The organism is Streptomyces sp. NPDC005648, from assembly GCF_040605395.1.
Lineage (GTDB): Bacteria > Actinomycetota > Actinomycetes > Streptomycetales > Streptomycetaceae > Streptomyces.
The window spans coordinates 1-56,805 of sequence record NZ_JBEXCS010000044.1 but is presented as its reverse complement, the minus strand read 5'-3'; the positions used below and the strand labels follow the sequence as shown (position 1 = coordinate 56,805).

Below are 56,805 nucleotides of genomic sequence, written 5' to 3'. Positions count from 1 at the left end.
GGGTGCCGGGACCCAGGCGCAGCAACAGATCGCCGGTCAGCTGGGCGGCGGACGTCAGCAGCCCCGCGTCAGGTTGGTCGGGTTCCAGACACCCGTGGTGCAGCGCGGCTCGCACGAGAGCGCGCTCGGCAGAGTCGCGGCACACCGCGTCGGCGGTCGCGGGCAGGCCGTCGAGCAGTCTGCTGGGCAGAGTGAACAGGGCGCCCTCCCGGGGCTCGTACAACACGGTCCGCTCCCCCTCGCGGAGCCTCACCACCCAGCCCCCCGCCGGGCGCAGCGGCGTGCGCTCCCAGTGCGGCCCCGGGCAGGGCACTCCCGGCGGCCTGCCGTCCTGGTCTCCGCGCTCGCCCCGGCGGCGGGCGGCCGCCCGCAGGAAGACGACCTCCTCGGCGGGCCGTTCCCCCTCGCCGAAGGCGCTGCCGAGGATGCGATCGGCCCGGGCGGCGATGTCGCGGTCCTCGGCGCTCAGCGGCTGGGGCAGCGAGCCGGTGTAGTCGTAGCGCAGTGCCATCTGCAGGTCCTCCCCGGGGTCCTGGTGGAGCACCCGTACCTGGAACTGTTCGGGCGCGGCGGCGACCGGGGACAGGGCGTCCAGGACGAAGGGGCCGATCCCGAACGTGCTGTCCGGCACCGCGTACCGTTCGCGCGAGCGGGCCAGGGTCGCTGTCGCGAACTCCACCGTGCGTGCGGTCTGCCAGCGCGCCTCCCCCGGGAACCCGGCGATCCCGAACAGGTGCACGCTGATGCCGGAGGCCAGCAGGGCGTCCAGGTTGGGGGCGATCCAGGACGCCTTGATGTCCTTGCGCATCCGGTCGAGGACGTCCTGGTTGTACGACTCCAGGCCCAGGTCGAGCCGGCGGCAGCCGGCCTTGTGGAGCGCGTCCGTCAGCCGGCGGTCGATGGTCGGGGAGAACCGTGTCTCCCCGTACCAGCGGTAGTCGCGGTCGGCGAGCCCGCGGGCCAGCGCCCGCATGCTGCGGACGGTCAGGATCTCGTCCACGAACTGGAAGTCCCTGGTGCCGTGGCGCCGGTGCAGCTCGTCCAGCTCGGCGACGACGGCCTCCGGTGCGCGGATGCGGAACTTGTCGGAGGCGAACGGGATGGCGCAGAAGGCGCACTTCCAGGCGCAGCTGCGGGAGGCGATCACCGGGAGCACCGGGCCCGGGGCCAGATAGCCGTCGGCCAGCGGGTGGTCGGTGAAGTCGGGCACGGGCAGCTCGTCCAGCGAGGCGGTCGCGGACGGGCACCGGTGCAGCTCGTCGCCGTCCGGTACGACGATGCCGGGGACGCCGTGCGGAGGGCGGCCGGACAGCAGCCGGTCCACCAGATCGACGAGCGACTCCTCGCCCTCGTAGCAGACCAGGGAGTCGATCAGTGTGAAGAACGGGTGGCCGGGCCACAGCCGGTCGGCGATGCGCGTGACGAAGTTCCCGCCGACGGTGATGTGCACGTCGGGCCGCTCGCGCCGGATGAGGCGCGCGGCGGTCAGCGCCGCGATCAGCTGGGAATCGGCGGACACGGACAGCCCGACGACCTCCAGGTGCGGCAGGGCGCGCAGCCGCGGCACCAGGACCTGCTCGAAGATCTGTACGTACGGGTTGTGTACGGCGTCGGTCACGGCGCGCATGACCTGGCGGCTGGAGACCGGCCGATGCCGCAGGTCGAACCGGTCGAAGCTCAGGTCCGCGCCCGGGGTCAGGACGGCGACGCCGTCGAGGACGGCCTGGCAGACGGCCGTCGCGGCACGGTGGCCGTCCGGGTCGGTGATGCTCTCCCGCGAGCGCAGGAAGGCCGCGGCGCGGTCCACCGACGAGCGGGCCGCCTCGAACTGGTCGCGGGCCCGGGCGCCGAGCACCTCCTCGCGCTCGGCGGCGTAGGCGCCGGCCCCGTCCCGGCTGAGCAGATGGCGCATCGTCTCGGCCGACAGGTCCAGCGCGGACGCCGCGACGCCGTGCCGACGCAGCACGGCCAGGAGCAGGGGCACGGCGAGGTGTGGGGCGTACGGGTTCCACAGCGGTGGGTTGATCAAGAGCACCCGGGACGGGCCGGGCTGGTGGCGCGGGGCAGTGGGCATGTGCGCGTGCATGAGCTCACCTCGCCCCCTTGCGGGGGAATCGGCCGGCGCGGGTGTGACACGGACTCAGGAGCGGTCGGTGTAGGTTCCTTCGCCGTTCCAACGGCCGATACGGCCGGGAAGGAAGGTTTCCCGCACCGCGTTCTCGTCAGGTCTCCAGGGACGGTCCAGAAGCCGGCGGGTCAGTGCTTCGAGAGGCGACTTCTCCACCGGGTCGTCCGTGAGGTTCATCGGCTCGGTCAGGGCGACGACCGGATTCGAGATGAATCGCGGTCGGCCTTGCGGATTGGGTGCCGACTGGTGCGCCGTCAACGGATGCAGGATCCAGGCGTCGCCCGCTTTCCCGGTGAGGGAAAGGTACTTGTCGGATCCGCGGGCACAGTCCCGGGCGGGAATGCGCGCGCTGGTCAGTCCGGCCGGATGGCGGGCCAGGCGGCGGAGGATGTCCGCCGTGGCCGAAGGTGCCGTCAGGGTGGCCCCCTCGCCCTCGCCGACGTCGGTCCAGAGGATGAACAGCAGCAGCGCCTGTTCGGGGCTGTCGGGATGGTGCACGAAGAAGTCACCGTCGACGTGCCAGCTCTCGGAGAGCCGCGTGGTCCGGTAATTGCATATCAGCGCGTTGCTGAGCCGGACGGGCCGCCTGATCCGGTCGGCGCCGCCGAGCAGCGCGCACACGGCGGACCAGAGCACGGGGGCCATCTCCGCGAGGTCCCCGACGCGGCTCGGCGGCAACGATGTGAGGCCCGCCGGCACCGGACCGTCCACGGACAGCCCTTCGCGCCGAAGCGTGGTCTCGAAGAACGTCCGGAGGCGGGAACCCGGCGTCAGGTCCACCGCATTTCTCGCGCGGACATGTCCGTCCCGGAGAAAGGATGAGGCGATTTCCTCGGATGCAATCGAGGACGCGTGAATTCCATGGGGAGATGCGGAAACTCTCGTCAAGTCAGCCCCCGTTGCTCGTCGCCCTCCCCGAAGCGCGGAAATACAGACGGGATGGGCCCTGCGGCCGTGGCTTGCGAAGCCATCGTGGCCGCGACGGAGGGAGGCGTCCATCGTTTCGATCCTCTTCGAAACGTTGGACCGTGCGCTTGCCCGCTTGGAGAGTGGTGCTCGCCTCAGACGCGGCGCGACATCAGCGCATACGCCCCTCCGGGCCGACGGTAGAACGGACAGGTGAGTGGAGAGCATCTTCTCGGGTGAAGGGCGTTCCATCGGCGGGTTCCTTCACGAACGCTGGAGCGACATGTGCGCCGGGCTCGGTCTGTCCCGGTCCATGAGCGGGCCTGTGACCCTCCAGGTCCGGGATCTTCTGCGGCCCTGGGCCGATCTGCCCGTCGGCGAGGTGCCGCCGTTCCCCTCATACGTGGCCGGCGACGGCTTTCCCGCCGAGATGTCGGTGAAGTGGTCCCGGCGCAGACCCGAACTCCGCGTCCTGTTCGAGACGCTGGGCGCCGCCAGGCCCATCACCGCGGCGTCCAACCGGATCGCCGCGGCGGCGCTCACGGACCGGCTGGCCGGGGAGCCGCTGGTCAGTCTGGACCGGTACGGGAAGATCGCCGATGTGTTCGCGCCGGGCACCGGCCAGGACACGGTGCCCGTGCCCCTGTGGCACGCCCTGGCCTGGCGGCCGGGACACCCTCCCGCCTTCAAGATCCACTTCGGGCTGTACACCGTGGCCCCGCAGGAACGTTACGCCCTGGTGAGCGAGGCGATGGAACGCCTCGCGATGGGCGCCGCGTGGGCCGACACCTCCGCACGAGTGGCCCGGGCGGCTCAGGAAGACGGAGCCGAGCGCGAGCTGGAGTTCTTCGCGCTCGACCTCGACAGCGGCGCGCGGGCCCGTGCCAAGGTCTACTACCGCAACCACACCAGCAGCGTCGCGGTCCTGGAACAGATGGCCTCGCTCGCCAGGGCCCATGAGCCCGGCAGGACCCCGCTCGGCGTTCCGGACCCTGCTGGGCCCGGCCCCGGAAGGCGCCGGACACGCACCGCTGACCTGCTTGGCCTTCCGGCCCGACGCCCCCCGCGCCGACGAGTCGACCACCTATTTCCGGGTGTCCAGTCTCACCGCGTCCGACGAGGAAGCCGCGGCCAGGATCGGCGCCCTGATGGCGCACGAGGGCTTCGACCCACGACGTCATCACGCCCTCCTGCGCGCCGTGGCGCCACGGCCCCTGGACCGGAGCCGGGGCCTCCAGGAGCTGGTCAGCTACCGCTCGCTGGGCCAGGTCGCGGATGTCTCCGTCTACTTCAGGTTTCCGCTGTACTCCCCACCGCGCTCCCCTCGTTCCGCCCAGGCCGGCCGGTCTCCGCAGCCATTGCCAAGCGCCCCGCAGAAGGACGAATCCCCATGACCACCATGCCCGCCGCACCCCTCCGGGAAGTCGCGGACAGGAACGACCAGCACGTCCGCGCATACCGGGCCAGCAGCCTCATCGTCCTGCTGGAGGACCCCACGACACCGGCAGCCACCAAGGACGCCGTCATGGCTCAATTGGCGCCGTGGTCGAACGCGTTCCAGCGGATGATCAGCGTCCGGACCATGTTCGAGACCGACCCCCAGCTCAGGGAACTCGCTCTCCGGCACCAGCAGGAGGAGACCGGTCACCACGAGATCCTGGCCGACAGCCACGAGGCCGCCCGGACCCCGCGCTGGGACCCCGTCGTCGAAGCCGGAGCGGCCTGGTTCGTCGACCAGTTCCGTGTCCTTCCCGGACTGCACCGTGTCGTCCTGGCCCACCTGGTGCTGGAGGCCGGCAGCCTCGCCTTCAGCAACGCAGGCGCACTGGCGTTCCCCGGCAACGCCTACTTCGCGCTGCACGACGAAGAGGACGAGGAGCACATCGCGATGGGCTACCGTCTGCTCGCCGAACGCCAGGAGTGGCGGCTCGGCGATGTCACCGAACTCCTCGACCGCGCCTGGCAGATCATCACCATGGTCTCCGACCGGATCGCCGAACTGGCACTCCGCGACACCGCCGCCCCGGCATGAGCACGACCCCCCAGGAGACCCTCGACCCGGGCTCCGCCACAAGGGTCGCCGAGCACTGCGCGAGGCTGTTCCAGGAGACCCTCGCCGACCGCCTCATCGCGGCCTACCTCCTCGGAAGCCTCGCGCACGGAGGATTCGCCCCCGCTGTCAGCGACATCGACCTCGCACTGGTCCTGGCGGACCGCCGTGACGACGACGACCGGATCATCCACCGCGTCACCCGCGAACTCCATGGGACGGACCCCTCCCACCGACGCCTGTCGGCGTTCTGGAGCTCCCTGCCGGCGCTGCGCGCGAACCGGGAGGACGGCAGGTTCCCCGCCGTCGACCGGCTGGACCTCAAGAGGAGCGGCGTGCTGCTCCTCGGTGAGGACGTACGCCAGGACGTGGCGGCGCCGGACGCCGGCGCGCTGTTCGACGACAGTGTCCGCTTCGCGCTGGAGGTACTCGCGACGGACTCCGTCCAGGACGAGTTCCACAACCCGGTCCGGCTGGCCGGTGACATCAGACGGTGCACCAAGGCCGTTCTGCTCCCCCTCAGATTCCTCTACACCGCCGCCACCGGGGATCCCGGATCCACGGACGACGCCATCCGCCACCACCTCGCACACCCCGCACCGGTGGCCGCGGAACTCGTCCGGGCCGCGACGCGCGCACGTCATCGGGATCCGGTCCCGGCAGAGCACCTCACCACGCTCCTTGACACCGACCTCGTTCCGCTCTACCTCCACTACATCGACAGCTGCCTGGTCGGACTGACTCCCTCGGACGGCGACCTGGCGCAGGGCCTCAGCCGCTGGCGGGCGCAACTCGTGGACCGGCACCACGGACGAACGACCGGAAGCTAGGTTCAGCGTGCCGTACAGCACGGGCCGCGCGGTGTCGGCCGAGCACATTGAGCCAATCCTTCGCCGCCCGGGCGCCGGACGGCGCTGAGGGCGCCCGTGGCGGACCAAAAGCTTCGTCCCCCCTACCAGGCCCGTGTCCCCATGCGAAGCGTGCGGCAGCTCCCCGTGCCCGGCGTCCCGCGACCGCCGACCGCGATGTGCACACGACCACGGCGATATTCAGCCGCCTCCTCCGGCATCAGGGCCGACACGACCGAACCGGCTGCGCTTGCCGCTCGTCACCACTGATGACGTCACCGCCCCTCACACCGGCCAACCCCCCACCGTCCGCGAATGAGGCCGCATGCTCCGTATCCACTTCACCGATCACGATTTACAGAACATCCGCATCTCACGTCGGCCCGATCCGCTCTGGGAACTCATCTGTGCCGCTTGCCGGCTGGTCACGCATCAGGGACCACTCGAGTTCGGTGCGTGGCGTCGCTCCGTCCGTGACCGGCTCGCGACGGACCCGGCGGCCAACCGCGCCCTGCACACACTGCGGACGCTCGTCCCGCCCGTCGGCTACATCCCCGACTTCCTCACCCCGTCCGTGGTGGAAGGAGGTCTGCCCGCAGCCCTGGAACAGATTGCGGCCACTCCTCACAGCCGACTGCGCAACGAGTTGGGCAGGCTTGCGGCGGCGCGTCCCCTCCCGGGATGGACCACGGCACTCGGCCGGCCGGGGGACCGGGGCATGCGCTCTCTCGTGACAGACCTGGAAGTCTCCACCAGGACCTTGCTCGAACCGCGCTGGGCCCACATCCGCCGGGCGATCCGTGACGAGGTCGACGTTCGTTCCCGCGTCCTCCTCGACGGCGGCGTCCTGGCCCTGTTCGACAGTCTGCGTCCGCTCGCCCGGTGGCGGGCGCCCGTCCTGGAAGTGGAGTACCCCACCCACCGCGACCTCCATCTGGAGGGGCGCGGGCTCCTTCTCGTCCCGTCCTACTTCTGCTGGCGCAGGCCCACCGCCCTCGCCGATCCCGCCCTCGGCCCGGTCCTCACCTACCCGGTCACGGCACGGCCGCTCGACTCGCTCCCCCTCAACGGCGACGGGATCCAACGCCTGCTGGGCCGCACCAGGGCCGCGGTCCTCGCCGAGGTGGCCCGCAGCGGCCCCCGGACCACCTCCGAAGTGGCGACGGCTGTCGGCATCGCCCTGCCCAGCGCCAGTTACCAGCTCTCCGTCCTCCGGGACGGGGGGCTGATGGCAAGTCATCGCGACGGGCAGTGCGTACGGCACTCGGTGACGCTCATGGGCTACCGGCTCCTGGACGGAGACGCGGGGGAATTACAGCCGCGGAGACGTACCGGTGGGGGTCACGTCCGCGGGAGTGGTGTGTCGACCGCCACTCGGTGATCTCGTTTCGGGGCCATACCGGGATGAGAGAACGACGTTCGATCAAACAAGAACGCACGACTTCACACATATGACATGTCCATGAACTACGCTCCGGCCTGATCGTTTCCCTTGTGCCCGCGAAGGTCTGGGAGGACCTGGATGATCAAGGCTGGGCTGTTCCGTATCCGACTGACAACGTTATCCGCCCTGTTGAGCCTGCTGATGACACTGGTCTGGGCACTCCCCCAGACCGCCACCGCCGACACGGCCGCCACCAAGGCCACCGCCGGCGTCCCGACAACGACCCCGACCGTGCCGACACACCCCCTCTGCGCGAAACCCGACAAGCCCGGCGAGATGGCCTGCTTCGCGGTCGCCCGCGACGATGTCCGGCAGACCGGCAAGGGCCTCCAACCCCTGCTGGCCCCCGCCGGGTTGAGCCCCGCCGACCTCCAGAGCGCCTACGACCTGCCGTCCGACGCGGCCGGGGCCGGGGCCACGGTCGCCATCGTCGACGCCTTCGACAACCCGAACGCCGAGGCCGACCTGGCCGTCTACCGCTCCCAGTTCGGCCTGCCCCCCTGCACCACCGAGAACGGCTGCTTCCGCAAGACCGACCAGCGCGGCGGCACCGACTACCCCCAGCCCGACGCGGGCTGGGCCGGCGAGATAGCCCTCGACCTCGACATGGTCAGCGCCGCCTGCCCGCTCTGCCACATCCTGCTGGTCGAGGCCGACGACCCGACCATCGACGGTCTCGGCGAGGCGGAGAACACCGCGGTCGCGCTCGGCGCCGTCTACATCTCCAACAGCTACGGCGCGAGCGAGAGCGCGATCGGCGACCTGCCCGACGCCTACTACAAGCACCCGGGCGTGGCGATCACCGTCAGCACCGGCGACAACGGCTACGGCACCAACTACCCGGCCACGCTGCCGTACGTCACGGCGGTCGGCGGGACCTCGCTCAGCCGGGACAGCGGGACGACCCGGGGCTGGAGCGAGTCCGCGTGGACCGGCGCGGGCAGCGGCTGCTCGGCCTACTCGCCCAAACCGCCCTTCCAGACCGGCCCGGACTGCGCCAACCGCGCCGTCGCGGACGTGTCGGCCGTCGCCGACCCGGCGACCGGGGTCAGCGTCTACAACACGTACGAGGACCGCGGCTGGGGCGTCTACGGCGGCACCAGCGCGTCCGCCCCGATCATCGCCGCCACCTACGCGCTCGCCGGAAGACCGGGCCCGAAGACCTACCCCAACGCCTACCCGTACGCTCACACCGGCGCCCGCGACGCGGCGCTGAACGGCGCTCTGAACGACGTGACCTCCGGCACCAACGGCACCTGTGCCGCTGCCTCCCTCTGCACGTCCGGCCCCGGCTGGGACGGCCCCACGGGCCTCGGCACCCCGAACGGCACCGCCGCCTTCACCACCGGCCCGTACGGCACGCTGACCGGCGAGGTCACCGATCCCGGCACCGGCGACCCGGTCGCGGGTGTGCGGATCACGGCCGGCGCGAACGCCACGACGACCGGCACCGACGGCACGTACGCGATGACGCTCCCGGCAGGCACGTACGACGTGACGGCCGCGAAGTTCGGCTACGGCAGCGCCGACTCGGGCGGCGTCGAGATCGGCGACGGCGCCACCGCGACCCGGGACTTCACCCTCACCGCCCAGCCCCTCGTCACCGTCAGCGGGCGGATCCGGGACGGCTCCGGGCACGGCTGGCCGCTCTCCGCGGGCCTCCAGGTCACCGGGGAGCCGTCCACCCGGACGTACACCGACCCGGCGACCGGCCGGTACACCCTCAAGCTGCCCGCCAACAGCACCTACACGCTCCAGGTCGACCCGGTGTACCCGGGCTACCAGGTCACGACGTCCGACCTGACGGTGGGGGCCAAGGCCGGCCGCAAGGACTTCGACGTCCCGGTCGACACCGCCGCCTGCGTGGCGCCCGGCTACCGGCAGACGTTCAGCGACGGCACCCAGACCTTCGACGGCACCGGGGCGCCCGACGGATGGAGCGTCACCGGCAGCGGCCACACCTGGCGCTTCGACGACCCGGCCGGGCGCGGCAACCTCACCGGCGGTTCGGGCGGATTCGCCATCGCCGACAGCGGCTACTTCGCCGACGGGCAGCGCACCTCCCTCGTCTCCCCCGTCCTCGACCTGACCGCCTACGACACGCCCGCGGTCCGGTTCGACACCTTCTACAGAAAGTTCTCCGACGCCTCCAAGGCCGACGTCGACCTCAGCGTCGACGGCGGCACGACCTGGTCCACGGTCTGGCACCGCGACACGGTCTCGGCCGGCCCGGGGACACAGAGCGTCGCCCTCCCGGCCGCGGCCGGGAAGTCCGCTGTCCGGGTGCGATTCCGCTACACCGGCGACGACGCCTACTACTGGCAGGTCGACGACGTCGCCTTCGGCGGCATGACATGCGCGCCGGTGCCCGGTGGGCTGCTGTACGGGACGGTGAAGGACCGCAACAACGGCCGCCCGGTGAGCGGTGCGACGGTGAGCGGCGGAGGCGGCGCCACGGCGACCACGGCTGCCGACGGTACGTACGTCAGCTTCGTCCCGAAGCCGGGCCGCCGGCCGGTCAAGGTGAGTGCCGAGCGCTACACCACCACCACGAAGAAAGCGGCGTTGAAGGCCGACCACGCCACCCGTCTCGACGCGGTGCTGCGCGCCGGACAGCTGTCGATCAGCCCGGCCGCGGTCGACAGGACCGTACACAGGGGGAAGGCCACCACCGCCCAGGTCACCCTGCGCAACACCGGCTCCGCCCCGCTCACCGTCAGCCTCACCGAGCGGTCCGGGGACATTCCGACGGCGACGACGGCTGACTCGGCGGCGCCACGCTACGTCCCCGGTGACTTCAGCCCCGACCGGCTGACACGGGCGAAAACCCCGGCCACGGACGTGACGCCCGCGACCTCGGCCTGGACCTCCGTCACCGACTACCCCACCCCCGTCATGGACAACGCCGTCGCGACCGGCCCGGACGGCCGCGTGTACTCGGTCGGTGGCACGGACGGCACCTCCGTCCTGTCCGGCGGCTACGTCTACGATCCCGTCACCGCCGCCTGGACGCCGATCCCCGGCGGTCCCGCCACCCCCCGCGAGGCACCCCAGTCCGCCTTCCTCAACGGCAGGCTGTACCTCACCGGCGGCTGGACGGCGGACGGCGACACCGCGCCCACCACCGAGGTCTACGACCCCCAGCACCACACCTGGTCCACCGCCGCCCCGGCGCCCGCCGGGTACGCGGCGGCGGGCTCCGCCACGCTCGACGGCAAGTGGTACCTGGTCGGCGGCTGCGGATCGGGCTACTGCGCCGGCAGCACCGCGGTGCGGGTCTACGACCCGGCCACCGACACCTGGTCCACCGCCACCCCCTACCCCGAGGCCGTCTCCTGGCTCGGCTGCGGCGCCGTCTCGGGCACGCTGTACTGCGCGGGCGGCACCACCGCGATCGAGGGCACGCGGCACGGCTACGCGTACGACCCGGCCACCGCGACCTGGACACGGATCACCGACCTGCCCACCGACCTGTGGGCCTCCTCGACCACCACAGCCGACGGCCGCTTCCTCCTCTCCGGCGGGGTCAGCGACCTCCTGGGGGCCGTCACCAGCGCCGGGTACGCCTACGACCCGGCCGCCCGCACCTGGACGGCTCTGCCCGCCGCCGCCACGCCCCTCTACCGGGCGGGCGGCGCCTGCGGGTTCTACCGGGTCGGCGGCGCGCCGAGCGTCTGGGACGCCCATGCGAACGTCGAACGGTTGCCGGGCCTCGACTCCTGTGTCCCGGCAGCCGACGTCCGCTGGCTGTCCGCCACACCCTCCACCCGTACGCTCGCTCCGGGCGGGCGCCTGACCGTCACCGTCCGGCTGGACGCGGGCGCGAAGGCGGTGGACGTGGCCGGGACCTACACGGCCGCCCTCGCGGTCGCCACGGACACGCCGTACACCTACCCGGTGGTGCCGGTGCGGATGGCGGTGCGCTGACACCCCACCGCCCCGCGAACGCCCCGGCGTACCCCCGCCCCCGCCCCCGACCGCCAGTCAGGGGGCGGGGGCGTAATGGGGCGTAGCCGACCACCACAGTGAAGGACCTGTGATTCGCCAGGGTCCGCCACCCCTTCCGCCAGGTGGATTTATCTACCAGCATGCATATGCCGGGCCTGGCCGTCCCGGATGTGTGGGAGAAGTTCGCCCGCCCGCGTGGGCGAAGACGACTCGGAGGAGACACCATGCAGACCGCCATGCGGCAGGCCACGGAGTGGCTCGCGGCCGCTGCGACCGACCCCCGGGAGTGCAAGCGGCAGTGGCACGGCGAGTTGGGGATCGCCGTGCTGGCATGCGGACGGTTCTGGGACGTGCTGAGCGTGCCGGAGGACCTGGCGATGCCCGCCCTGGACGCTCTGCTGGGCATCCCGCAGCCACCCGGCCCCGCCCTCGCCGACGTGTGCGCCCGTCGGGTCGCCTTCTTCCTGCCGCCGGATCCCGGAGGCCGCTGGATCGGCTCGGGCATCCGCTATTCGGGCAAGGGCGCGTGGATCGCGGTCCCCGCGCCGGACCGTGCCGTAGGGCGTCTGCGCTGGCTGATCCCGCCCAACGGGAGCGGCGCGTTGTTCGTGCCCGCCGCCGTGGAACTGGCGCTCCAGCTGGCCCTCGGCCGGCTCTCCGCACAGGCCCGGACGAGGCGGAAGTGCCCGACGTGCGGCTCGTCGATCCCCGAGGACCGGTTCGCGGCGGGCGCCGCCCGACCCGCCGCACGCCGGCAGACCATCACCCGGGACCCGGCGGGACCGTGACACGGTGCGCCGTGATCGAGGGGCCGATGGCCGTCAGCAGCACCCACTGGGGATCACGGGTCCCCGGCACGGTGCGTCCGCGGGCCCGCCACTCCCTGATCAAGGCGGCGTAGATGGGGGGATCCTCCTGCGGTGCCGCACGGCCGGTGCCGCACGACTGCTGTTTCTCGTCCTCCGGCAGGAGGGAGCCGGTGGTGGCGGTACGGTCCATGCTGGAGGCAACGCGCCCGCCGGCGAAGCCGGTACGTCCTGGCCGTCGTATGGCCCCATCGAATGAGACTGCGTCCTTCCTTAGGGGCCATGTACTTGTCCGACGAGATGGTTGTCCGGGCTCTTGTGAGCCCCCCGTCCGCTCAGGCCTCGAGGGTGTCGGCCCGTGCCGCCTCACCGAGTTGGGCGAGCGTCAGTACGTCGCCGGCGATGCCCCAGCCACCGTCGGCGACCTCTTCGACCAGAACCATGGTGTTGTTGCGGGCCCGTTCGCCGTAGATCTCGACGTACAGCTCGGTGGTGCGGGTGACGATCTCCTCCTTCTGCTTCGGGGTGAGGGTCTTCTCGGGGACCTTGAAGTTCGCGAAAGGCATGGCTGACCGGTTCCTTCTCTCTGGGATCGGGGGCTGCGTTCCCCCTGGCCTCCACGATCGGCCTCTGCTCCGCCCTCAGCCAGGGCTGCGCCTACCCAGGGGTTGGCACCCCCTGGCTGCCGTGCGGCGCGCGAGCGACCATGAAGGGGTGAATCTTCCAGAGCTCGGTGCCTTCCTCAGGACACGCCGCGACCGCATCCGCCCTGCCGAGGTCGGTCTGCCCCACGGCCCGCGCCGACGCGTCCCGGGGCTGCGCCGCGAGGAAGTCGCCCAGCTGGCAGGGCTGTCGGCCGATTACTACACCGAGTTGGAACGCGGCGGCGCGAAGCACGGTGTACAGCCCTCGGCCCAGACCCTGGCCGCCCTGGCCCGTGCCCTGCGTCTCAACGGCGACGAACGGGACCATCTGTTCCGTCTGGCCGAACGGCCGCTCCCCCCGTCGGCCCACGGCCCGTCGGCACACGTGCAGCCCGCGCTTCTCGGGCTGTTGGACCGGCTGTCCACCACTCCCGCGCGCGTCATCACCGATCTCCACGAGACCCTGGTGGAGAACGACCTGGCCCGGGCCCTGCTCGGCGCGTCCCCGGCAGACCGCGGCCCGGAGGCGAGCTTCGTGTACCGCTGGTTCACCGATCCGCACGCGCGCGCGATGTATCCGCCCGAGGACCACCCGCGCCACTCCCGGGTCTTCGCGGCCGACCTCCGGGCCGCCGCCGCCCGGCGCGGGCGGGACGCGGAGGTCACGAGGATGGTCGCCGTGCTCCGCCGCCGCAGCCAGGAGTTCGCGGCTCTCTGGGACACCCACGACGTCGCGGTGCGTCGTATGGACCACAAGAGCATCGTCCACCCCGCCCTGGGCGTCATCGAACTGGACTGCTACAACCTGTTCAGTGAGGACGGGCGGCAACGTCTGCTGTGGTTCACCGCGCCTCCGGGAACCCGCGGGGCCGAGCAGCTCGAACTGCTGTCGGTCATCGGAACGCAGGACCTGAACCTCACGGAGGGCACCGCCACGGACGTGGTGCCCGCGCCGGACACCACATCGCGACGCTGACCGCGGGGCGGTCGGCCGGCCCGGAGGATCCCGAAACGGCGGTCAGGACACCGGGTCGCGGGGAAGAATGATCGCCATGACGTACGAAGGCTCCTCCATCGATCCGGCCAAGCCCAGCATCGCCCGCGTGTACGACTATCTGCTGGGCGGCAGGGACAACTACGCCGTGGACCGTGAGATCGGGGATGTGTTCAAGCGTGATCTGCCCGGTTCGGTGGCGATCGCCTTCGCCAACCGTGCGGCCCTGACCCGGGCGGTCGCACTGATCGCGAGGACGACGGGCATCCGGCAGTTCATCGACCTGGGCAGCGGCCTTCCCACCGCCGACAACGTCCACCAGGTCGCCGGGCGGCACGCCCCCGGGTCCCGGGTCGTCTACGTCGACATCGATCCGCAGGTGCTGGTCCACGGCCGCGCTCTGCTGGAGAACGACGACAGAACCCGGGTCGTCGCCGTCGATGTGCGTGATCCCGAAGCCATCCGCACCCACCCCGACACCGTCGAGCTGATCGACTTCGACCGTCCCGTCGCCGTCATCTTCAGCGCGATCCTCCATCACGTCAACGACGACGAGGACCCGGCCGGCATCGTCCGCTACTGGCGTGACCAGGTGCCCTCCGGCAGCCACTTCTTCCTCAGCCACTTCCGCTCCGGCAACAACCCGCAGACGGTGGAGGCCGAGAAGGTCCTCCAGCAGACCTTCGGCCGCGGCCGCTGGCGCACCGACGAGGAACTCGCCGCCCTGCTCGACGGCCTGGAGATCCTCGACCCGGGCATCGTCGCCGCGCCTCTGTGGCAGCCCGACGAGACGGACAGTGTGTGGGGCACGGGCCGAGAACACGAACTCACCGTCTGGGAGCACCTCATCGCCGCCGCGCTCGCCCGCAAACCCTAGTCCGCGGGCTTTGCATGCCGACATGACGTTCTTTGGCAGAATCCGGCACGCACGTCCGGTTCCGTACACGTTCTCCCTCTCGAATGTCGGTGCGTGACCCGCGAGGTCACCAGCTCCGCACAGCCCGAGGAGAGTCACCGTGTTGCGACACCCGCTCCGTCCCGTCGCGGCGACCGCCGCCGCGCTCGCCGCCGTCGGCGGTCTTACGGCCATGGCCGCCGACCCCGTACCGGCCTCCCCCGCGCCTCGATCACGGCATGTCCTGCTGCTGTCGGTCGACGGTCTGCACCAGTCCGACCTGGCCTGGTACGTGGCCCGGCACCCGCACTCCGCGCTCGCCCGGCTGGCCGGCGGCGGAGTGGAGTACACCCACGCGAGAACCACCGTCCCCTCCGACTCCTTCCCCGGCATGGTGGGCCAGTTGACCGGCGGGGACCCGGGCGTCACGGGCGTGTACTACGACGACACCTACAGCAACGGCCTTCTCCCTGCCGGCACCACTCACTGTGCCGGGGTCGAGCCGGGCGTCGAGGTCGACCTCACCGAGGACCTCGACCGGGACCAGAACTCCCTCGACGCGGGCCAGGGCCTGTCCGGCCTGCCGGGCAGCATCCTGAACATGACCGGGGACGCCGCCCGTCTCATCAACCCGGCGAAGCTGCCCGTCGACCCGAAGACCTGCAAGCCGGTCTACCCGCACTCCTACCTCAAGGTGAACACGGTCTTCAACGTCGCCCGCAAGGCCGGGCTGCGCACCGCGTGGTCGGACAAGCATGTCGCCTACGAGATCCTCGACGGGCCGTCGGGCGACGGCATCCAGGACCTGTTCGCCCCTGAGATCAACAGCCAGGCCATCGGCTACCCGGCAGGCCAGGACTGGACGAAGGACAACGCGGCGACCGAGCAGTACGACACGTACAAGGTGAAGGCCGTTCTCCACGAGATCGACGGCTACGACCACAGCGGCGCCCACCGCACGGGCGTCCCGGCGGTCTTCGGAATGAACTTCCAGTCCGTGTCCACCGCCCAGAAGCTGCCTGTCTCCGACGGCCTGACGGGCGGTTACACCACGGCCGGAGTACCCGGACCGCTGCTGGTGAAGAACCTCGGCTTCGTCGACCAGGAGGTCGGGGCGTTCCTCTCCGAGATCCACAAGCGGGGCCTCGACGCCGACACGACCGTCATCCTGTCCTCCAAGCACGGCCAGTCCCCCACCGAGCCCAAGGCGCTGACCCGTATCGACGACGGGCCGCTGCTCGACGGCCTCAACGCCGCCTGGAAGGCGGCCCATCCGGGCGCCGCCGACCTGGTCGCCCACGCCGTGGACGACGACGCCATGCTGCTGTGGCTCAACGACCGTTCCCAGGCCGCGGCCGATTTCGCCAGGAGCTACCTGCTCGCCCGGTCCGGCACCGGCACCGGCATCGACGGCGCCGCCAAGCCGTTCACGGCGAGCGGCCTCAAGACCGTGTACGCCGGCGCGGCGGCCGCCCGCTACTTCCACGTCCGGCCCGGCGACTCGCGCGTCCCCGACCTGTTCGGCATCAGCCAGTACGGCGTGGTCTACACCGGCGGCAAGGGCAAGATCGCCGAGCACGGCGGAGCACACGCCGACGACCTCGACGTGCCGCTGGTCGTCTACGGCGCCGCCACCCCGCACGACGTGCGGGTCGACGCCCCGGTGCACACCACCCAGATCGCGCCGACGATCCTGCGGCTGCTGGGCCTCAACCCGCGGCAGCTGGACGCCGTACGCATCGAACACACCCGGTCGCTGCCGACCGGCTGACCTTCGGCGCGGTCCGGTCGCCGTCACACGTGACGTCCATGCCTTGCCGCATGGACGTCACGTACGGTCATCAGGCCGCGAACCCCACATTGGTGACGTATTCGTACTGGCCCCACTCGGAACCGAGGTCCACCGCCACGTCGTTGACCCAGGCGTCGTCCAGGGCGTCGTCGTCGTCACGGGCCCATGCCTCGACGATCCGGTCCCAGTGACGCACGTTGAGCGTGCGGAACGACAGGGCGCGCTGGTGCGGGCGGGGCACCTGGGACTGGTTGAGCGGGTGGAACTCGACGCGTGTACCGCGTCCTTCACGGTTGAGGCGCGCCGTCAGGTACCGGGCCACGTTGTGGCGGCGCACCGCGCGGTACGCGGTCTCGATGGCCCGCAGGTTCTTCTTCGACGGGTTGCGTTCGCCGTTCAGCCAGGCGTTGAGTGTGCGGGCGGTGACGCTGAGGCCCGCCTCGCGGGCCGCTTCGCGGGCGTGTTCGGTACGGGTGAGGTAGTGCAGCCGCGCGAGGAGCCCGCGCCGCTGGGTGACCGGGGTGGAGACGAAGTTGGCGAGCGCGTCGAGCTGGCGGGCGGCGGCCTCATGTCCCTTGAGACCGCGTGCCCCGAATCTGCCGAAATCGATGTTCCTCTCCGGCACCCTCGACCCCTCGCTCTTCGCTCTTCGATCAATGAGAACCGACAGTGTAGACGTCCTTGAGCTTCACTTCCGCGACACCGCGGCCCTCCGGGAAGACCGCGCGCCAGTCGCCGATGACGTGCAGTTCGTCGGTGCCCATCGCGCGCACCACCATCAGGCCCTCGTCGTAGGCACGGTGGGCCTTCCACCACAGGTTCGCGAACGCCTGCGAGCGGATGAGGTGCATCCAGTCGGTGCGGTAGAGCTCCCGGTTGTAGTTCGACTCCCCCAGCGTCGAGACGAACTTCGAGTACATCGCCTTGACGTACTCCAGGGTCACCTCGTCGTCTTCGGCGATCGCCCGGTCCCGGGCGTCCTTCAGGGCGACGCGGAACTTCTCCAGCAGCCCCTCGGTGGCACCTGAGGTCCATGACTCGTGGATCACCGGCGGGTCGCACAACCCGTACTTGGGCCCCGAGATCCTGAGCAGCAGGCGCAGGGTCGGCTCGGTCACCCACAGCGGGCCCGGCTCGTCCCGGGAGCCGATCGGGTTGGGCAGTACGGCGTCGTGGTCCCAGTCGGGCGGGGTGACCAGGTGGACGCCGGCGCGGCGCGGGTTGTGATGGTCGCCGGTGGAGTGCTCCAGCTGGCCCAGCGGTAGATGGGTCTTCAAGGCGCTCAGATAGGCGCCGTTGACATCGAGCGCGGCGATCTCGTGCTCCCCGGACGGCAGTTCGGCGCGCGTCCACTTCGGACGGGCTTCCCAGATCTGGTCCGCGCCGCGTGCGGACTGCTTGCGCAGCACCTCGGGCAGCCACGGGTGGGCGACGATGTCGTAGCGACCGCCCTTGCGGCTGTGGTCCAGCAGCGCCATCGCATCCGGGATCGCCCGCTTCACCAGCGCCTTCGTCGCCGCTTCCAGGTCGCCGGAGTGCTCGTCGAGCGCGGCCGTCACGGCGGAGCCGATCAGGTCCGGGGTGTCGGCGGTCCGCACACGACGGCCTACGGGCACGACACGCACACCCGGTTCCGCCCGCCCAGGCCCAGCGGAGGATCGCGCGCTCCCAGGGCGCGGGCGCGGAGCCGACTTCTCCTGGACCCCGGACTCGCGCGCCGGGGCCACGGGGTGACTCGTCGGGGCCACGGATTCGCTCGGGTGCGCGGACTCGGCGGCCTGGCACTCGGCGGGGTCCAGATGCTGGGGGAACCCCGCGACCTGGTGACCGGCGGGCTGCCCGCACAGGACGCACGGCTCGGGCGTGGCGAGCACATCGACGTCGTCGTCCGGGTCGGCTGCCGCCTCGGCGTCCGCGGCCGCCTCGTCCTGCGGCTCCTCGTCCTGCGGCTCCTCGTGCGGAACGCCCTCGGCCGTCTCCGCTGCTTCGGCGGCCAGTTTCGCCTTCGCCTTGTCGAGGAAATAGGCGTATTTCTCCCGCACTTCCCCACCGGGGTCGCGTCCGGACTCCCAGCCCCCGACGGTGGAGGGGCTCACCCCCAGGGCCCGGGCCAGTTGACCGCGCGAAAGGTTCAGCTCCTCGCGCAGGGTGCGCCGCTCCTCGGTGGGGGGCAGCGGCACCTCCTTCTTGGCGCCGGCCAGCAGGGCGTCGATCGCACCGAAGTCCGTCATCACACGCTTCCCTCGACGACTGCGGGACGTGGGGTACCGGCCTGCCGCCCGGGGACACGACGGCGTGCGGCCGGAAGTGCTTCCGTCGCGCGGGTGGGTCCTGCCAGCAGTTCCAGGACGTCGATGCCATAGTGCGCGGCGACGGCCTCGCAGTCGGCCAGACTCCAGGCCGCGGTACCGGACTGACGACGGCTCACCTGGGCCTGGCTCACCCCGAGCGCGGCGGCGAGGACGGTCTGCGACTCACCCGCCGCATGCAGCAGCGCCGCCACCGCTGACCGCACCCGCTCGTCCAGACCCATACTCATACAGCTAACTGTATCACTTGAAACGCATGGAATATGCGTCTTACGCACTATTCATTCTGATTGTGTTGTAGACAGCGCGGTCGCTGCCGTCTTCGGCGGCCGCGGTGCGAGGATGGAGCGGTCAGCTTTTCGGGAGTGGATGCGGGGTACAGAAGGTGCTCGACGATCAGCCGGCGCAGGCCGCAGCACAGGAGATACCGGTCCTCGCGACACCGGCCTCGCCCGCGGAACCCGGGGCGCGGGAATCCGCGACCACCGCGCGCCGGTGGATCGGCGGGTTCGTCGTCCTCGCGGTGCTGCTGCTGTTGTTCCTCCTGCCCTGGTGGGTACTACTGGCGTCCGGCGCTCACTGGCCGTTCCCGGTCGTGCTGGGCGGCGGTGTCCTGTTCGGGGCCGCGCTGCTCGCGTTCCCGGCGCTGATGGCGCTGGGGCACGGCCGTCGGCGGCTGGACTGGGCGGCTCGTACGGGCGACACCATCCTCGGTGTCATCTGGGTGCTCTTCGCCTGGTCGGCCCTGGGAGGCGTGCTGCGACTCGTCATGGTCGCCGCGGGGGCGGGAGGCCGGACACCGGCCAGGGCGGTGTCCGTCGCGGTGACGGCAGTCGCCGTGGTGCTCCTGGCGTGGGGCTGGACGGAGGCGATGCGGCTGCCCCGGATCCGGGAGGTCGAGATCGCACTCCCCCGGCTGGGCCCCGGGCTCGACGGCACCCGCGTGGTCGTCCTGACCGACACCCACTACGGGCCGATCGACCGGACCCGGTGGTCGGCGCGGGTCGCGGACGCCGTCAACGCCCTGGCGCCCGACGTGGTCTGCCACGCGGGTGACATCGCCGACGGCACGATCGCCCAGCGCCGCGAGCAGGTCGCGCCCCTGGCCACCATCCGGTCCGGCCTGGCGAAGATCTACGTCACCGGCAACCACGAGTACTTCGGGGAGGCCCAGGGCTGGCTCGACCACATGGCCGGGCTCGGCTGGGAGTCGCTGCACAACCGTCACCTCGTCGTCGAACGCGGCGGCGACCGGCTCGTGCTGGCGGGAGTGGACGACCGTACCGCCGCCTCTTCCGGACTGGCCGGACACCACGCCGATCTGCCCGCCGCCCTCACCGGCGCCGATCCCGCCCTGCCGGTCCTGCTGGTCGCCCACCAGCCCCAGCAGGTGTCCCAGGCCGTGGCCGCCGGGGTCGACCTCCAGATCTCGGGCCACACACACGGCGGGCAGATCTGGCCCTTCCACTACCTCGTACGCCTCGACCAGCCCGTGGTGCAGGGTCTCAGCCGCCATGGCGAGCGGACGCAGCTCTACACCAGCCGCGGTGCCGGCTACTGGGGGCCACCGTTCCGGATCTTCGCCCCGAGCGAGATCAGCCTTCTCGTCCTGCGCTCGTCCACCTGAGTCATGCCGGGTGATGCGCGGTGTAGACGGTCGCGGTCATCGGTGCCGTCACCGGGCCGGTGCCGAGGCGGTCCGTCATCTTCTGCGTGACGGCGGCTCGGACGGCCCGCGCATCCTCCCGGTCGTGCACGGCGGCGCTCACCGGTGTGCCGGTGAGGAAGCCGGTGGCGACGGAGGCGGCCGACTCCGCGACACCGTCGAGCGTGAGCTCCTGGACGGTGGCCAGGGTCAGACCGGCGGCCTCGACATCCGCGGCGACCTGGGCGGGATCGGTGTAGCCGTGGGGCACGTCCTTCAGGAAGGCCGGCGCCCCGCCGGGCATGGACTCCTCCAGGGCGGCCTGGAAGGCTGCGTCGAAGCCGTGCGAGGCAAGCGGGCCCCAGCTGTTGAACAGGAACCGCCCCTGGGGGGCCAGTACCCGGGACACCTCGGCGTAGGCGGCGGGCCTGTCGGGGAAGAACATCACGCCGAACTGGCACAGAACGAGGTCGAAACCGCCGTCCTCGAAGGGCAGTCGCTGGGCGTCCGCCTGCCGCCAGTCCGCGCGTGGCTCCCGCGCCGATCCGGCGGCGACCATCGTCTCGTTCAGGTCGGTGGCCACCACCGAGGCCGTCGGCACCGCGGTGAGCAGGGCGGAGGTCAACACGCCCGTGCCGGCGGCGAGTTCCAGTACGGTGCGGGGCCGCAGCGCCGCCGCCCTGGCGGCCAGGTCCTCGGCGAACGGCTGGAAGAGGACCGGCACCAGGTGGCGTTCGTAGGCCTCCGGCATGGACTGTGTCCAGCGCCGGTTCACATCGTCTGCGTTCACCGCACCGACACTAGGCGCTGTTTCTCGGATCTCCCTCCCTGGGTGGGGTGTTGAGGGCAGGCTGACTCCATGGGACGCGGAGATCTGACGAATGCGGAGTGGGATCGACTGGAGTCGTTCTTACCTCGCGGTGGTGCACGTGGGGGCCGGTGGAGCGATCACCGACGGGTGATCAACGGTGTGCTCTACCGGGTCCGCACGGGGGTGCAGTGGCGGGATCTGCCGGAGCGATTCGGGCCGTGGGAGACCGTCTACAAACGCCATCGCCGCTGGTCAGCGGACGGTACCTGGCAGATGCTGCTGTCGAAAGTGCAGACCGCCGAGGACGCCGCGGGCCACATCGACTGGGAGGTGTCCGTGGACTCCACGGCGGTGCGGGCTCACCAGCACGCCGCCGGCGCGAGGAAAGCACCGCCCGCCGCGGGCCCTCAAAGGGGGGCCCTTCCGCGGACGAACCAGGTCGATCCGGTTCTTCGGAAACTGGCCGTCCGGCTGGAGGAGGTGGTCCAATCGGCGAGTGCCTGGGACGCTCCCGCGGCGGCTTCACCACCAAGATCCACCTCGCAGCCGACGGACGATGCCGGCCCCTCGCCCTCCTCCTGACACCCGGACACTACGGTGACGGCCCCCAACTGCAGCCTGTCCTGCAGCAGGTGTCGGTGCCCCGCAGCGGCGTCGGCCGACCTCGCAGCCGACCCGACCATGTCCTGGCCGACAAGGCCTACACGTCCCGCGAAAACCGCCGCTACCTGCGAAGGCGCGGCATATCGCACACCATCCCCGAACGGCTCGACCAACGCAGACACCGACGCAACCGCGGTTCCCAGGGCGGCCGTCCCACCAGCTTCGACCGCGAACGCTACAAGAAGCGCAACACAGTTGAGCGTGCCATCAATCGCCTCAAAGGCTTCCGCGCCGTCGCCACGCGCTACGACAAACGGGCCTACACCTACCTCGGCACAGTCACCCTCGCAGCACTCATCATTTGGCTCCGCACGTGATCCGAGAAACAGCGCCTAGCGGGGTCGGCGACCGGCCGGCGCCGCCTTGTCCCGTGCGGGCATGTCCATCCTATTGACGTGACCATGGCGTGTCTGTTTCCTGGTGGGTGCGTGGAGTTGTGGGAGCGCTCCCACTTGTTCCGGGCCCGCGCCTCCCGAGAGGAAGCAGCGACATGTTCCGCAGCCTGCGAAGAGTGCTGTGTGCTGTTGCCGCGGCGGTTCTGCTGCCGTTGGGCGGTGTCGGTGTCGGTGTCGGTGTCGGTGTCGGTGTGCGTACGGCGGAGGCAGCCGAGGCGCCCGGCGCCGGGTACTGGCACACCAGCGGCCGGCAGATCCTGGACGCGGCCGGGCAGCCGGTCCGGATCGCCGGGATCAACTGGTTCGGCTTCGAGACCGGGAACCACGTCGTCCACGGCCTCTGGTCGCGCGACTACAAGAGCATGATCGACCAGATGAGGTCGCTCGGCTACAACACCATCCGGCTGCCGTACAGCGACGACATCTTCAAGTCCGCCACCGTCCCCAACAGCATCGACTTCAGCGGCGGCAAGAACGCCGATCTGCAGGGCCTCGACTCCCTCCAGGTCATGGACAGGATCGTGGCGTACGCCGGTCAGGACGGGCTCAAGGTCATCCTCGACCGGCACCGACCGGACGCGGGCGGCCAGTCGGCGCTCTGGTACACGGCCTCGGTGCCGGAGTCGACGTGGATCGCCGATCTGAAGGCCCTCGCGGCCCGTTACAAGGGCCAGGACACCGTCGTGGGCATCGATCTGCACAACGAGCCGCACGATCCCGCCTGTTGGGGATGTGGGGACGCGGCGACCGACTGGCGGCTCGCGGCTCAGCGGGCCGGGAACGCGGTGCTGTCGGTCAACCCCGACCTGCTGGTCTTCGTCGAGGGCGTGCAGACGTACGGTGGGGTGTCGGGGTGGTGGGGCGGCAATCTGATGGGAGTCGCCCAGTATCCGGTGCAGTTGGACGTGGCGAACCGGATCGTGTACTCCGCGCATGACTACGCCACCAGCGTCGCCCAGCAGCCGTGGTTCAGCGATCCGTCCTTCCCCGCGAACATGCCGGGCGTCTGGGACAAGTACTGGGGCTACATCTTCAAGCAGAACATCGCTCCGGTGTGGGTGGGCGAGTTCGGCACGACGCTGGCGTCCACGACCGACCAGAAGTGGCTGGCGGCACTGGTGAGTTACCTGCGGCCGACGGCGACGTACGGGGCGGACTCCTTCCAGTGGACGTTCTGGTCGTGGAATCCCAACTCCGGTGACACGGGCGGGATTCTGAAGGACGACTGGGTGACGGTGGACACCGTGAAGGACGGCTATCTGGCGAGCGTGAAGGCACCGCTGTTTCCGGGCACCGGTGGCGGCACCGGTGGCGGAGGCGGGGGCGGCGGGGGAGGCACGGCCGCCTGCTCGGCCGCGTACACCGTGAGCAGCGACTGGGGGAGCGGCTTCAACGCGGAGGTGAAGGTGACCAACACCGGTACCACCGCCATCAGTTCATGGAAGGTGACGTGGACCTGGAGCGGCTCGCAGCAGGTCACCTCGATGTGGAACGCGTCGTACACCCAGAGCGGCGGGACGGTCACGGCGGTGAACGCCTCGCACAACGGGACTGTGCCGACCGGAGGTTCGACAAGCTTCGGCTTCGGCGGCGCGCCGGGCGGGGGCGGGGCGCCTGGCGTGAGCTGCTCGGCGGGGTGACGGCTCCGCCGCCGATCGCCGACGGCGGGTTAGCCCGTACGGCTGATCATGCGGTCATCCGCACGCGTTTCGCGTGTTCGCTCGATCACGTTCCGTCGCATGGTCGCCCGGCCGTGAACACTGGAGAGTTCGCGGGGCGCCCCTTCATCGCCGCACCGGTTCCACCTCATCCCGCTCTGTCCGTTCGTCGAACTCCTCGCGGGCCGACTGGATCGCGGTGATGTTGGTCTGGGACCAGTCGGTGATGGTCTGAAGGAGTGCGCCCAGCTCTCGTCCGAGATCGGTGAGTTGATACTCCACGCGGGGTGGGACGGTCGGGTACAGGGTGCGGTTCAGTAGGCCTTCGCGTTCCAGGGTGCGGAGGGTCTGGGTGAGGACCTTCGGGGTTACGCCGTCCAGGCGGCGGCGTAGTTCGGCGAAGCGCATGGGGCGGCCGTTCTCCAGGGCCACCAGCACCAGCATCGTCCACTTGCTCGCGATCACCTCCAAGACGGCACGGGTCGGGCAGTCGCGGAGGAAGACGTTCACGCCGCCGTGTTCTCTGAGGTCGAAGCCGGTATCCACGAGGAACCTCGATATCAGACAAGTGCCTTCTTCCGTGGGGTCATCGGGCAAGTGAGCATGGGGATGTCCTGATCCGGCGACGAGGAGTTCCCATGTCCACCCGCAGTCGTATGCACGCTGTCGTCCAGACCGAGTTCGGCGGGCCGGAGGTTCTGCGCCGGGTCGAGACCGACGTGCCGTCCCCCGGGCCGGGAGAGGTGCTGGTGCGGGTGGGCGGTGCCGGGGTCAATCCCGGGGATGCCGTCCTGCGGGCCGGGCGGGTACCGGAGTTGGTGTCGTTGCCCTGGACGCCGGGCAATGACGTCGCCGGTGTCGTCGAGCGGGTGGGCGAGGGGGTGGCGCGGTTCGCGCCGGGGGACGAGGTGTACGGCATGCTGGGCCTCGGGCCGCGCGGCGCGTACGCCGAGTACACCGCCGTAGCCGCCGACGCACTGGCGCTCAAGCCGAAGAACCTCGGCCTCGCGGAGGCCGGGGCCGTGCCGCTCGTGGCCATCACCGCTTGGCAGGCGCTTGCCGGGCTCGCACAAGTCCAGCCCGGCGACCGGGTGTTGATCCACGCGGCGGCCGGCGGCGTCGGCCATGTCGCCGTCCAGCTCGCCAAGGAACTCGGCGCCCATGTGATCGGTACCGCCCGCCCTGCCAAGCACGGGTATCTGCGGGACCTCGGCGCCGATGAGCTGATCGACTACACCGCCGTCGACTTCCGAAGCGCCGTGGCGCCGGTGGACGTCGTGCTTGATCTCGTCGGCGGTGCCTACGGGGCCCGCTCGCTCGACGTGCTGCGGCCCGGCGGGCTGCTCGTCGGCGCGTCGATCGACCCCGGGACGGACGAACAGCAGGCCGCCGCACGCGGGTTGCGGTACGCGTGGGTGACCGCCGAGCCTTCCGGGCGGACCCTGGAGCCGATCACCGACCGTATCGAGTCGGGCCGGCTCCGGGTGACCGTGGAACGCACCTATCCGCTGGCGGAGGCCGCCGCCGCGCACCGGGCGATCGAGGAGAGGCGGACCACCGGGAAGCTCGTCCTGGTGCCGTAGGGGTGAACGCGGGGCCGCTCGGTCAGCCGCGCACCGGGATCAGCCCGTGCAGTCGGCGTGGCTTGGGGGCGTCGAGCATGCTGACGCCGTTGTAGCGGCGGCCCCGGAGGTAGAGCACCGGAGCGGCGACGAAGGCGACGAACACCGAGACGACACTGACGGGGAACAGGGTGGGCAGGGACTGCCCCTCGGGGAGGGTCTTCCCGCCCTCGTGGACGGCGTAGCCGAACGCCAGGAGGAGCACGACCACGGACACGGCGGCCAGCACCAGCAGGATGGCCGCGGTCCTTCGGGTCCGGGCCTCGTCGCGCACCTCGGCCAGCAGGGACGCCTCGCACTCCGGGCAGGTCAGCTCGACGGTGTGCTTGCCGGACGCCGGCCGGCGCACCCGGTAGACGCTGTCCCGCCAGGTGATCCTGCGGGTCCTGGTCAAAAAGCCGGTCGTCCTGTCACTGAGGATGTGGCGCACGGCGACCTGCACGGTGCCCGGTATCGGTCTGTTCATGCCACGGCCGTACCCAACGCACAGGGCCCTGTCACCGACAGGGCCCTGCAACATGCTGCACAACTGTCCCGGTGGACCAGGGAGTTACAGCTTCTCGATCACATGGTCGACGCACTTCGTCAGCGCCTCGACGTCCGCCGGGTCGATCGCCGGGAACATCGCGACCCGCAGCTGGTTGCGGCCGAGCTTGCGGTACGGCTCGGTGTCGACGATGCCGTTGGCGCGCAGCACCTTGGCCACGGCGGCCGCGTCGACCTCGTCGGTGAAGTCGATCGTGCCGATGACCGCCGAGCGCTTGGCGGGGTCGGTGACGAACGGGTTGGCGTACTTGCTGTCCTCGGCCCAGCCGTAGAGCGTGCGGGCGGAGGTCGCCGTGCGGCGGACCGACCAGTCCAGGCCGCCCTGGCCGTTGAGCCACTCCAGCTGCTGGTTGAGCAGGAAGAGGGTGGCGAGGGCCGGGGTGTTGTACGTCTGGTTCTTGCGGGAGTTGTCGATCGCCGTCGGGAGGGAGAAGAACTCCGGGACGTGGCGGCCGGACGCGTGGATACGCTCGGCGCGCTCGATCGCGGCCGGGGAGAAGACACCGATCCACAGGCCGCCGTCGGAAGCGAAGGACTTCTGCGGGGCGAAGTAGTAGACGTCGGTCTCGGCGATGTCGACGGGCAGACCGCCGGCGCCGCTCGTGGCGTCCACCAGCACCAGCGCGCCCTCGTCGGCGCCGGCCACGCGCTTGATCGGCGCGGCGACTCCGGTGGAGGTCTCGTTGTGGGTGAGGGCGTAGACGTCGACGCCCTCCTGCGCGACCGGCTCGGGGTGCGTGCCCGGGTCGGAGACGATGACGTCCGGCTCGGCCAGCCACGGGGCGAGCTTGGCGGCCTTGGCGAACTTCGAGCTGAACTCGCCGAAGTTGAGGTGCTGGGACCTGTTCTCGATCAGACCGTGGGTCGCGACGTCCCAGAAGGCCGTCGAGCCGCCGTTGCCGAGGACGACCTCGTAGCCCTCGGGGAGCGAGAACAGCTCGGAGATGCCCTCGCGCACCTTGCCCACCAGGTTCTTCACCGGAGCCTGGCGGTGGGAGGTGCCGAGGAGAGAGGTACCGGTGGCGGCCAGCGCGTCCAGCGCTTCCGTCCGCACCTTGGAGGGGCCCGCGCCGAATCGACCGTCGGCGGGCTTGATGTCAGCGGGAATCTGGATCTCAGCCACGAGCCGGAGCGTATCTCCTCGGCGAAACCGGACGGAAACGTGTCCGTTCGATGAGACGGGATCTCCGGCCCGTGGACATGCGGTGATCTACGCCCTGGTCGGCCGCACCGGCAGCTCGAACAGGTCGTTCTGCGTGACCACCGGCTTGTTGCGGAGCTCTGCCGCCGGGACCGCCAGGTCGAGGTCGGGGAAGCGGGCGTAGAGGGCCGGGAGGGCGACCGCCGCCTCCAGGCGGGAGAGGGCCGCGCCGGGGCAGACATGGGGGCCGTGGCCGAAGGAGATGTGGCGGTTGGCGGAGGCGCGGGTGATGTCGAAGTCGGCGGCCGTCGGGCCGTGGGCCCGCTCGTCGCGGCCGATGGCGGCGTACGACACGATCAGCGCGTCGCCCGCCGGGAGCACCGTGTCGCCGACCCGGACGTCCTCCGTCGCGAAGCGGATCAGGACGTGGGAGGTGGGCGTGGAGTGGCGGAGGGTCTCCTCCACGACCGCCGACCAGTCCGCCTCCCCGGACAGCACCAGGGCGCGCTGCCCGGGGTGGAGTGACAGCTGGACCACCGCGTTGACGATGAGCGAGATCGTCGTCTCATGGCCGGCCGCGACCATCAGCTGGAGCGTGGAGACGATCTCCTCGTCGGTGAGGTGGTCACCGTCCTCGGAGGCCAGGATCAGGGCCGAGGTGAGGTCGTCGCCGGGCGCGGCGCGCTTGGCCTCGACCGTGTCCGCCATGATCCCGGCCAGCTCGGTGAGGGTGGCGACGACCTCGGCGGGCGGGGTCTGCGTCGAGAAGAACTTCTCGAAGAGCTCCTTGAGCCGCGGCAGCCGCGCCTCGTCGATGCCCATGAGGTCGGCGATGACGTACATCGGGAGGGGGTACGCGAAGGACGCCTTCAGGTCTACGACACCGTCGGCGGCGTCGGCCGCGTCGGCCGCGAGACGGTCGAGCAGGCCCTCGGTCAGCTCGGCGATCCGGGCCCGCATCGCCTCCACCCGGCGCGGGGTGAGCGCCTGGGCGACCAGCGTGCGCATACGGCGGTGATCGGCGCCGTCGACGGTGAGCATGGAGCGGCCGGGGTTGGCGAGGCCGATCAGCGGCCAGTCCGGGGCGATCTCACCGCGCCGCCAGGCCCCCCACACGTTGATGTCCTTGACCAGGCGCGGGTCGGTGAGCAGCTGTTTCGCCTCCGCGTGGTGCGTGACCGCCCAGACGGGGACGCCACCGGGGAGTTCCACGGCGGCCAGCGGACCGGCCGCCCGGAGCCTGGCGCTCTCGCCGTCGAGGTCGGTGACGAAGGGGTCGAGCGCTATACGGGTCCCTTCCGCGGGGACTTCTTCCGCGGGGGTCTCTTCGATACCGGTCGTGGTCATAGGGGCGTACCTCCAAGGGCCGGGGTCGGTCGGAGTGCGCGTGTGGGGGAAGGGCCGGGGTCGGTCAGAGGGCGGGTACGGGGGTGAACCGGACGGGCAGTTCGGCCAGTCCGCGCAGCCAGGGGGAGGGGCGGCGCGTCAGGGCCTCGGCCGGGACGGCCAGGTCGATGTCGGGGAGGCGGTCCAGTACGACCTCGATGGCCGTGCGGGCGACGACCTCGGCGACCTCCTGGGCCGGGAAGGGGCATCTGTGCTCGCCGTGCCCGAAGGAGAAGTGCGCGCTGTTGCCGCCGGTGAGCGCGGAGCCGTCGGTACGGACCTGGGGGTCGGAGTTGGCGCCCTGGAGGCCGAGCAGCAGCAGGTCGCCTGCGCGGATACGGCGCCCGCCGAGCTGGGTGTCGCGGGACGCCCAGCGACCGGCGACGTTCTGTGTGGGCGCGTCCTCCCACAGCACCTCGTTCATGGCGTCGGCGACGCTGTTGCGCCCGCCGAAGAGGGAGGCCGCGAACCGCTCGTCGGTGAGCATGAGATGGAGGGAGTTGCCGATCCAGTCGGCGGTCGGCTGGTGGCCGGCCGCCATCATCACCATCAGGTCCTGGATGATCTCGTCGTCGCCGAAACCGGAGGTGTTCGCGAGCATCCTGGACACGACGTCATCGGCGGCGTACGCCTGCCGGTCGGCCACCAACCGGGCCATGGACGTGGACAGATGGGTCTGGCCGGCGATGGCCCGCTCCCGGCCGTCGACCATGTCGTTGAGCGCGGCCACCAGCCCCGGCCCCTGCTCGTCCGGGAAGCCGTAGAGGCGGGCCAGGACCCGCACCGGGAGCAGCATGGCGTAGTCGGTGACCAGGTCCGCCTCGCCCTCGGAGCAGATCGCGTCGATCAGCTCGTCGGCGAACCGCTCGGCGTAGCCGCGCAGCGCGGACGGGTCGACGGCCTCCAGAGCGTCGCTGATCATCGCGGCGCGCTCGCGGTGGCGTTCGCCGACGGTGTAGAGGATCGACGGCTGCCGGCGGCCGATCATCGGCAGCAGCGGCCAGTCGGCGGGGATGCGGTCCCACTGGTTCCACAGGTCCGAGTCGCGGCTGAACAGCACCGGATCGCCGGTGACCTGGTGCAGTTCGCGGTAGCCGAGGATCAGCCATGCCGGTACGTCGCCGTCGAGCAGCACCGGCGTCACCGCACCGTGCTCGCGTCGCATCTCCCGGTACAGCTGCGCCGGTTCGGTCTGGAATCTGGGTCCGCCGAGCGGTACGGGGGCGGTGGGTGCGGCGGTCACAGCGCCAACTCCTCCTTGACTGACGGGATGTGGGCGGCGTGCCGGTTTCTGACGTGCTGGACCAGGGTGATCAGGACCCGCTTGCCGGAGGCGCGGGAGCGGGCGTCGCAGTCGAGCAGCGGGATGTGCGGGTCGAGGTCGAGGGCCTCGCGGACGTGTTGAGGGGTGTGGGCCGGGCCGCCGAAGTCGTTGCAGGCCACGATGAACGGCGTGCCGCGCTGCTCCAGCCGGTCGATGGCGTACCAGGAGTCGTCGATCCGGCGGGTGTCCACGAGGACGACGGCGCCCAGTGTCCCGGCGAACAGCCGGTCCCAGAGGAACCAGAAGCGTTCCTGGCCCGGTGCGCCGAAGAGATACAGCACATTGCGGGAGTCCAGCGTGATGCGCCCGAAGTCGAAGGCGACGGTGGTGGCCCGCTTCTCCCGCACCTCGCTGATGTCGTCGATGTGCTCGCCGGCGCGGGTCATCGTCTCCTCGGTGCTGAGGGGACGGATCTCGCTGACGGAACGGACCAGCGTGGTCTTGCCGACGCCGAAGCCGCCGACGACCACGATCTTCAGGCCGTTGTCGGCCAGGGCACCCAGCGGGGTGCGCGCGTCAGAGGTTGCGGAGTCCAACGAGCACCTGTTCCAGGACGTCGGGATCGATGACGGCGGCCTTCTTCGGATGGCGGGCGCTGACACGGCCCGCCGCGAGGAGGTCGGACAGCAGAACCTTGGTGATACTGACGGGAAGCCGTAGCTCGGCAGCCAACTCGACTACGGCGACCGGGAGTTGGGCGATCCGCAGGATGGTGGCGTGCTCCGACTGCATGCCGGGCCTCGGGTCGGACTCGGCGACCACGAGGGTCACCAGGTCGAAGGGGCTGTCCGGGGCGGAGCGGGTGCGGCCACCGGTGAGGGTGTAGAGGCGGTCGGGTGAGTCGTCCCTTCCAGGGCGACTCATGAGTTCCGGGGCTGTGCGCTGAGGTACCGGCCGAGCTGCTCCACGAGCTCGCTCATGTTGTGCCCGACCAGCCCGGCGTCCGCGTCCTCCGCGGTCACGACGGCCAGATGGGCCCCGTCGCCGGCCTCGACGATGAACAGCACCCCGCCGTAGAACTCGGTCATCGCCGACCTGACACCCCCGCTGCCGTCCCCGAACTCCACCGACGCGCCGTGCGACAGCGACTGGATCCCGGCGGCGATCGCGGCGAGCTGGTCGGCCTGGTCGACGCTCAGCTCGGGCGTCCGGCACAGCTTCAGCCCGTCCCGCGACAACACGAGCGCGTGCCGCGCCCCCGGGGTCCGCTCCAGGAGCCCCTCGATGAGCCAGGTGAGCTTCTCGTCGGCGGTACTCGTACCGGTGCCGGTCATGAGGTGGCATCGCCTTCCGGGTGAGAGGGGGTGCTGTCGCTTGCGGGGGTGTCGTGCGCGCCGGTGGTGGGCTCGGGGGTGCGGGTTTGGGGCGCGTGTACGGGGGTGTCGTGCGCGCCGGTGGTGGGCTCGGGGGTGCGGGGGTGGGGGGCGTGCGTTGCGGGTTGGGGCTCGGGGGCGTGTACGGGGGTGTCGTGCGCGCCGGTGGTGAGCTCGGGGGCGCTGGGATGGGGGGCGTGCACGCCTGTGGTGGGCTCCGGGGGGCGTACGCGGGTGGCTTGTGGGTCGGCGTCGGGCTCCGGTGTGCGTACGCGGGTGTCCGGTACGCCGGTGTCCCTGGCCGGCGCCGGTGTGCTCAGGTCCGAGAGGGAGCCTCGGACAGCCCGGCGGAAGCTGCTGAAGCGGGCGGCACGGGCCAGCGGGTCGTCCAGGGAGACGGGGAAGGGGCGCGGCGGCTCGGCGTCGGGGAAATCCACGTCACGCGCGCGTATGCGTTCCCGCTCGGCCTCGACGGCACGCGTGCGTGCCCGCTCCCGCTCCGACTCGGCCTCCGCGAGCGCCTGGCCGCGGCGGCGCTTGGGAAGCCCGTCGGGGAGAGAGCCGGTGCCGCGATCCCGGGCATGGTGACCGGGGAGGGTTTCCTGGGCGGGGTCGGCGACGGGGGAGTGGTGGGCGTCGGCGGCGGCAGGCCGGACGTCGAAGGGCGTGCCGGCGCTCACGCCGCCGGCCCAGCCTTCGACCGCGGACCCTGCGCGTCCCCCGGCCCATGCGCCCGCACCGTCCCCGGCCCCCGCACCGGCTCCTGTGCCTGCACCGGCCCCGGCTCCTGTGCCCGTGCGTTCGGTCATTCCTGTGCCTGGGTTTTGGCCGGTCCTTGTGGCTGTGTCTGTTCCGGTGTCTGTGCTCGCGCGCCATCCGGAGCCCGTGCCGATGCGCTCGGAGATTCCGGAGCCCGTGCCATCTCCGGTCCCTGCAACCGCGCCTGCTCCGGCGTCGCTGCCCGCGCGCTCTCCGGTCCCTCTGCCCGTACCCTCGCGGACTCCTGTGCTCGCGCCCTGGCCGGTCCCTGTACCCGTGGCTGCTCCGGCGTCTGTGCCCGAGGGCGTGCTCGCTCCGGCCCCTGCGGCAGCGCCCGTGTCCTCGCCCGTTTGGGCCGCTGTGCCAGTGGCCGCACTGGACCCCTTGTCAGCGCCCTTGCCCCAGGCCTCGCCGATGCTGATCCCGGTGCCGGTGCCTATCCAGGTTCCGGTGTCTCTCGCCGTGCTCTCGGCCGTCCTCCCGCCAGGGGCGAGGGCGTCGTAGGACACCTGTGGCTTCCCGGCGGCCCTCAGCCGCGCCTCATCGGCGACGACCGAGCCCGCCTCCCCACCCGGGGACCCGACCGCCTCCCCACCCGGGGACCCGACCGGTACCCCATCCGACAGCCCGACCGTCACCCAGCCCGAGGACCCGACCGCCTCCCCGCCCGGGGACCCGACCGGTACCCCATCCGACAGCCCGACCGCCACCCAGCCCGGGGACGCGACCGCCTCACCGCCCGAGGACCCGACCGGTACCCCATCCGACGGTCCGACCGTCACCCGGTCCGACAGGCCGAGCGGTGCCCCGGTCGGCGTTTTGATCGGCACGTCGTTCGATGGAGTGGACGGTGTCGGCTGCTTTGGAGCGGGTGGTGTCGGCTGCTTTGGTGGTGTCTCCGGTAGGGGGAATCCCTCCGGAACCCGGGGCGACCCCTGTTCCGGCACCAGGATGTCCTGTGGGACCAGCATCAGCACGCCCGTGCCGCCCCGGGCGGACGGGCGGTAGGACACCTTCAGGCCGTACTTGCGGGACAGCCGCCCCACGACCGCGAGACCGAGGCGGGTGCCGGTGAGGCCGCCGAGGCCCTCCGTGTCGCCCGCCACCGCCTTCTCGGCACGGCGGAGCTGGACGTCTCCCATGACCAGCCCGCTGTCCTCGACGGAGACGATGACGCCGGCCGGCACCTCCTCGACGTAGACATGCACTTCGGCGGTCGGCGGCGAGAAATTGGCCGCGTTGTCGAGGAGTTCGGCGAGGGCGTGCATCACGCCTTCTGCGGCGTGCCCGGCGACGGCCGCCTCACAGGCGGAGTGCACACGCACCCGCTGGTACCCGCTGATCCGCCCCATCGCCCCGCGCAGGATCGACTCCATCGCGATGGGACGGGCCCAACGGCGCCCGGAGCGCGCCCCGGTGAGCACCGCGACGGAGTCGGCCAGCCGACCCGCCTGCGCGGTGCGGTGGTCGAGGTGGAGCAGGTCGGCGAGGACGTCCTCGTCACCGTGCCGCTCCTCCATGGCCCGCAGATCGGCGAGCATCCCGGTGGCCAGGGCCTGCATCCGGCCGGCCGCGTTGGCGGTGGCCGACACGGCGGTGGCCCGGTCGTGGTCGGCCCGGCGGACCTGCTCGGCCAGACGCCGGTTCTCGGCGGCGAGACGTGCCCGCTCCTCGGCCAGCTCAGAGGTCAGCCGCGCCCGTTCCGCCGCCGAATCGTCCGTCAGCCGGTCCCGTTCCTCCGCGAACCCGGCCGTCAGACGACTCCGTTCCTGCGCGAACCCCGCCGTCAACCGGTCCCGCTCCTGGGCCAGTTCGGCCGCCGACCGGGCCCGCTCACGGGTCAGTTCCTCGGTCAGCCGCACCCGCTCCTGGTCGAACTCCGCGCTCTGCCGGATCCGGTCCTGCAGCAGCCGCCCGGTGTCCGCGGTGACCGCCTCCAGCCGCCGGCGCGCGATCCGGGCCGTCTGGTACGCGTGCGTGGCCACCGCGACGGCCGCGCACAGCAGGAGCGCCCCGCCACCCCCGCCGAGCGCCAGCGCGACCCGCTGCGAGTCCGGCACACGAGCCACCGCTCCGGCCACCGCGAGCGCGGCCAGCACGGCGGTGAGCAGCGGGGCGGGCGCGAGGGTGCGCAGGGAGGGACGTTCGCCGGGCTGGAGGGGGGCGGTCATGAGTCGGTCCTCGGTAGGGGTCCTCGGTCGTCCTTGTCCGTGCCTGAGCGAGCCGTGTCCCGATCCCTGGTCCTGGGCGAGAAGAGACAGCTGTTGCTCAACTGGCCGTCACTATATGGGAGTTCGTGATCGAATTGGGAAGGTTCCGCATCCGTTCACAGATTCCGGCGGCCGTCGCGGAGGCACCCCGCAGCCGCTTCACCGCACCGTTGTGGACGGAGGAGTCGTCACTGTCAGTGGCGGGATGCATGCTGGGAGCATGACGGATCTCGAGGCGGAGTTGCGCAGGGCCGTCCGGGGTGAGGTCGGGTTCGACGTCACGTCCCGGGCGTTGGTCACCATGGACGCGTCCAACTACCGACGCGTCCCGCTGGGCGTGGTCGCGCCCAGGGACGCGGAGGACGTGGCGGCCGTACTGGCGGTGTGCCGGGAGCACGGGGTGCCGGTGGTGGCCCGGGGCGGGGGCACGTCCATCGCGGGGCAGGCGACCGGCACCGGTGTGGTCCTGGACTTCACCCGCCATATGAACCGCCTGGTCTCGCTGGACCCGGAGGCCCGCACCGCCGTCGTCCAGCCCGGCCTGGTCCTGGACCGCCTCCAGGAGGCCGCCGCCCCGCACGGCCTGCGCTTCGGCCCCGATCCCTCCACCCACAGCCGCTGCACCCTCGGCGGCATGATCGGCAACAACTCGTGCGGCTCCCACTCGGTGGCCTGGGGCACGACGGCGGACAGCGTGCGCGAGCTGGACGTCGTCACCGCGCGTGGCGAGCGACTGCGCCCCGGGAGGGACTGGGCGGGCGCCCCCGAGGGCCTGCGGCCGCTGGTGGAGGGCGAGTTGGCCCGTCTGCGCACCGGCTTTCCCGAGTTGCCCCGCCGTATCTCCGGCTATGCGCTGGACGCGCTCCTCCCCGAGAGGGGCGCCGACGTCGCCCGCTCCTTCTGCGGCTCGGAGGGCACACTCGGGATCCTCACCGAAGCCGTCGTACGACTTGTCGAGGCACCCCGCGCGCGTGCGCTCGCCGTGCTGGCGTACACCGACGAGAGCGCCGCCGCCGAGGCCGCTGCGGGTCTGCTGGCGTACGGGCCGCTGACCGTGGAGGGGATGGCCGCGGACCTGGTCCCGTCCGGGGACGCCGGGCTGCCCAGGGGCGGGGCCTGGCTGTTCGTGGAGACGGGCGGTGACTCGGCGGGGGAGGCACGCGCGCGTGCGGAGGCGGTCGTGCGGGCCGCCGACGTCCTCGACTCCCTGGTCGTCACCGACCCGGCCGGCCGGCGCGCGCTGTGGCGAATCCGGGAGGACGCCAGCGGTACGGCGACCCGGATGCCCGACGGCTCCGAGGCCTGGCCCGGATGGGAGGACTGCGCGGTGCCACCGCGGCGACTCGGCCCGTATCTGCGGGAGTTCAGGCACCTGCTCAACTCGCACGGACTGCGCGGCACCCCGTACGGCCACTTCGGCGACGGCTGTATCCACATCCGCGTCGACTTCGACCTGCTCAGCGCGCCGGGCATCGCCCGCTTCCGTCGCTTCTCCGAGGAACTGGCCGACCTGGTCGTCGCCCACGGCGGCTCGCTCTCCGGTGAGCACGGGGACGGACAGGCACGCGCGGAACTGCTCCCGAAGATGTACGGCCCCGAACTGGTCGCCCTCTTCGAGCGCGCGAAGGCCGTCTGGGACCCGGACGACCTCCTCAATCCCGGGATGCTGGTGCGCCCTTCGCCCCTGGACTCGAACCTCCGCTTCTCCGTACTGCCCCGTGAGCCCGTCGACGTCGTCTTCGGCTATCCGACCGACGGCGGCGACTTCTCGGCGGCGGTCCGCCGCTGTGTGGGGGTCGCGAAATGCCGTACGACACCGGTGGCCGGCGCGTCGGTCATGTGCCCGTCGTTCCGCGCGACCGGCGAGGAGCGGCACTCCACGCGCGGGCGTGCCCGGCTGCTGCACGAGATGCTCGCGGGCGAGGTGGTCACCGACGGCTGGCGGTCCACCGAGGTGCGGGACGCCCTCGATCTGTGCCTGTCCTGCAAGGGGTGCCGCTCCGACTGCCCGGTCGAGGTCGACATGGCCACGTACAAGGCGGAGTTCCTGCACCACCACTACGAGGGGCGGCGCCGTCCGGCCGCGCACTACAGCATGGGGTGGCTGCCGCTGTGGCTGCGCTGGGTGACGCGTACGCGGACCGCCGGGCTGGTGAACTTCCTCGCCGCCGTCGGTCCGTTGGCGGCGCTCGCCAAGCGGCTGGGTGGGATCGCGCCCGAGCGGGAGCTGCCGCGGGTGGCGTCGGAGACGTTCAGCCTGTGGTGGTGGAGAAGGACCAAGGCGCAGACCCGGCGGATGCTGGCCGAGATGAGGGAGGCGGGCCGACTGGGTGGACGCCCTTGGTTCCGCGTCCCGGACGAGGACGATGACGATGACGATCACGAGGACGGCATCGCCACTGATGAGGACGTCACCGAGGCCGAGGCCACTGAGGACGACGACGACTTCCCGCCCTTCGTCGCCCTGTGGCCCGACACCTTCACCGAGCACTTCGCACCGGAGGTAGGCAAGGCGGCCCTGCGGGTGCTGGAGTCGGCCGGGCTGATGGTGATGCAGACGCCGTGGATGAAGTGGAAGGTGGAGGGCGCTTCCGACGAGCAGTCGGCGGGGTTCAGCGCGAACCCCCTGACATCGCGCCGCACCCGTGTCTGCTGCGGGCTGACGTACCTCTCCACCAGCCAACTCGACCGCGCCCGCAAGGTGTTGCGCCGCACTCTCGACCTGCTGGACCTGTTCCTGAACCCCGCACTGGGCGATCACGTCCCGGCGTTCGTGGTCCTGGAGCCGAGCTGCGCCGCCGCCCTCCGCACCGACCTGCCGGAGCTGCTGCACGACGATCCGCGCGCGGCGCGCCTCGCCGGGGCGGTCGTGACCTTCGCGGAGGCGCTGGAGAAGTACGCCCCCGACTGGACACCCCCCACCGTCGATCGCCCGGTCACCGGCCAGACCCACTGCCACCAGCACGCGGTCCTCGGCGACGCGCCCGACCGGCGTCTGCGCGAGGCGGCGGGGCTCACCGGCGAGTTGACGGGCGGCTGCTGCGGCCTGGCGGGCAACTTCGGCTTCGAGAGAGGGCACTTCGAGGTGTCGGCGGCCTGCGCCGAGGAGCAGCTGCTGCCGGCGGTGCGCCGGGCACCCGAGGACGCGGTGGTCCTGGCGGACGGCTTCTCGTGCCGCACCCAGCTGGAACAACTGGCCGGGGTACGGGGCCGGCACCTGGCGGAGGTACTGGCAGAGGCCCTGGGGGACCTCCGCCCCGAGGAAGACCGCCCCTGGGCGAACCGACCCTGGGCGCGGAGGAGCCCGAAGACCACCGCTCCCAGAACAACGCGGTGATGGACACGGGCGAGCTGCGCATGCCGCTGTTCGTGAACATGGAGCAGCCGCCACCGCAGCCGCAGACGGTCTACATGTACGAGGGGTACGGCACCGCGGCGGCCTGGGCACGAGCAGCCCCGACCACCGCAACAGTCGTACGAGAACCACCAGCCCCACCAACCCCACCAGCCCTGGCCAGGCGCCTGAATCGGGCGCTGGGCCGGGAGTCCAGCATTCAGGACAGTTGCATAACGGGTTCACACGCCTGACCGAGTCCATTACTCTGGACTTGGCAGTGCAGCACGATGAACGAACCGTGCGCCACGAACCCCGAGCCGAGCACCTGGACCGCCCGTGACCACCCAGACCACCTCCTCCTCCGTGGCACCCTCCGCCACCGCACCCGCGCGAGCGCGCCACCGTGGCTCCCTGGGCCCGGTCGGTCTGGTGCTGGCGGGCGGTGTCTCGGTGCAGTTCGGCGCGGCACTGGCGGTGAGCCTGATGCCGAGGGCGGGCGCGCTCGGCGTCGTCACCCTCCGCCTCCTGGCGTCGGCGGTGGTGCTGCTGCTGGTGTGCCGTCCCCGTCTGCGCGGCCACTCGCGCACCGACTGGGGCACCGTGATCGCCTTCGGCGTCACCATGGGCGCGATGAACGGCCTCTTCTACCAGGCGGTCGACCGCATCCCCCTGGGCGCGGCGGTCACCCTGGAGGTCCTCGGCCCGCTCACCCTCTCCGTCCTCGCCTCGCGCCGCGCGATCAACCTCGTCTGGGCGGGACTCGCCCTCACCGGCGTCTTCCTCCTGGGGGGCGGCGGCTTCGGTGACCTCGACCCGCTCGGAGTGGCCTTCGCGCTGGCGGCGGGGGCGATGTGGGCGGCGTACATCGTGTTCAGCGCGCGTACGGGGCGACGGTTCCCGCAGGCGGACGGGCTGGCGCTGGCGATGGCGGTGGGCGCGGTGATGATGCTGCCGCTCGGCATCGCCGAGTCGGGGTCGAAGCTCACCGACCCCGTGACGATCGCGCTGGGCTCGGCGGTGGCGATCATGTCGTCCGTCCTGCCGTACACCCTTGAACTCCTGGCCCTGCGGCGGCTGCCCGCCTCCACCTTCGCGATCCTGATGAGCCTGGAGCCGGCCCTCGCGGCGACGGCCGGCTTCCTGATCCTCGGCCAGGCGCTGTCCCTCGTCCAGGCCGCGGCGATCGCGCTGGTCATCGGGGCGAGCATGGGGGCGGTGCGGACACAGGTGGGGCGGCGGAAGGCGAGTCCGGGAGAGGTGAAGGGCGCCGACCTCGCGTCATCGTGAGATGCGGGGTACTCCCGTCACCGACATCAGCAGCGAGTACAGCGTGGTGCCGGCGGTGATGAACAGGCGGTTGTTCTTGGGGCCGCCGAAGGTGATGTTGGACGCCCGGTCGGGCACGCGGAGCCGGCCGATGAGGGTGCCGTCGGGGTCGTAGCAGTGCACGCCGTCGCCGAGGGCTGCGACCCACAGGCGGCCCGCGTCGTCCAGGCGGATGTTGTCGAAGTGGACGCCGGCGGGTGCCTCGGCGGCGACCTCACGGCCGGTGAGGGTGCCGTCGGCGTGGACGTCGAAGGCGAGGACACGGGCGGCGCGGGTGTCGGAGACGTACAGCCGCTTCTCGTCCGGGGAGAGGATCACGCCGTTCGGTCCGTCGAGGCCGTCGGCGGCGAGGTGCACCTCTCCGGTCGCCGGGTCGACGCGGTAGAGGTTGCAGGCACCGATCTCGGACTCGGCGCGGTGGCCCTCGTAGTCGCTGATGATTCCGAAGTCGGGGTCGGAGAACCACACGGTGCCGTCGGACCGTACGACGCTGTCGTTCGGGCTGTTGAGCCGCTTGCCCTGGAAGCGCTCGGCCAGGACGGTCACCGTGCCGTCGTGCTCGGTGCGGGTGACCCGGCGGTTGCCCTGCTCGCAGCTGACCAGGCGGCCCTGCGGGTCGAGGGTGTTGCCGTTGCTGTTCCCGGCCGGTTGGCGGAAGACCCCGACCGTCCCGGTCGCCTCGTCCCAGCGCATGATCCGGTCGTTCGGAATATCGCTCCAGACCACCTGCCGCCACGCGGGCACATACACCGGCCCCTCGGCCCAACGGCACCCGTCGTACAGCACCTCCAGCCGCTGGTCGCCGCTGGTGCAGCGGCCGCTGAGGAAGCGGTCGTCCAAGGTCTCGTACAGGGTCTCACCGGACATGGGGTTCCTCTCGCGTCCGCGGCCTGGAACTGATCACCACCACGATCAACTTACGCCGCACAGCGCGTCGAGCACCTCCGGCCAGGCGGCGGCTCCCAGCAGGGCGTCGGCTTCGGGGGTGCCGCCGTGGCGGAAGCGCGGGGACGGAGGCGCCGGGCTCTCGCCGGGGAAGCGGACCCGGTGACCGGCGTCGGGACGGCTGATCAGACGGACCGTGGCCCCGGCCGCCCGTCGGCGCTCGGCCAGCTGCTCGGCGTAGGGGAGCGACGGCCACATGGCGTCGTCCCCACCCGCGACCAGCACCAGCTCGCTGCGCGCCTGCTCCACGGGAATCGCCGCGGCGGCCAGCCGACCGGCGAACGTCCGCTCACTCAGCTCGTACCAGGAGCGGACGGACACCGGCCCGTCCCTCTCCGTCTCCTCGGGCACCCAGGAGTCATCGAGCGGCACAAAGGGCAGCGCCCGCCCCCGCCACGTCCAACAGGACCGATACGGCCGCTCGACACCGTCCCGCCCCGGCCCGACGTTGCACCACACCCACGCCGTGGGCGACACCGCGACAACGACGTCCACACGGGGGTCCCGCACCGCGGTGAGCATCGCGGCCTCGGCCCCCTTCGACACACCGACAATGCCGATGCGCTCCGCGCCGGCCGAACGGAGACGGCCGACGGCGTCGGTGAACGTCTCCAGCGGGATCTCACAGATCCCGGGCGACTGCCCCGGCCCACCGAACCACTGAAGCGGCACGGCGGTCATGCCCTGCTGGGCGAACAGACGTGCCCGCTCCACTTCGACGCGCCCACTCGAACCCGAGAGGACCAGGACCCCGACCCGCACGTCAGCGTCAGCGCTTGACCGACTCCACGAATGCGGTGAACGCCCTCGGGGTGAGGGTGAGGGTGCCCAGGGCGGGCCGCTTGGAGTCGCGGACGGCTATGTGGGGGGTGAGGTCGGCGACCTCTACGCAGTCACCGCCACTGCTTCCGCTGTACGAGGACTTACGCCAGGCCGCGCTGCCGAGGGGCGCGCACTCCACGCACTCCCCGCCGCTGCTTCCGCTGTACGACGACTTACGCCACTGCACTCGCGTCACGTCCGGGTTGCTCTCCATAGCGCTCCTCCATCACGCGGGCGATCAAGGCTGCCGAGTCCCCCGGGGAGAGGGCTGAGGCCTGCAAGCGAGCGTAACCGACCGAACGCTCCTTGATCACCTCCGGATTGGCGGTCATGTGGCCCTGGTCGTAGCTCTCGCTGTAGTGGACCTCCGGGTCGTCGGCGAAACGGAGCAGCGTGAACGACCCCATCATGCCGGTGTGCTGACCCGCCGAGAACGGCAGCACCTGGATCTCCAGCCACGGGCGGCCGAACATGCCCAGCAGATGGGCGAGTTGGTTCCGCATGACCTCGCGGCTGCCGATCTGGCGGTACAGGACGGCTTCGTCCAGCACCACCCACAGCACCGGTGGTTCGTCCTGGTGCAGGATGCGCTGACGGTCCAGGCGGGCCGCCACCAACTCCTCCAGCTTGTCCGTGTGTTCCACGCCGATCACGGCCCGTGCGTACTCCTCCGTCTGCATGAGGCCGTAGATCAACTGGCACTGATATGTGGACAGGTAGGTCGCCTTCGCTTCCAGCTCCGCAAACGGCTGGAACCAACTAGGCAACTGGCTCCGCAACACCAGCCCCACCAGCCGTGAGAACGCCCCGTCCGTCCTCAGTGCCGTGTCCAACCGCTCGGAGAAGTCCCGCTGCGGGACCTTGGCCGCGTTCTCGATCTGTCCGATCAGCGAACCCGTGCAGAACACGAGCGAGCCGAGTCCCTTCTGAGTGAGGCCCGCACCCTCCCGCACCCGCTTCAGCTCGTACCCGTAGTAGTCGAGCGGTGACGCACTCGGGTCCACTTCACGCACTACCGGCATCCCCACCACCTCCGATCACCAAGCGTAGCCACTCAACCGCACACAGCTCCCGGGGTTGTGGAAAACATAAACAATGCAAGCACGCTTGCTTGTTTATGTGCCCCCTGCCATGCTCACCCCATGGCAGACCCCACGCCCGTCATCGACGACCTGCGTGCCGAGAGCGAGGAACTCGACCTGCTCGTGGCCGAGTTGAGCCCGGAGGGCTGGGCGCTGGCCACGCCCGCGGCCGGCTGGACCGTCGCTCACCAGATCGCGCACCTCGCCTGGACCGACCACTCCTCCCTGCTGGCGGTGACCGACCGGGACGCCTTCTCCCGGGAGCTGGAGAAGGCCTTGGCCCAGCCAGGGGACTTCGTGGACAACGGCGCCGAGGAGTGGGCCGCCAGACCGCCGGAGCAGCTGCTCGCGGACTGGCGGACCGGTCGCGACGCCCTGGCGGAAGCCCTCCGCGCCGCACCCCCCGGCGCCCGTTTCCCCTGGTACGGCCCGCCGATGTCGACAGCGTCCATGGCCACCGCCCGCCTCATGGAGACCTGGGCCCACGGCCTGGACGTGGCGGACGCGTTGGGGGTGTCCCGTACCCCCACCGACCGCCTGAGCCATATCGCCCGACTCGGCGTCCGCACCCGCGACTTCGCCTTCGGGGTGAACGGACTGACCCCGCCGTTCGAGGAGTTCCGCGTCGAACTCACCGCTCCTTCGGGAGAGTTGTGGATCTACGGCCCCGAGGACGCCGACGGCCGCGTCACCGGGCCCGCCCTCGACTTCTGTCTCCTGGTCACCCAGCGCGCCCACCGCGACGACCTCGCCCTGCGCGCGGAAGGCGAGGACGCGGACCGCTGGCTCGACATCGCCCAGGCCTTCGCGGGCCCCTCCGGCGGCGGGCGTCCGCCGAAGGGGGGCGCCGCATGACGTCACCCCTGCGCATAGGCAACGCCTCCGGTTTCTACGGGGACCGTTTCGACGCCATGCGCGAGATGCTCACCGGCGGCGAACTGGACGTCCTCACCGGCGACTACCTCGCCGAGCTGACCATGCTGATCCTGGGGAGGGACCGGCTCAAGGACCCCGCCGGCGGGTACGCCCGCACCTTTCTGCGGCAGTTGGAGGAGTGCCTCGGGCTCGCCCAGGAGCGCGGGGTCAAGGTCGTCACCAATGCCGGCGGGCTCAATCCGGCCGGACTCGCCGACGCCGTGCGGACGTTGGCGGATCGGTTGGGCCTCTCCGTTCGCGTCGCCCATGTCGAGGGCGACGATCTCAGGGCCCTGTATCCCGACAGCCTCGCCGCCCACGCCTACCTCGGCGGCTTCGGGATCGCCGAGTGTCTGCGGGCCGGCGCGGACGTGGTCGTCACCGGGCGGGTGACGGACGCGGCCCTGGTCACCGGGCCCGCCGCCGCCCACTTCGGCTGGCAGCCGGGGGAGTACGACCGTCTCGCGGGTGCCGTCGTCGCCGGGCATGTGCTGGAGTGCGGGGCGCAGGCCACCGGGGGCAACTACGCCTTCTTCAACCGGGGTCCGGGAGATGTCCGGCGGCCCGGCTTCCCTTTCGCCGAACTCCGTGAGGACGGCAGCTGTGTCATCACCAAGCACCCCGGCACCGGCGGCTTCGTCGACGTCGGCACGGTGACCGCGCAGTTGTTGTACGAGACGGGCGGGGCGCGGTACGCCGGCCCGGATGTGACCGCCCGCCTGGACACCGTCCGCCTCACCCAGGACGGCCCCGACCGCGTCCGGGTCGAGGGCGTCCGAGGCGAGGCCCCGCCCCCCACCCTCAAGGTCGGACTCAACCGCCTCGGCGGCTTCCGCAACGAGGTCGCCTTCGTCCTCACCGGCCTCGACATCGAGGCCAAGGCGGCACTGGTGCGGGAGCAGCTGGAGGACGCCTTCGGGCAGGCCAAGGCCCGTCCCGCTGAGGTGCGTTGGGACCTCGTCCGGACCGACCGGGCCGACGCCCCGACCGAGGAGACGGCGAGCGCGCTGCTGCGACTCGTCGTACGGGACCCGGACGAGCGGGTCGTCGGACGGGCGCTGAGCGGGGCCGCCGTAGAGCTGGCGCTGGCCAGCTACCCCGGCTTCCATGTACTCGCGCCACCTGGAAAGGGCTCGCCCTATGGGGTCTTCGAGGATGTGTACGTCTCCCATGGTGCCGTCGACCACAAGGCAGTCCTTGATGACGGGCGCCCGATCCCCGTGGCACCGCCCCACGACACCCTCGTACTCGACGATCTGCCGGAGCCGCCGCTTCCCGAGCCGTTGCCGGCCGGGCCCACCCGTCGCGCCCCGCTCGGTCTCCTCGCCGGTGCCCGCAGCGGCGACAAGGGCGGGAACGCCAACGTCGGCGTCTGGGTGCGGACGGACGAGGCCTGGCGCTGGCTGGCGCACACCCTCAGCGTCGGCCTGCTGCGCGAACTGCTTCCGGAGACGGCCGACCTGACCGTCACCCGGCACGTCCTGCCGAACCTCCGTGCCCTCAACTTCGTGGTCGAGGGCCTTCTCGGTGAGGGTGTGGCCGCGCAACACCGTTTCGATCCGCAGGCCAAGGCCCTCGGCGAATGGCTGCGCTCCCGTCATCTGGACATCCCGGAGGTCCTGCTGTGACCGTCATCGACTCCGGCCTGGACACGGCCGGTCCGGACTACCGGGCCAACCGTGAGGCGATGCTGGACAAGCTCGACCGGCTGACCGCCGAGCACGCCAAGGCGCTCGCGGGCGGAGGCGAGAAGTACGTCGAACGCCACCGGGGGCGCGGCAAGCTGCTCGCGCGGGAACGCATCGAACTGCTCCTCGACCCGGACACACCGTTCCTGGAGCTGTCGCCGCTGGCCGCCTGGGGCAGTGACCACACCGTCGGCGCCTCCCTCGTCACCGGCATCGGGGTCGTCGAGGGCGTGGAGTGCCTGATCACCGCCAACGACCCGACCGTGCGCGGCGGCGCCAGCAACCCGTGGTCGCTGAAGAAGGCCCTGCGGGCCAACGACATCGCCCTCGCCAACCGGCTGCCCTGCATCAGCCTGGTGGAGTCCGGCGGCGCGGATCTGCCGTCCCAGAAGGAGATCTTCATCCCCGGGGGCGCCATCTTCCGCGACCTCACACGGCTCTCCGCCGCCGGGATCCCGACCGTGGCCGTCGTCTTCGGCAACTCCACCGCCGGAGGCGCGTACATCCCCGGCATGTCCGACCACGTGATCATGGTCAAGGAACGCGCGAAGGTGTTCCTCGGCGGTCCGCCCCTGGTGAAGATGGCGACCGGCGAGGAGAGCGACGACGAGTCCCTGGGCGGCGCGGAGATGCACGCGCGCGTGTCCGGGCTCGCGGACTACTTCGCCGTGGACGAGCGGGACGCGCTGCGACAGGCCCGCCGGGTGGTCGCCCGCCTCAACCACCGCAAGGCGTACGGCGATCCTGGCCTCGCCGAGCCGCCCAAGTACGACGCCGAAGAGCTCCTCGGCGTCGTCCCCGGCGATCTGAAGGTCCCCTTCGACCCACGCGAGGTGATCGCCCGGATCGTCGACGCCTCCGACTTCGACGAGTTCAAGCCGCTGTACGGCGCGAGCCTGGCGACGGGATGGGCCACCCTGCACGGCTATCCGATCGGCGTGCTGGCGAACGCGCGGGGGGTGCTGTTCTCCGAGGAGTCCCAGAAGGCGGCCCAGTTCATCCAGCTCGCCAACCAGCGCGACATCCCGCTGCTCTTCCTGCACAACACCACCGGCTACATGGTCGGCAAGGAGTACGAGCAGGGCGGGATCATCAAGCACGGCGCGATGATGATCAACGCGGTCTCCAACTCGAAGGTCCCGCACCTCTCCGTCCTGATGGGCGCCTCCTACGGCGCCGGTCACTACGGCATGTGCGGACGGGCGTACGACCCCCGCTTCCTGTTCGCCTGGCCCAGCGCCAAGTCGGCCGTCATGGGCCCGCAGCAGCTCGCCGGCGTGCTGTCGATCGTCGCCAGGCAGTCGGCGGCCGCGAAGGGGCAGCCGTACGACGAGGACGGGGACGCGGCCCTGCGCGCCATGGTGGAGCAGCAGATCGAGTCCGAGTCTCTGCCCATGTTCCTGTCGGGGCGGCTCTACGACGACGGCGTCATCGACCCGCGCGACACCCGCACCGTCCTCGGCCTGTGTCTGTCGGCCATCCACACCGCGCCCTACGAGGGCGCGCGCGGTGGCTTCGGCGTCTTCCGGATGTGAGGGATCCAGTGACTTCCATGATCACTTCTGTCCTTGTCGCCAACCGCGGCGAGATCGCCTGCCGGATCTTCCGCACCTGCCGTGAGCTGGGCATCCGGACCGTCGCGGTGCACTCCGACGCCGACGAGAACGCGCTCCACGCGCGCATTGCCGACACCGCGGTACGGCTGCCGGGCGCGGCGCCCGCGGAGACGTATCTGCGCGGCGAGCTCATCGTGAAGGCGGCGATCGCCGCGGGCGCGGACGCCGTGCACCCCGGTTACGGCTTCCTGAGCGAGAACGCCGACTTCGCGCGGGCGGTCCTCGACGCGGGTCTGGTGTGGATCGGCCCGCCCCCGTCCGCCATCGAGGCCATGGCGTCCAAGACCCGCGCCAAGGAGCTGATGGGGCTCGCGCCCCTGGCCGAGGCGACCGAGGCCGACCTGCCGGTGCTGGTGAAGGCGGCCGCGGGCGGCGGGGGGCGCGGGATGAGGATCGTGCGCCGTCTTGAGGAGCTGAGCGCCGCGCTGGAGGGCGCGCGCGCCGAGGCCGCGAGCGCCTTCGGGGACGGGGAGGTGTTCGTCGAGCCGTACGTCGAGAACGGGCGCCATGTCGAGGTGCAGGTCCTCGCCGACGCGCACGGCACGGTATGGGCGCTGGGTACGCGCGACTGCTCACTCCAGCGCCGCCACCAGAAGGTCATCGAGGAGGCGCCGGCGCCCGGACTCTCCGAGGGGCTCGAAGAGGAGTTGCGCGCGCTGTCCGTGCGCGCCGCGCGCGCCGTCTCGTACGTCGGCGCGGGCACGGTCGAGTTCCTCGTCGCGGACGACAAGGCGCACTTCCTGGAGATGAACACCCGCCTCCAGGTCGAACACCCGGTCACCGAGGCCGTGTTCGACGTCGACCTGGTGGCGCTGCAACTCCGGGTGGCCGAGGGACACGCCCTCGAAGGCGACCCGCCACGCGCGCGTGGCCACGCCGTCGAGGCCCGCCTCTACGCCGAGGACCCCGCCCAGGACTGGTCGCCGCAGACCGGCACCCTGCACCGCCTCACCGTCCCCGGCATCCGCCTCGACACGGGTTACGGCGACGGCGACACCATCGGCGTCCACTACGACGCGATGCTCGCGAAGGCCGTCGCCCACGCCCCCACGCGCGCGGAGGCGGTCCGCAGGCTCGCGGGCGCCCTGGAACGCGCCACGATCCACGGCCCCACCACCAACCGCGACCTCCTGATCGGCTCCCTGCGCCACGAGGAGTTCACGGCGGCCCGCATGACCACGGGCTTCTACGACCGCCACCTGGCCGCCCTCACCGAACCGGCCCCCGACCCGCACGCCCCCCTGGCCGCCGCCCTCGCCGAGGCCCTGACCGCCTCCCGCTTCGGCGGCTTCCGCAACCTGCCCTCGCAGCCGCAGACCAAGCGGTACGCGATGGCCGGCGAGGAACACGAGGTCCGGTACCGGCACGCGCGCGGGGGCGGCCTGGAAGCCGACGGGGTCCGGGTCGTGCACGCCGGTCCCGAGCTCGTCGTACTCGAAGTGGACGGCGTACGGCGGAAGTTCGAGGTGGCGCGGTACGGCGACGAGGTGTACGTGAACGCCACGGCGCTCAGGGCACTGCCCCGCTTCCCCGACCCCACCGCCCAGCACGCCCCCGGCTCCCTTCTGGCCCCCATGCCGGGGACGGTCGTGAAGGTGGCCGACGGACTGGCCGCGGGAGCCGCCGTACGGGCCGGAGAGCCCCTGCTGTGGCTCGAGGCGATGAAGATGCAGCACAAGATCGCGGCACCCGTCACGGGGACGCTCACGGACCTGCCGGTGACCCTGGGACAGCAAGTGGCGGTCGGCAGCCTGCTCGCGGTCGTGCAGCCGACCTGAGGGGGCGCGGGGAACCGCGCGACCGGCCACAACCAACCCGCACCCTGAAGGAGTCCGAATGCCCGTCGTCGAATCCGAAGAACAAGAGGCGCTCCGCTCAGCGGTCGCCGCCCTCGGCAAACGCCACGGCCGCAACGCCGACCGCGAGGCCCTCTGGTCCGAGGCGGCCAAACTCGGCTACCTCGGCGTCAACCTGCCGGAGGCATACGGCGGCGGAGGCGGCGGCATCGCCGAACTCTCCATCGTCCTGGAAGAACTCGGCGCCGCCGGCTGCCCGTTGCTGATGATGGTCGTCTCCCCGGCCATCTGCGGCACGGTGATCGCCCGTTTCGGAACCGACGCCCAGAAGCAGGAGTGGCTGCCCGGCCTCGCCGACGGCACCCGCACCATGGCCTTCGGCATCACCGAACCCGACGCCGGCTCCAACTCCCACCGCATCACCACCACCGCCCGCCGCGACCACGACACCGGAGACTGGCTGCTCACCGGCCGCAAGGTCTTCATCTCCGGCGTCGACATAGCGGACGCCACCCTTATCGTCGGCCGCACCGAGGACGCCCGCACCGGCCGCCTCAAGCCCTGTCTGTTCATCGTCCCCCGGGACACCCCGGGCTTCACCCGCCGGCAGATCGACATGGAACTCGACGCCGTGGAGAAGCAGTTCGAGCTGACCCTCGACGACGTACGCCTCCCCGCCGGCGCGCTGGTCGGCGACGAGGACGCCGGTCTCCTCCAGCTCTTCGCCGGCCTCAACCCCGAACGCGTGATGACCGCCGCCTTCGCGATCGGCATGGGCCGCTACGCCCTCGCGCAGGCGATCACCTACGCGCGCGACCGCACGGTCTGGAACGCCCCCATCGGCGCCCACCAGGCGATCGCCCACCCCCTCGCCCAGGCGCACATCGAACTCGAACTCGCCCGTCTGATGATGCAGAAGGCCGCGGCCCTGTACGACGCCGGGGACGACGTCGGCGCGGGCGAGGCGGCCAACATGGCGAAGTACGCGGCGGGCGAGGCCTGCGTCCGGGCCGTGGACCAGGCCGTGCACACCCTCGGCGGAAACGGGCTGACACGCGAATTCGGGCTCGCCTCATTGATAACGGCCGCGCGCGTGGCTCGTATTGCTCCGGTGAGCAGGGAGATGATTCTCAACTACGTCTCCCACCAGACCCTGGGCCTGCCCAAGTCGTACTAGGCCGCCGCCTTGGAGGAACCATGTTCCGCAGCGAGTACGCAGACGTCCTGCCCGTAGAACTCCCCATCCACGAGGCGGTCCTCGGGCGGGCCGCCGAGTACGGTGACGCGCCCGCCCTGATCGACGGAGTCGACGGCACCACCCTCACCTACGGACAACTCGACCGCTTCCACCGCCGAGTCGCCGCCGGGCTCACCGAGGCGGGCGTGCGCAAGGGCGACGTACTCGCACTGCACAGCCCCAACACGATCGCCTTCCCGACGGCGTTCTACGCGGCCACGCGCGCGGGTGCCTCGGTCACGACCGTGCACCCGCTCGCCACCGCCGAGGAGTTCGCCAAGCAGCTCAAGGACTCCGCGGCCCGCTGGATCGTCACCGTGTCCCCGCTCCTGGAGACCGCGCGCCGGGCGTCCGAACTCGCGGGCGGCGTCGAGGAGATCTTCGTCTGCGACAGCGCGCCGGGCCATCGCTCCCTCATCGACATGCTGGCCTCCACCGCCCCCGAGCCGGTGGTCGACATCGACCCGGCCGACGACGTCGCCGCCCTCCCGTACTCCTCCGGGACCACCGGCATCCCCAAGGGCGTGATGCTCACCCACCGCCAGATAGCCACCAACCTGGCCCAGCTCGAACCCGTGATGCCGTCCGGCCCCGGCGAACGCATCCTCGCCGTCCTGCCCTTCTTCCACATCTACGGCCTCACGGCCCTGATGAACGCGCCCCTCAGGCTCGGCGCCACCGTCGTCGTCCTGCCCCGCTTCGAACTCGACGGCTTCCTCGCGGCCATCCAGAACCACCGCATCACCGGCCTCTACGTCGCCCCGCCGATCGTCCTCGCCCTCGCCAAGCACCCGGCCGTCGCCGACTACGACCTGTCGTCCCTGCGGTACATCCTCAGCGCCGCCGCGCCCCTCGACGCCGAACTCGCCGCCGCCTGCTCCCGGCGCCTCGGGCTGCCCCCGGTCGGCCAGGCCTACGGCATGACGGAACTCTCCCCCGGCACCCACGTCGTCCCCCGCGACGCCATGGCGGACGCACCGCCCGGCACCGTAGGCAAGCTCATCGCCGGCACCGAGATGCGGATCGTCTCCCTCGACGACCCCGACAAGGACCTCGGCGCCGGCGAGTCCGGCGAGATCGTCATCCGCGGCCCCCAGGTGATGAAGGGCTACCTGGGCCGTCCCGACGCCACCGCCGCCATGATCGACACCGACGGCTGGCTGCACACCGGCGACGTCGGCCATGTCGACGCCGACGGCTGGCTGTTCGTCGTCGACCGGGTGAAGGAACTCATCAAGTACAAGGGCTTCCAGGTGGCCCCGGCCGAACTGGAGGCCCTCCTGCTCACCCACCCCGGCATCGCCGACGCGGCCGTCATCGGCGTCTACAACGAGGACAACAACGAGGTCCCGCACGCCTACGTCGTCCGCCAGCCCACCGCCACCGGCCTCTCCGAGGGAGAGGTCATGATGTACGTCGCCGAACGCGTCGCCCCCTACAAACGCGTCCGCCGGGTCACCTTCATCGACGGTGTCCCCCGGGCCGCCTCGGGCAAGATCCTGCGCCGCGAACTGCGGGCGCTCAAGGAGAGCACATGACCCTGATCGCACGGGCACACGCGCGTGGCGTCGAAACCGTCACCCTCGACTCCCCGGCCAACCGCAACGCCCTCTCGACGGCCCTGGTCGGCGAGCTCGCGGACGCGCTCACCGACTGCGCCCGGGACACCGGCGTACGCGCGATCGTGCTCACGCACACCGGCAACACGTTCTGCGCGGGCGCCGACCTGAAGGACCCGCCGCACCCCGACGGGCTCGTGCGCCTGCTGCGGCAGATCGTCGAACTGCCCAAACCGGTGGTGGCCCGGGTGACGGGGCACGTCAGAGCGGGCGGCCTCGGCCTGCTCGCCGCCTGCGACATGGCGGCGGCGTCACTCGGCGCCACCTTCGCCTTCACCGAGGTACGCATCGGGGTCGCCCCGGCCGTCATCTCGCTCCCCCTGCTGCCCCGCACCGACCCCCGCGCCCTCGCCCGCTACTACCTCACCGGCGAGCGCTTCGAGGCCCCCGAGGCGGCCCGCATCGGCCTCCTCACGGCGGCGGGCGACGACGTCGACGCCGTACTGGAACCCCTCCTCGACGGGCTGCGACGAGCCGCCCCCGAGGCCCTGGCGGAGGCGAAAGCGCTGCTCACGGCCAGGGTGCTGGAAGCCTTCGACCAGGACGCGGCCGACCTCACCGCACTGTCGGCCCGGCTGTTCGCCTCCGAACAGGCCCGTGAAGGCATGACGGCCTTTCTGGAACGACGGGATCCCGCATGGGCGCTGTGAGCACGGTCGGCGACCGTGTGGAACGTACTCCCAAACAGGACCGCAGCCGAGCCACCCGGCAGCGGCTCCTGGAAGCCGCCGTGGCCTGTCTCGCCGAACACGGCTGGACGGGCTCCACGGTCTCCGTCGTCGCCGAACGCGCCGGTGTCTCCCGCGGCGCCGCCCAGCACCACTTCCCGACCCGCGAGGACCTGTTCACGGCGGCCGTCGAGTACGTCGCCGAGGAGCGCTCCACGGCCCTGCGCGCCCTGTTCCCCGAAGGCGCGGCGGCCGACGACCGCCGCGCGGTGATCTCCGCCCTCGTCGACCTCTACACCGGCCCCCTGTTCCGCGCGGCCCTCCACCTGTGGGTCGCCGCCTCCAACGAGGACCAGCTCCGCCCCCGCGTCACCGAACTGGAGGCCCGCGTCGGCCGCGAGACCCACCGCATAGCGGTCGACCTGCTCGGCGCGGACGAATCCCGGCCGGGCGTGCGGGAAACCGTCCAGGGCCTCCTCGACATGGCCCGCGGCCTGGGCCTCGCCAACCTCCTCACCGACGACGGGGGGCGACGGGAGCGCGTGGTGACGCAGTGGGCGCACCTTCTGGAGCAGGCACTGCGCTGAAGCCTGGAGCAGGCACCGCGCTGAAACCGCGCGCCGAGACCGTTCCCGGGGTCAGGGGCTGAGGCGTTCCACCCGCCAGCCGCCGTCCGGCTCGGCCACGTAGCGCAGCCGGTCGTGGAGGCGGTTCTCGCGGCCCTGCCAGAACTCCACCGTCCGCGGGGCGACCCGGAAACCGCCCCAGTGCGGCGGGACCGGGACCTGCTCGCCCTCCGGGTAGCGGGCCTCCAGCTCGGCGTAGGACGCGTCCAGTCCCGCTCGGGAGGGGATGACCGAGGACTGGGCGCTCGCCCAGGCGCCGAGCTGCGAGCCGTGCGGGCGGGTGCGGAAGTAGGCGGCCGTCTCGTCGCGGCCGGTGCGACGGGCGACACCGGTGACGATGACCTGACGGGCCATGGGGTGCCACGGGAACAGCAGCGAGACGTACGGGTTCTCGGCGAGCTCGCCGGCCTTGCGGGAGCCGTAGTTGGTGTAGAAGACGAAGCCCTGTTCGTCGAAGCCCTTCAGCAGCACCGTGCGCGAACTCGGCCGGCCCTCGGCGTCCGCCGTCGAGACGATCATGGCGTTCGGCTCGAAGAGATGGGCCTCCACGGCGGCCTGCTCGAACCAGTGTGCGAACTGCGCCACCGGGGTGGCGGCCAGCTCGGACTCGGCGAGCCCTTCGGCCCGGTACTGCTTGCGCATGGCGGCGGGGTCGAGGGGGACGGCGTCTCGGTCGGTCACGCGGTCATCCTGCCGTATGGACGGGTCCCGCAGAATGGCATGGCACTGAGTGCCGTGACTCTCCCCAAAAGTGACACCCGGGGATATCGTGCTGGTGCCGTTCCGGTCGGGTCGGTCCAGTCACGTCCGGTTGAGTCCACTCACGCCCGCAGGCATCACGTCGTACACATCACTAGGAGCCGCCTGATGTCCGACTTCGTACCCGGACTCGAGGGAGTCGTCGCGTTCGAGACGGAGATCGCCGAACCGGACAAGGAGGGCGGCGCCCTTCGCTACCGGGGCGTCGACATCGAGGACCTCGTCGGTCATGTCTCGTTCGGCAACGTCTGGGGGCTCCTGGTCGACGGCGCCTTCAACCCCGGCCTGCCGCCCGCCGAGCCCTTCCCGATCCCCGTGCACTCCGGCGACATCCGGGTGGACGTCCAGTCCGCGCTGGCCATGCTGGCACCCGTCTGGGGCCTCAAACCGCTCCTCGACATCGACGCCGAGCAGGCCCGCGAGGACCTCGCCCGCGCCGCCGTCATGGCCCTCTCCTACGTCGCCCAGTCCGCGCGCGGACAGGGACGGCCGATGGTCCCCCAGAGCGAGATCGACAAGGCGCAGTCCGTCGTCGAGCGCTTCATGATCCGCTGGCGCGGCGAGCCCGACCCGAAGCATGTCGCGGCCGTCGACGCCTACTGGACCTCCGCCGCCGAGCACGGCATGAACGCGTCCACCTTCACCGCGCGCGTCATCGCGTCGACCGGCGCCGATGTGGCGGCGGCGCTCTCCGGCGCCGTAGGAGCCATGTCCGGGCCGCTGCACGGCGGGGCGCCGTCCCGGGTCCTCGGCATGATCGAGGAGATCGAACGGACCGGGGACGCCGACGCCTACGTCAAGCAGGCCCTCGACAAGGGGGAGCGGCTGATGGGCTTCGGGCACCGGGTGTACCGCGCCGAGGACCCCCGCGCGCGCGTGCTGCGCCGCACCGCCCGCGAACTCGGCGCGCCCCGGTTCGAGGTGGCCGAGGCGCTGGAGAAGGCGGCGCTGGCGGAGCTGCACGCGCGGCGGCCGGACCGGGTGCTGGCGACCAACGTCGAGTTCTGGGCGGCGATCGTGCTGGACTTCGCCGAGGTGCCGGCGCACATGTTCACGTCGATGTTCACCTGCGCGCGCACCGCCGGCTGGTCGGCGCACATCCTCGAGCAGAAGCGGACGGGGCGCCTGGTGCGGCCGTCCGCGCGGTACGTGGGGCCGGGAGTGCGGGCTCCGCGGGACATCGAGGGGTACGGCAGCATCGCGCACTGAGCGGGGTGGTGCAGTCGGGCACACATGCAGACGACCCGCAAGCTCGGGTCCCTTCCGCCTCACGGCGGGGGAGCCGGCCGGACGCACCGGCGAGCTTGCGGGTCGGGTGACTGCGTTGGATTGGCCGGCTGCGTGTGTCGCGCACACGCTGGTCCGGCGCCGAACCGAGTCTGACGGCGGACCGCTAGCCCGCAGTCACCTCTTCCGTCCGGTATGCATACATCTGCCGAACCACCTCCCTTCCGAAGTAGCTGCAGCCTAAGAAGCGACCCCCCGTTCGCTCAACCCCTTTTTTCGGATGCTGACGGTGTACGGCGATGGCTAGCGTTCCGCGCATGACGGAGCAGCGGGTGGAGCGGCGGGCGGTTCTCGGTGGTTCGGTGTTCGAGGAGCGGATCGGGTATGCCCGGGCCGTCGTCGACGGGGACTGGGTGCATGTGTCGGGGACCACGGGGTTCGACTACGGCACGATGACGATCGCCGACGGGGTGGTCGAGCAGGCGGAGCAGTGTCTGCGGAACATCGGGGCGGCGCTCGCCGAGGCGGGGTGCGGGTTCTCCGATGTGGTGCGGGTCCGGTATCTGCTGCCCGACCGGGAGGACTTCGAGCCGTGCTGGCCCGTGCTGCGGCGGGTGTTCGGGGAGGTGCGGCCGGCGGCGACCATGATGGTGTGCGGGCTGGCCGATCCCCGGATGAGGATCGAGATCGAGGTGTACGCGCGGCGGCGGGTGGGTCCGGCGCTGCGGATCGAGGCCGTGCACGGGGAGGACATGCTGGCGCAGTGGCGGCATGTGCACAACGTGGTGGTGCCCGCGGCCGCCATGTCGATGGACGAGGCGCGAGAGCGGCTCGGGCGGTACCGGCTGGAGAACGCCTATCTGGGGGAGGCGCTGGTGGGGTGTTCCACCGTGCGGCCGCCGGAGGGGGAGGCCGCAGCGGCGACCGTGATCGCGCGGGTGCTGCCGGAGTTCCGGCGGCGCGGGTTCGGGGGCGCCCTCTATGAGCGGGGGCTCGAGCACGCGCGCGTGCTCGGGGCCGAGAGCGTCGAGACATGCGTCCTGGCGGCCAACGAGGACGGGCTCCGCGTGGCCGAGAAGTGGGGATTTGTCGAGTTTGAGCGGTATGTGCTCGACGGTGGGAGCGATCTTTGGATTGATCTTCGGCGGGGAGTGGGCTGATCCTGGAACGGAGGCGGCTTGCAACGATTCCTTCAATCTTGTGGAACTCGGTGTGTGCTGCGTCACGTTCCAGTTAGATGATTGTGAGTGAGCGACGGCGCGCCGTACGTGCGGACGCAGCTTGGCAGGGGGTCCAGGTGAGTGCTTCCCGGCGTAGTGGGACCACCGACGAGCTGGGGCCGGAGGAGCCCGAGAGGGCCGGTCCCGTGGGCCCTGACGGCTCCGATCTGCTGGCCGCGCTCCTCGACGGGATGGACGCGGCGCTGTGCGCCTTCGACGCGGGCGGCGTCGTGACGCATTGGAACCGTGAGGCCGAGCGGATTCTGGGGTGGACCGCGGCCGAGGCGGTGGGGCGGCACGGGTTCGCGGGGTGGGCCGTGCGGGAGGCCGACGCCGAGGAGGTCGAGGGGCGGCTGATGTCCGCCATGGAGGCGCCCGGACGGCAGGTGCACGAGTTCGCGCTGCTGACCAAGGACGGCGGGCGGGTGCTCGTACGGACGCAGTCGGCGGCTGTGCGCGGGCCCGAGGGGAAGCCCGCCGGGGTGTACTGCGCCTTCAGTGAGGTGCACGCGCAGATCGATCTGGAGCGGTCGATCGCGCTGAGCGAGGCACTGTTCGAGGACGCCAGCTGGGGTGTGGTGCTGGTCGACGCCGATCTGCGGCCCGCCGTGGTGAACGCGCACGCGGCACGGTCACTGGGCATCGGGCGTACGTCCGCCCTGGGGCGCCCGCTCGGCGAACTGCTCGCGCAGGGCGTCGAGGAGCTGGAGAGCGCGCTCACCCATGTGCTGGCGGAGGGGGCGCCGCCCGCGCCCGCCGAGATCTGGGTGAGTGTGCGGACGCCGGAGGGCGAGCAGCGGCGGTGCTGGCGGTGCGGGTTCGTCCGGCTGGCCTCGCCGCTCGCGGAGGAGCCGGTGCCGTTGGGCGTCGGATGGCTGTTCCAGGACGTCACCGAGAGCAGGCAGGGGGAGCAGGAGGCGGCGCTGCTGCGGTTCCGGACGAACCAGCTGCACCGGGCGGCCCGGGCGGCGGGCGAGTGCGAGGACCCGCGGGAGGCGGCGACGGTCCATCTGGACTTCGCGCTGGCCGGTTTCGCCGATCACGCCCTGATCGACCGAGTCGCGGGCGGTACGGCGGCCGGGGACGGGAGCGGGAACGGGAACGGGGAGGCCGCGGGGGCCGTGCGGCTGGTGCGGGTCGCCGCCACGCCGTCCGGGGCGCCCGGGCCGAGCCTGCTGACGGGGGCGGCGGGACTGCCCGTGCGGTACGGGCAGGGGCATCCCGCCCTGCAGTGCGTGGAGCGGGCCGGGTCGGTGCGGGCGAGTGCGGGGTCGGTCGGGGGCGAGGCGGCGCGGGAGTGGGCGCTGGCCCGGCAGTGGCCCGGGGACGTGGTGCACGCGCTGTGCGCGGTGCTGCGGAGCCGGGGGCGGACGCTCGGGGTCGTGACGTTTCTGCGAGGGAGCGGACGAACCCAGTTCGAGCGGGCCGACGCGGTGTACGCGGAGGACGTGGCGGTGCGGATCGCGGCGGCCCTGGACCTGGCGGGCGCCCTGGGCAGGGACCACTGAGGCCTCACCGACCGCGGACGGCCCCCGCCGAGGCCCTGGCGGCTGTTCGCCGGTGGCTAGGGCCCTTCTGATGGATCTCCGCGGCGTCACGACGCCCGGCACGCACGCTCGCCGCACGGTGTGAAGGGACAGGTGGCTCCGCCACATGACCCTTCACACCGCACGCCGATCGCACGC

General features: G+C 71.5%; 47 protein-coding genes and 2 pseudogenes (1 of these 49 only partly in view). 27 read left to right on the top strand and 22 right to left on the bottom strand.

What is annotated here, in order from left to right:
• Together ABZT17_RS24500 and ABZT17_RS24495 are read right to left on the bottom strand one after the other, a co-directional pair.
• Positions 1-2,074, bottom strand: partial view of a radical SAM protein gene (locus ABZT17_RS24500; protein ID WP_356351718.1) — the 5' portion only. It extends 257 nt beyond the left edge of the window; 2,074 of the gene's 2,331 nt are visible here — the first part of the coding sequence; its start codon is at positions 2,072-2,074; its stop codon lies beyond the left edge, outside the window.
• Between the two features lie 66 nt (positions 2,075-2,140).
• Entirely contained in the window at positions 2,141-3,127 is a 987-nt protein-coding gene (locus ABZT17_RS24495) for a phytanoyl-CoA dioxygenase family protein (RefSeq protein ID WP_356351717.1), read from the bottom strand.
• Between the two features lie 190 nt (positions 3,128-3,317).
• On the opposite strand from ABZT17_RS24495, the pseudogene ABZT17_RS24490 reads away from it, so the two are divergent.
• The 7 genes and pseudogenes from ABZT17_RS24490 to ABZT17_RS24460 form a co-directional block, all read left to right on the top strand.
• Positions 3,318-3,968 (top strand): annotated as a pseudogene (locus ABZT17_RS24490) (tryptophan dimethylallyltransferase family protein); the annotation flags it as partial.
• Positions 3,969-3,990: 22 nt separating this feature from the next.
• On the top strand, positions 3,991-4,428 hold the full coding sequence (locus ABZT17_RS24485; protein ID WP_356351743.1) for a hypothetical protein: 438 nt from the start codon (positions 3,991-3,993) through the stop codon (positions 4,426-4,428).
• Positions 4,425-5,066: a hypothetical protein gene (locus ABZT17_RS24480; RefSeq protein WP_356351742.1), complete on the top strand. Its 642-nt coding sequence runs from the start codon at positions 4,425-4,427 to the stop codon at positions 5,064-5,066. The genes ABZT17_RS24485 and ABZT17_RS24480 overlap by 4 nt, the downstream gene beginning before the upstream one ends.
• Entirely contained in the window at positions 5,063-5,914 is an 852-nt protein-coding gene (locus ABZT17_RS24475; protein WP_356351716.1) for a hypothetical protein, read from the top strand. The genes ABZT17_RS24480 and ABZT17_RS24475 overlap by 4 nt, the downstream gene beginning before the upstream one ends.
• A 343-nt stretch (positions 5,915-6,257) precedes the next feature.
• Positions 6,258-7,313 carry a helix-turn-helix domain-containing protein gene (locus tag ABZT17_RS24470; RefSeq protein WP_356351715.1) on the top strand — a complete coding sequence of 352 codons (1,056 nt, stop codon included), beginning with the start codon at positions 6,258-6,260 and terminating at the stop codon, positions 7,311-7,313.
• 204 nt (positions 7,314-7,517) lie between these two features.
• A complete protein-coding gene (locus tag ABZT17_RS24465) occupies positions 7,518-11,303 on the top strand; it encodes a carboxypeptidase regulatory-like domain-containing protein (RefSeq protein WP_356351714.1) in 3,786 nt (1,261 codons plus the stop codon).
• A 245-nt stretch (positions 11,304-11,548) separates the two neighbouring features.
• Complete coding sequence (locus ABZT17_RS24460; protein WP_356351713.1) at positions 11,549-12,112, top strand: hypothetical protein; 564 nt, start codon at positions 11,549-11,551, stop codon at positions 12,110-12,112.
• On the opposite strand, the gene ABZT17_RS24455 is transcribed toward ABZT17_RS24460, so the two are convergent.
• Both ABZT17_RS24455 and ABZT17_RS24450 read right to left on the bottom strand, forming a co-directional pair.
• Positions 12,087-12,323, bottom strand: a complete 237-nt coding sequence (locus ABZT17_RS24455) for a hypothetical protein (RefSeq protein ID WP_356351712.1) — start codon at positions 12,321-12,323, stop codon at positions 12,087-12,089. The two genes, ABZT17_RS24460 and ABZT17_RS24455, sit on opposite strands and share 26 nt — an antisense overlap.
• 142 nt (positions 12,324-12,465) lie before the next feature.
• On the bottom strand, positions 12,466-12,696 hold the full coding sequence (locus ABZT17_RS24450; RefSeq protein WP_356351711.1) for a 4-oxalocrotonate tautomerase family protein: 231 nt from the start codon (positions 12,694-12,696) through the stop codon (positions 12,466-12,468).
• A gap of 148 nt (positions 12,697-12,844) precedes the next feature.
• Between ABZT17_RS24450 and ABZT17_RS24445 the strand changes: the two genes are divergently transcribed.
• The 3 genes from ABZT17_RS24445 (at position 12,845) to ABZT17_RS24435 (ending at position 16,434) form a co-directional block, all read left to right on the top strand.
• The gene (locus ABZT17_RS24445) at positions 12,845-13,750 is read left to right on the top strand and encodes a helix-turn-helix transcriptional regulator (protein WP_356351710.1); all 906 of its coding nucleotides are present in this window, start codon (positions 12,845-12,847) and stop codon (positions 13,748-13,750) included.
• 67 nt (positions 13,751-13,817) lie between these two features.
• The gene (locus tag ABZT17_RS24440; RefSeq protein ID WP_356351709.1) at positions 13,818-14,645 is read left to right on the top strand and encodes an SAM-dependent methyltransferase; all 828 of its coding nucleotides are present in this window, start codon (positions 13,818-13,820) and stop codon (positions 14,643-14,645) included.
• Between the two features lie 139 nt (positions 14,646-14,784).
• Positions 14,785-16,434: an alkaline phosphatase family protein gene (locus tag ABZT17_RS24435; RefSeq protein WP_356351708.1), complete on the top strand. Its 1,650-nt coding sequence runs from the start codon at positions 14,785-14,787 to the stop codon at positions 16,432-16,434.
• Between the two features lie 70 nt (positions 16,435-16,504).
• On the opposite strand, the gene ABZT17_RS24430 is transcribed toward ABZT17_RS24435, so the two are convergent.
• Genes ABZT17_RS24430 through ABZT17_RS24420 form a run of 3 tightly spaced genes read right to left on the bottom strand, consistent with a single transcriptional unit; the run spans position 16,505 to position 18,994 of the window.
• Complete coding sequence (locus ABZT17_RS24430) at positions 16,505-17,080, bottom strand: helix-turn-helix transcriptional regulator (RefSeq protein WP_356351707.1); 576 nt, start codon at positions 17,078-17,080, stop codon at positions 16,505-16,507.
• Positions 17,081-17,108: 28 nt separating this feature from the next.
• Positions 17,109-18,686 (bottom strand): helix-turn-helix transcriptional regulator, encoded by a 1,578-nt coding sequence (locus ABZT17_RS24425; protein ID WP_356351706.1) that lies wholly within the window; start codon positions 18,684-18,686, stop codon positions 17,109-17,111.
• Entirely contained in the window at positions 18,686-18,994 is a 309-nt protein-coding gene (locus ABZT17_RS24420) for a helix-turn-helix transcriptional regulator (protein WP_356351705.1), read from the bottom strand. The genes ABZT17_RS24425 and ABZT17_RS24420 overlap by 1 nt, the downstream gene beginning before the upstream one ends.
• A gap of 269 nt (positions 18,995-19,263) precedes the next feature.
• Here ABZT17_RS24420 and ABZT17_RS24415 point away from each other — a divergent pair, with 269 nt between their 5' ends.
• On the top strand, positions 19,264-20,391 hold the full coding sequence (locus ABZT17_RS24415; RefSeq protein ID WP_356351741.1) for a metallophosphoesterase: 1,128 nt from the start codon (positions 19,264-19,266) through the stop codon (positions 20,389-20,391).
• Position 20,392: 1 nt separating this feature from the next.
• On the opposite strand, the gene ABZT17_RS24410 is transcribed toward ABZT17_RS24415, so the two are convergent.
• Complete coding sequence (locus tag ABZT17_RS24410; protein WP_356351740.1) at positions 20,393-21,160, bottom strand: class I SAM-dependent methyltransferase; 768 nt, start codon at positions 21,158-21,160, stop codon at positions 20,393-20,395.
• A gap of 108 nt (positions 21,161-21,268) precedes the next feature.
• Between ABZT17_RS24410 and ABZT17_RS24405 the strand changes: the two are divergent.
• Together ABZT17_RS24405 and ABZT17_RS24400 are read left to right on the top strand one after the other, a co-directional pair.
• A pseudogene (locus ABZT17_RS24405) lies at positions 21,269-22,200 on the top strand (IS5 family transposase).
• A gap of 173 nt (positions 22,201-22,373) precedes the next feature.
• A complete protein-coding gene (locus ABZT17_RS24400) occupies positions 22,374-23,918 on the top strand; it encodes a cellulase family glycosylhydrolase (RefSeq protein WP_356351704.1) in 1,545 nt (514 codons plus the stop codon).
• A gap of 144 nt (positions 23,919-24,062) precedes the next feature.
• On the opposite strand, the gene ABZT17_RS24395 is transcribed toward ABZT17_RS24400, so the two are convergent.
• Complete coding sequence (locus ABZT17_RS24395; protein WP_356351703.1) at positions 24,063-24,482, bottom strand: helix-turn-helix domain-containing protein; 420 nt, start codon at positions 24,480-24,482, stop codon at positions 24,063-24,065.
• A gap of 92 nt (positions 24,483-24,574) precedes the next feature.
• Here ABZT17_RS24395 and ABZT17_RS24390 point away from each other — a divergent pair, with 92 nt between their 5' ends.
• Positions 24,575-25,519: an NADP-dependent oxidoreductase gene (locus ABZT17_RS24390; RefSeq protein ID WP_356351702.1), complete on the top strand. Its 945-nt coding sequence runs from the start codon at positions 24,575-24,577 to the stop codon at positions 25,517-25,519.
• Positions 25,520-25,541: 22 nt separating this feature from the next.
• On the opposite strand, the gene ABZT17_RS24385 is transcribed toward ABZT17_RS24390, so the two are convergent.
• The 8 genes from ABZT17_RS24385 to ABZT17_RS24350 form a co-directional block, all read right to left on the bottom strand.
• Positions 25,542-26,024: a hypothetical protein gene (locus ABZT17_RS24385; protein ID WP_356351701.1), complete on the bottom strand. Its 483-nt coding sequence runs from the start codon at positions 26,022-26,024 to the stop codon at positions 25,542-25,544.
• 84 nt (positions 26,025-26,108) lie between these two features.
• Positions 26,109-27,227, bottom strand: coding sequence for a phosphoserine transaminase (gene serC / locus ABZT17_RS24380; RefSeq protein WP_356351700.1), 1,119 nt, complete (start codon positions 27,225-27,227; stop codon positions 26,109-26,111).
• 87 nt (positions 27,228-27,314) lie between these two features.
• A complete protein-coding gene (locus ABZT17_RS24375) occupies positions 27,315-28,592 on the bottom strand; it encodes a cytochrome P450 (RefSeq protein ID WP_356351699.1) in 1,278 nt (425 codons plus the stop codon).
• Positions 28,593-28,656: 64 nt separating this feature from the next.
• Positions 28,657-29,874 (bottom strand): cytochrome P450, encoded by a 1,218-nt coding sequence (locus ABZT17_RS24370; protein WP_356351698.1) that lies wholly within the window; start codon positions 29,872-29,874, stop codon positions 28,657-28,659.
• Positions 29,871-30,491 (bottom strand): ATP/GTP-binding protein, encoded by a 621-nt coding sequence (locus tag ABZT17_RS24365; RefSeq protein WP_356351697.1) that lies wholly within the window; start codon positions 30,489-30,491, stop codon positions 29,871-29,873. Before ABZT17_RS24365 ends, ABZT17_RS24370 begins: the two co-directional genes overlap by 4 nt.
• Positions 30,472-30,819 carry a DUF742 domain-containing protein gene (locus ABZT17_RS24360; protein ID WP_356351696.1) on the bottom strand — a complete coding sequence of 116 codons (348 nt, stop codon included), beginning with the start codon at positions 30,817-30,819 and terminating at the stop codon, positions 30,472-30,474. The genes ABZT17_RS24365 and ABZT17_RS24360 overlap by 20 nt, the downstream gene beginning before the upstream one ends.
• Complete coding sequence (locus ABZT17_RS24355) at positions 30,816-31,229, bottom strand: roadblock/LC7 domain-containing protein (RefSeq protein ID WP_356351695.1); 414 nt, start codon at positions 31,227-31,229, stop codon at positions 30,816-30,818. The genes ABZT17_RS24360 and ABZT17_RS24355 overlap by 4 nt, the downstream gene beginning before the upstream one ends.
• A complete protein-coding gene (locus ABZT17_RS24350; protein WP_356351694.1) occupies positions 31,226-34,198 on the bottom strand; it encodes an ATP-binding protein in 2,973 nt (990 codons plus the stop codon). The genes ABZT17_RS24355 and ABZT17_RS24350 overlap by 4 nt, the downstream gene beginning before the upstream one ends.
• A 259-nt stretch (positions 34,199-34,457) precedes the next feature.
• Here ABZT17_RS24350 and ABZT17_RS24345 point away from each other — a divergent pair, with 259 nt between their 5' ends.
• Together ABZT17_RS24345 and ABZT17_RS24340 are read left to right on the top strand one after the other, a co-directional pair.
• Positions 34,458-37,574, top strand: coding sequence for an FAD-binding and (Fe-S)-binding domain-containing protein (locus tag ABZT17_RS24345; protein WP_356351693.1), 3,117 nt, complete (start codon positions 34,458-34,460; stop codon positions 37,572-37,574).
• Between the two features lie 336 nt (positions 37,575-37,910).
• Positions 37,911-38,861, top strand: a complete 951-nt coding sequence (locus ABZT17_RS24340; RefSeq protein WP_356351692.1) for an EamA family transporter — start codon at positions 37,911-37,913, stop codon at positions 38,859-38,861.
• Here ABZT17_RS24340 and ABZT17_RS24335 read toward each other — a convergent pair.
• The 4 genes from ABZT17_RS24335 to ABZT17_RS24320 are packed head-to-tail and all read right to left on the bottom strand — an operon-like array spanning position 38,853 to position 41,689.
• Positions 38,853-39,767, bottom strand: coding sequence for an SMP-30/gluconolactonase/LRE family protein (locus tag ABZT17_RS24335; protein WP_356351691.1), 915 nt, complete (start codon positions 39,765-39,767; stop codon positions 38,853-38,855). The two genes, ABZT17_RS24340 and ABZT17_RS24335, sit on opposite strands and share 9 nt — an antisense overlap.
• 45 nt (positions 39,768-39,812) lie before the next feature.
• Positions 39,813-40,607, bottom strand: a complete 795-nt coding sequence (locus tag ABZT17_RS24330; protein ID WP_356351690.1) for an acyl-CoA thioester hydrolase/BAAT C-terminal domain-containing protein — start codon at positions 40,605-40,607, stop codon at positions 39,813-39,815.
• A 7-nt stretch (positions 40,608-40,614) separates the two neighbouring features.
• Positions 40,615-40,881, bottom strand: a complete 267-nt coding sequence (locus tag ABZT17_RS24325; protein WP_356351689.1) for a DUF397 domain-containing protein — start codon at positions 40,879-40,881, stop codon at positions 40,615-40,617.
• Positions 40,841-41,689, bottom strand: coding sequence for a helix-turn-helix transcriptional regulator (locus ABZT17_RS24320; protein ID WP_356351688.1), 849 nt, complete (start codon positions 41,687-41,689; stop codon positions 40,841-40,843). Before ABZT17_RS24320 ends, ABZT17_RS24325 begins: the two co-directional genes overlap by 41 nt.
• A 120-nt stretch (positions 41,690-41,809) precedes the next feature.
• Here ABZT17_RS24320 and ABZT17_RS24315 point away from each other — a divergent pair, with 120 nt between their 5' ends.
• Genes ABZT17_RS24315 through ABZT17_RS24280 form a run of 8 tightly spaced genes read left to right on the top strand, consistent with a single transcriptional unit; the run spans position 41,810 to position 51,875 of the window.
• The gene (locus tag ABZT17_RS24315) at positions 41,810-42,604 is read left to right on the top strand and encodes a TIGR03084 family metal-binding protein (protein WP_356351687.1); all 795 of its coding nucleotides are present in this window, start codon (positions 41,810-41,812) and stop codon (positions 42,602-42,604) included.
• The gene (locus tag ABZT17_RS24310; RefSeq protein ID WP_356351686.1) at positions 42,601-44,292 is read left to right on the top strand and encodes an acyclic terpene utilization AtuA family protein; all 1,692 of its coding nucleotides are present in this window, start codon (positions 42,601-42,603) and stop codon (positions 44,290-44,292) included. The genes ABZT17_RS24315 and ABZT17_RS24310 overlap by 4 nt, the downstream gene beginning before the upstream one ends.
• Positions 44,289-45,887, top strand: a complete 1,599-nt coding sequence (locus ABZT17_RS24305) for a carboxyl transferase domain-containing protein (protein WP_356351685.1) — start codon at positions 44,289-44,291, stop codon at positions 45,885-45,887. Before ABZT17_RS24310 ends, ABZT17_RS24305 begins: the two co-directional genes overlap by 4 nt.
• Before the next feature lie 17 nt (positions 45,888-45,904).
• On the top strand, positions 45,905-47,746 hold the full coding sequence (locus ABZT17_RS24300) for a biotin carboxylase N-terminal domain-containing protein (protein WP_356351684.1): 1,842 nt from the start codon (positions 45,905-45,907) through the stop codon (positions 47,744-47,746).
• A gap of 58 nt (positions 47,747-47,804) precedes the next feature.
• Positions 47,805-48,941, top strand: a complete 1,137-nt coding sequence (locus tag ABZT17_RS24295) for an acyl-CoA dehydrogenase family protein (RefSeq protein WP_356351683.1) — start codon at positions 47,805-47,807, stop codon at positions 48,939-48,941.
• 20 nt (positions 48,942-48,961) lie between these two features.
• On the top strand, positions 48,962-50,539 hold the full coding sequence (locus ABZT17_RS24290; protein ID WP_356351682.1) for a 4-coumarate--CoA ligase family protein: 1,578 nt from the start codon (positions 48,962-48,964) through the stop codon (positions 50,537-50,539).
• The gene (locus ABZT17_RS24285) at positions 50,536-51,270 is read left to right on the top strand and encodes an enoyl-CoA hydratase family protein (protein WP_356351681.1); all 735 of its coding nucleotides are present in this window, start codon (positions 50,536-50,538) and stop codon (positions 51,268-51,270) included. Before ABZT17_RS24290 ends, ABZT17_RS24285 begins: the two co-directional genes overlap by 4 nt.
• Positions 51,258-51,875, top strand: a complete 618-nt coding sequence (locus ABZT17_RS24280) for a TetR/AcrR family transcriptional regulator (RefSeq protein ID WP_356351680.1) — start codon at positions 51,258-51,260, stop codon at positions 51,873-51,875. Before ABZT17_RS24285 ends, ABZT17_RS24280 begins: the two co-directional genes overlap by 13 nt.
• A 51-nt stretch (positions 51,876-51,926) precedes the next feature.
• On the opposite strand, the gene pdxH is transcribed toward ABZT17_RS24280, so the two are convergent.
• Positions 51,927-52,595: a pyridoxamine 5'-phosphate oxidase gene (gene pdxH / locus ABZT17_RS24275; RefSeq protein WP_356351679.1), complete on the bottom strand. Its 669-nt coding sequence runs from the start codon at positions 52,593-52,595 to the stop codon at positions 51,927-51,929.
• Between the two features lie 186 nt (positions 52,596-52,781).
• Between pdxH and ABZT17_RS24270 the strand changes: the two genes are divergently transcribed.
• The 3 genes from ABZT17_RS24270 to ABZT17_RS24260 all read left to right on the top strand — a co-directional run bounded on the left by ABZT17_RS24270 (position 52,782) and on the right by ABZT17_RS24260 (position 56,628).
• A complete protein-coding gene (locus tag ABZT17_RS24270; protein WP_356351678.1) occupies positions 52,782-53,882 on the top strand; it encodes a citrate synthase 2 in 1,101 nt (366 codons plus the stop codon).
• Between the two features lie 335 nt (positions 53,883-54,217).
• On the top strand, positions 54,218-55,060 hold the full coding sequence (locus tag ABZT17_RS24265; protein ID WP_356351677.1) for a GNAT family N-acetyltransferase: 843 nt from the start codon (positions 54,218-54,220) through the stop codon (positions 55,058-55,060).
• A gap of 137 nt (positions 55,061-55,197) precedes the next feature.
• A complete protein-coding gene (locus ABZT17_RS24260; protein ID WP_356351676.1) occupies positions 55,198-56,628 on the top strand; it encodes a PAS domain-containing protein in 1,431 nt (476 codons plus the stop codon).
• Positions 56,629-56,805: the final 177 nt, after the last annotated feature.

What these genes read in the sequence shown, in the direction of transcription:
- ABZT17_RS24315 (WP_356351687.1), top strand. Translation starts at nt 41,810, where the DNA reads ATGGCAGACCCCACGCCCGTCATCGACGACCTGCGTGCCGAGAGCGAG.
- ABZT17_RS24375 (WP_356351699.1), bottom strand. Translation starts at nt 28,592, where the DNA reads ATGACCACGACCGGTATCGAAGAGACCCCCGCGGAAGAAGTCCCCGCG.
- ABZT17_RS24350 (WP_356351694.1), bottom strand. Translation starts at nt 34,198, where the DNA reads ATGACCGCCCCCCTCCAGCCCGGCGAACGTCCCTCCCTGCGCACCCTC.
- ABZT17_RS24465 (WP_356351714.1), top strand. Translation starts at nt 7,518, where the DNA reads ATGACACTGGTCTGGGCACTCCCCCAGACCGCCACCGCCGACACGGCC.
- ABZT17_RS24475 (WP_356351716.1), top strand. Translation starts at nt 5,063, where the DNA reads ATGAGCACGACCCCCCAGGAGACCCTCGACCCGGGCTCCGCCACAAGG.
- ABZT17_RS24285 (WP_356351681.1), top strand. Translation starts at nt 50,536, where the DNA reads ATGACCCTGATCGCACGGGCACACGCGCGTGGCGTCGAAACCGTCACC.
- ABZT17_RS24355 (WP_356351695.1), bottom strand. Translation starts at nt 31,229, where the DNA reads ATGACCGGCACCGGTACGAGTACCGCCGACGAGAAGCTCACCTGGCTC.
- ABZT17_RS24400 (WP_356351704.1), top strand. Translation starts at nt 22,374, where the DNA reads ATGTTCCGCAGCCTGCGAAGAGTGCTGTGTGCTGTTGCCGCGGCGGTT.
- ABZT17_RS24470 (WP_356351715.1), top strand. Translation starts at nt 6,258, where the DNA reads ATGCTCCGTATCCACTTCACCGATCACGATTTACAGAACATCCGCATC.
- ABZT17_RS24325 (WP_356351689.1), bottom strand. Translation starts at nt 40,881, where the DNA reads ATGGAGAGCAACCCGGACGTGACGCGAGTGCAGTGGCGTAAGTCGTCG.
- ABZT17_RS24280 (WP_356351680.1), top strand. Translation starts at nt 51,258, where the DNA reads ATGGGCGCTGTGAGCACGGTCGGCGACCGTGTGGAACGTACTCCCAAA.
- ABZT17_RS24410 (WP_356351740.1), bottom strand. Translation starts at nt 21,160, where the DNA reads ATGCCGGAGGCCTACGAACGCCACCTGGTGCCGGTCCTCTTCCAGCCG.
- ABZT17_RS24485 (WP_356351743.1), top strand. Translation starts at nt 3,991, where the DNA reads ATGAGCCCGGCAGGACCCCGCTCGGCGTTCCGGACCCTGCTGGGCCCG.
- ABZT17_RS24320 (WP_356351688.1), bottom strand. Translation starts at nt 41,689, where the DNA reads ATGCCGGTAGTGCGTGAAGTGGACCCGAGTGCGTCACCGCTCGACTAC.
- ABZT17_RS24480 (WP_356351742.1), top strand. Translation starts at nt 4,425, where the DNA reads ATGACCACCATGCCCGCCGCACCCCTCCGGGAAGTCGCGGACAGGAAC.
- ABZT17_RS24310 (WP_356351686.1), top strand. Translation starts at nt 42,601, where the DNA reads ATGACGTCACCCCTGCGCATAGGCAACGCCTCCGGTTTCTACGGGGAC.
- ABZT17_RS24360 (WP_356351696.1), bottom strand. Translation starts at nt 30,819, where the DNA reads ATGAGTCGCCCTGGAAGGGACGACTCACCCGACCGCCTCTACACCCTC.
- ABZT17_RS24455 (WP_356351712.1), bottom strand. Translation starts at nt 12,323, where the DNA reads ATGGACCGTACCGCCACCACCGGCTCCCTCCTGCCGGAGGACGAGAAA.
- ABZT17_RS24425 (WP_356351706.1), bottom strand. Translation starts at nt 18,686, where the DNA reads ATGACGGACTTCGGTGCGATCGACGCCCTGCTGGCCGGCGCCAAGAAG.
- ABZT17_RS24450 (WP_356351711.1), bottom strand. Translation starts at nt 12,696, where the DNA reads ATGCCTTTCGCGAACTTCAAGGTCCCCGAGAAGACCCTCACCCCGAAG.
- ABZT17_RS24300 (WP_356351684.1), top strand. Translation starts at nt 45,905, where the DNA reads ATGATCACTTCTGTCCTTGTCGCCAACCGCGGCGAGATCGCCTGCCGG.
- ABZT17_RS24335 (WP_356351691.1), bottom strand. Translation starts at nt 39,767, where the DNA reads ATGTCCGGTGAGACCCTGTACGAGACCTTGGACGACCGCTTCCTCAGC.
- ABZT17_RS24290 (WP_356351682.1), top strand. Translation starts at nt 48,962, where the DNA reads ATGTTCCGCAGCGAGTACGCAGACGTCCTGCCCGTAGAACTCCCCATC.
- ABZT17_RS24345 (WP_356351693.1), top strand. Translation starts at nt 34,458, where the DNA reads ATGACGGATCTCGAGGCGGAGTTGCGCAGGGCCGTCCGGGGTGAGGTC.
- ABZT17_RS24385 (WP_356351701.1), bottom strand. Translation starts at nt 26,024, where the DNA reads ATGAACAGACCGATACCGGGCACCGTGCAGGTCGCCGTGCGCCACATC.
- ABZT17_RS24495 (WP_356351717.1), bottom strand. Translation starts at nt 3,127, where the DNA reads ATGGACGCCTCCCTCCGTCGCGGCCACGATGGCTTCGCAAGCCACGGC.
- ABZT17_RS24265 (WP_356351677.1), top strand. Translation starts at nt 54,218, where the DNA reads ATGACGGAGCAGCGGGTGGAGCGGCGGGCGGTTCTCGGTGGTTCGGTG.
- ABZT17_RS24295 (WP_356351683.1), top strand. Translation starts at nt 47,805, where the DNA reads ATGCCCGTCGTCGAATCCGAAGAACAAGAGGCGCTCCGCTCAGCGGTC.
- ABZT17_RS24440 (WP_356351709.1), top strand. Translation starts at nt 13,818, where the DNA reads ATGATCGCCATGACGTACGAAGGCTCCTCCATCGATCCGGCCAAGCCC.
- ABZT17_RS24420 (WP_356351705.1), bottom strand. Translation starts at nt 18,994, where the DNA reads ATGAGTATGGGTCTGGACGAGCGGGTGCGGTCAGCGGTGGCGGCGCTG.
- ABZT17_RS24460 (WP_356351713.1), top strand. Translation starts at nt 11,549, where the DNA reads ATGCAGACCGCCATGCGGCAGGCCACGGAGTGGCTCGCGGCCGCTGCG.
- ABZT17_RS24270 (WP_356351678.1), top strand. Translation starts at nt 52,782, where the DNA reads ATGTCCGACTTCGTACCCGGACTCGAGGGAGTCGTCGCGTTCGAGACG.
- ABZT17_RS24390 (WP_356351702.1), top strand. Translation starts at nt 24,575, where the DNA reads ATGTCCACCCGCAGTCGTATGCACGCTGTCGTCCAGACCGAGTTCGGC.